We start from the raw sequence: 54,632 nt of genomic DNA, 5'->3' as shown, positions 1-54,632 counted from the left end.
CTTGGCCTCCTTGTTCTCCTCGATGACGGTGATGGAGTTGAACGGCGCGCCCGTGGCGTTGGCGCCAATCTTCGTCTCCACCGTCTCCGCGCCCACGTCCTGGAGCAGGCGCGCCAGGGTGAATGGCTTGGAGACGGACTCGATGGCGAAGGGCTGCTGGCTGTCCCCCACCTCGAAGACGCGCCCATCCACCGTGACGAGCACGATGCCGAAGTAGTCCGGGTTCACCTGCGCGAGGAACGGGATGTAGTCTGCGTTCTTGCCGTCCTTCACGTAGCGGAACTGATCATGCGCGTGCTGGATGGCGCTCTTGGCCTGCTCGTCGGTGATGTCCGCGCGCTGCTTGGCGGCCTCCTGCTTCGAGGACGAGGTCGACGCGTCGGCTTGGGGTGCGAGCGCCAGCGCGCCCGTGGGCAGGCCCATGAGCCACAGCACGCCACCGAGCACCGCTCCCTGCTTCCACCGCTGGCTCATCGTCCTCGACATGGCTCCTCCGGTCGCCGCGCATGCGGCGGGTGCCTGGGCGCGAAATGGCCGCCGCCTTCATGCTGGGAATGCTCGTCACCGTCCGGCAACGGACGCGGTCCGCGACGACCGGGTGGGTGTGCCTGGTCGCCCCGTCCCCGCGGACGAGGCGAGGCGCGGACGGCCCGCGTGGCTGCTTGTAGGTGTGGGCGCGTGGACTCGGTGCGCCATGCCCATGCGAACGCTTGACTCCCCCCGCCCCCCGGCGGAAAAGCCGGGGCGCACGCGGCGGCCGCCGCTATTTCTCCTGGCCGCCAGGGAGCCCGGCATTGAAGCTCGCGACGCTCAAGGACGGTACCCGGGACGGACGGCTCATCGTCGTCAAGCGGGACAACTCAGCCTATGCGCTGGCCACCAACGTGGCCCTCACCCTGCAAGCCGCGCTGGATGATTGGGATGCGAAGGAGCCGCTGCTGCGCGCGCTGTCGCAGCAGCTCGAGGCGGGCACGGTGCAGAGCCGCCCGCTGGACGAGAAGGCCCTGCACGCCCCGTTGCCCCGCGCGTACGAGTGGGTGGATGGCAGCGCGTACCTCAACCACGTCATCCTGGTGCGCAAGGCGCGCAACGCCGAGCCGCCCGCCACGCTGAAGACGGATCCGCTCGTCTATCAAGGCGGCTCGGGAGACTTCCTCGCGCCCACCGCGGACCTGCCGCTGGCGGACGAGGCGTGGGGCATGGACTTCGAGAGCGAGGTCGCCGTCATCCTGGGCGACACGCCGCAGGGCACCAAGGCCCAGGACGGGGCAAAGCACGTCAAGCTGGTGATGATCGCCAATGACGTGTCGTTGCGAAACCTCATCCCGGAGGAGCTGCTCAAGGGCTTTGGCTTCTTCCAGAGCAAGCCGGCCACGGCGTTCGGTCCGTTCGCGGTGACGCCGGACGAGCTGGGCGCGGCCTGGCACGACGGGCGCGTGCACCTGCGCATGCGCAGCACGCTCAACGGCCAGCTGGTGGGAGACCCCGAGGCGGGGCCGGAGATGCACTTCTCCTTCTTCGACCTCATCCAGCACATCACCAAGACGCGCGCCTACACGGCGGGCACCATCCTGGGCAGCGGCACGGTGTCCAACGCGGACCGGGCGCGCGGCATCTCGTGCCTCGCCGAGCGGCGGATGATCGAGACCATCGAGGAGGGCAAGCCGAAGACGCCCTTCATGAAGCCCGGCGACACCATCGAGATCGAGATGCGGGATGGTGAGGGGCACAGCGTGTTCGGGCGCATCGCGCAGAAGGTGGTGAAGGTCCCATGAAGGGGTTGCGGCTCTACAGCTACTGGCGCTCCTCGGCGTCCTGGCGTGCGCGGGCGGGCCTGAACCTCAAGGGCCTGTCCTACGAGTACATCCCCGTGCACCTGATGGAGGACGGGGGCAAGCAGAACACGGCCGAGTACCGCGCGCTCAATCCCATGCGCACGGTGCCCACGCTGGAGTGGACGGAGGGCGGCGAGACGCGGCGGCTGTCCCAGTCGCTCCCCATTCTTGAGTACTTGGACGCGCGCATTCCGCAGCCTTCGTTGTTCCCCGAGGATCTGCTGTTGAAGGCCCGGGTGCGGATGCTCGCGGAGATGGTGAACTCGGGCATCCAGCCGTTGCAGAACCTGTCGGTCCTCCAGAAGCTGAAGAACGAGCTGAAGGTGGACGAGCGGGCCTGGGCGGCGCACTGGATTGGCCGGGGCCTGGAGGCGCTGGAGGCCACGGTGAAGCCGCTGGCGGGTCGCTTCTGTGTGGGGGATGCGGTGTCGCTGGCGGACATCTGCCTGGTGCCGCAGCTCTACAACGCGCGGCGCTTCGCGGTGGACGTGGCGGCGTTCCCCACGCTGCTGCGCATCGAGGCCGCGTGTGAGGCGCTCCCCGCCTTCCAGGCGGCGCATCCGGACCGTCAGCCCGACGCGCAGCCGGTGTAGTCCAAGGGGCGATGGCCCCGTGGCACGGCCCGCAGGCCGGAAAAATGCGGGCCGTGTCGATCCACCGAATCCTCATTCGTTGTCGGGATGGAAGCCTGCTTCGGCTCTCCCCACGAAAGAGAGATTCCCATGGCCACGTACATCCTCCTTGCGCTCGCGGTGCTCGTCGTCGGCTTCATCGCGTTTGTCGCCACGCGTCCGGCGGCGTTCCGCATCGAGCGCACGGCGCATCTCCCGGTGCCCGCGTCCGTCGTCTTCACGTTGCTCAATGATTTCCACCAGTGGGGTCGGTGGTCGCCCTACGAGAAGTTGGATCCGAACGCGGAGCGGCGCATCGATGGATCGCCGACGGGTGTGGGGGCGCGGTACGCGTGGAAGGGAAACAACCAGATGGGCGAGGGGCGGCTGACCATCCAGGAGAGCCAGCCCGACGAGCGGGTGCGGGTGGAGATGGTGTTCTTGAAGCCGTTTTCGGCCACGAGCTACGCGGTGTTTCTCCTGGTGCCGGACGGGAAGGGAACGAAGGTGACCTGGCGCATGGAGGGAGAGAACGGCTTCGTGGGCAAGGCGTTCTCGGTGCTTCTGGACGTGGACAGCATGCAGGGGAAGAACTTCGAGGAAGGACTCGCGCGCCTCGGGGCTGCCGGACTCGAGGACATGGCCAAGCACGCCGTGGCTTCCGCCGAGTCACGCGCGAGTGCGCACTGAGCTGTGATTGGAGCCCGGCGGTCATGCCGGATCGAGCGCCCAGGTTCCTTCTTCCCATCGCTTCAAGGTTTGCTGGGCCCCAAATGGGACCAGGCCCTGGCCCTTGGCTGCTTCCTCCAGAACGGCCTTGGCTTCGGCCGTGCGGTAGCGGAGCAGATGGGCGGCCGCCATCACGCGCACGTCCATTCGCTCATGCTTGAGCAATACGGAGAGCGCTTCACGCCCGGCGTCTCCGTGGGCGAGGAGCTTGTCGACTGCGGCGCCGTACTTCCTGGCGTGCTTGTTCCCAGTCTTGGCGTCGCCCCGGAAGATGGCCTCGTTCTGGGCGACGACGTTCTGGGCGAACTGCTCGACAAGCTCATCCAAGTTCATCACCAGAGCCCCTTTCCGACGTTCTCAATGGCCAACAGCCCGAAGTCACGTTGGGCTGCGAAGGACTGTGTGCCCAACCATTGCCGCACGGTCAATGTCGAGCCGGTGATATCGCGTCGCACCGACGAATAGAGGGCGCTGACGTCGGTGTGCAGTTTCTTGTCCAGTGGGATGATGTTTTCGGTGTTGTGGAGGGACTGAGGGCCGAAGCGGTTCACGTTGCCCGGGGTCTGCTCGACGATGTGGTGCCACTCCTTGTTCGGGCCCGCAGGCCCCATGGCCTTCTTGAACCCGCTGAATGAGTTCCAGGCCCTGGTGCCTGTGGAACCGGACTTGGCAGGTGTTCCGTTGCTCGTGACTCCGGCCGCCATGGCCACCGCGCTGGGCGCGAGGGAGATGGTGACAACCTCGGCGCTTACGGCCACCGTTCCCACGGATGCGACCGCCGCGAGCCTGATTCCCATTTGCGTTTCGGCCTGCACCGCTGCCTGTGCGGCGCTGGGGAGCATTGGCACCTTCGACCCCAGCCCCGCCGCAGTGTCCCCGATGGCAGCCGTGGCCAACATGGCGAACGCTCGCGCAGCGTTGCGACCCATGACCTTGCCGTAGCGCTCTCCAGCCTCGCGGAGTTCGTCAAACGTGGTGGCCCGCTCCGTCTCTTCCACCAGTCGCTTGAAGCCCACGATGAGGCTCCAGAACGTATCGATCCCTACGTAGGCAATGAGCGAGGCGGTCATCACGGCGGCCACGCCCTTCGAGGTGGGCTCGGGCAGCGCGAGCAAGACCATGTAGGTGGTGCACGTCCACAGAACCGCCGACAGCATGGCCTGGGGGTCGGCCATATCTTTGAAGGCAGCCATCAGCTCGCCGATTACGACGCCCTCGGCCTGGGCCATGGCCAGGGCGTAACGGCCATCCCCGGTGACGGTGGGACTCTCCACGAGGAGTCGCAGGCAATCGCCGGGCTTGTGAGTGCGCTCGCACCAGCGCAGGTATGCCCGTGTCAACTCGACTTCAGTCGTGGGCTGTTGCCCCTCTGGCTGTTCGCCTGGGCTCTGCGGGATGACACGGTGGCTGCGTATCTCGTACAGGTACGAACCGCTGCGAGAATCCATCTCGAACAACCGACGCGCCGCTTCCTGGGGACGCGTGGACGGCCGCACGCTTCGGGCCAGCGCTTCGACGACCTCGGCGAAGTCGCCTGCGTCCAGTTCCACCAGCGCGGCATCGCCAGTGCGCGGAGTGACGATGCCGGGGTCGCCCTGTCCCGTGTGCAGGCGCACGGACTTCGTGGTGCCGCTGCATCCGGCCAGCATCACGAGCATCAGGGCCGCCGCCCATCGCGGTAGCATGCGGAGCCTTTCTGTCATTGACCCCATTCGCCGGGGTATCCATGGTGTAACTGCCTGTCATGAATGATGGCGCTGACAGACGCTCCGGACTGGAGTCCCGCTAGCGTCCCCGTCGCTCGCAGCGAGGCGGGTTACCCGAGGTTGCTCGGAGTCCGGGCGCGGCGCTGCTGGCACGGTTGCTTCAAATGCTGTCTCCTCGTGTGCAGGTGACGGTGCTCGCAGACGGGGCATTGGGAGACGTCACCCTGGACGAACTGCTCGACAGGTTCGGGTTCGTCATCCACCTTCGCGGTATCGTCCATGTGAACATTGAAGACGACGAGGCGAGAGAGGCTAAGAAGTGGGTGCCCGACGGGCCGCCCCAAGCTGCTGCGAGGCGCGCGCGTCACCTCCGCTCTGCTTCGTATGGGCGCCCTCCTTGGTGTGCATCAGGGGAGTAAAAGAGGAGGGCGTTCAAAATGAGTCGGCTTGAGTCGTTGGGAACGGTGTTGTGCGAAGTTGGAGACCGCCCTCGAGGGTATGCGCTCTACATGCGTGGCGGACCGCCATGGACGGTAGAGAGTGAGTGCCTGATGTTGGAGCGCGATCTGTATTCTGACGGCCTGCCTCAGCTCGCGTCGGAGAAGGGTCTGATGATGATTCTGTCCACAGCACAGATTCGACAGGTCGTCGTGAATGCACGCCGCCAAAAACCTGATGTTCAGCCTGGTGAGTTGGTTGCTGCGTTGGCGCACTACTACGTGAATGATTCTTTTGTGGTGCTGGGAAACAACGACGTGGGGACCAGACGCGACTGAACGCCCCTGGCATCGTCAATTCGAAAGGGTGAGCCTGCTGAGTGCCCAGGGCTGTCAGAGCGGCAGGGACAGGCGGATGAGGGCTTCGAGTCCTCGGCGGAGGCGCTTGGGGTCGGGGGTTGGCTTCCCGTGGCGGAAGGTCTCTTCGAGCCTTGGGAAGTTCCCTGTCTCCATTAGTTTCTTCGCGAGGGCTTCATCCGTTGGAGTCTGTGTTTCGGCTTCTCTGAGGGCGTGGCCGAAGACGTAGTCGTCCACCATTGCCAATAGCGTCAGCTTCTCCTTCGCGGAGAGCTTTGTTTCGGCCAGGGTCTCCAGACACTGCTCCGCGTGGCTGAGCGCGTTGGGGCCCGGTGGGGCTCCTCTCATCGCCACCAGCGCCCAGGGATGCCTCCGCAGCATCTCCGCTGTGCCGAGCGCGATGTCGAGGAGGGCTTGTGGGCCCTTCTTGCTCACGGTGGGGAGCAGCAGTTCGCCCATCAGCGCGTCGTCCATCAGGGCCAACAGCTCGGCTCGGGTCTTCACGTAGTAGTAGAGGCTCATCGTCGAGCCTCCGAGCCTCTGGGCGACGCTTCGCATGCTCACCGCGTCGAAGCCCTCGGTGTCCGCGATGGCAATGGCTGCTTCGGAAATCTTCGCTCGCGAGAGCTTGGGCTGCCGTGTGCTCGGCTCCTGGCGTGTCCAGATGGACTGGGTCGCCTCCGGCTTCTTCGCCCGCTTCTTCGGCCGTCCTTGCATTTCGTACATCGTACGATGAGGATGGTTCGTATGGTGTACGAACAAGAGGTGCTCGTCGTCGGCGCGGGGCCCACGGGGTTGACGCTTGCTGTGGATCTGGCTCGGCGGGGTGTGAGGGTGCGCATCGTCGATGCTGCGACGGAGCCTTCCCGTGGCTCTCGCGGGAAGGGGATTCAGCCGCGCACCCAGGAGATCTTCGACCTGCTGGGGGTGATGCCCGAGATTGCGCAGGTGGGCGGCCTCTATCAGCGCCTGCGCTTCCACTGGGGCCCGTTCAGCTTTCGCGGTGGCTCGCTCGGGACGCGTCACGCGCCCACGGAGGCGATGCCGTATCCCAACTTGCTGCAAGTGCCGCAGTTCAAGACGGAAGGAGTGCTCCGCGCCCGCCTCGCGTCGCTGGGCGTCTCGGTGGAGTTCGGCCGACGCTTCGAATCGTTCGTTCAGCGGGACGATGGAGTCGACGTGACGCTCTCGGACGGTGTTCGGGTCCGCTGTGCGTTTCTCGTGGGCTGCGATGGGGGACGGAGCGCGGTCCGCAAGGCGCTCGGGTTCGGTTTGGTTGGCTCGACCGTGGAGGACAAGACGCTGCTCGTCGGCGATGTGAATGTCGAGGGCCTGTCCCGCGCGGACTGGCATGTCTGGCCTTGGGCTCGGGGCGGCATGCTCGGGTTGTGCCCGATGCCGCACTCCGACTTCTTCCAGGTGACGTGCCCGAAGGTGGAGGACGTGGCGGGACTCATTGAGTCCGTCACGAAGTGCCGCGTCTCCGAGGTGCTCACGTCATCGAGCTACACCCCGCAGGCTCGCATGGTGCAACGCTACCGAGCGGGACGTGTGTTTCTCGCGGGTGATGCGGCGCACCTGCATCCGCCCACGGGAGGTCAGGGGCTCAACACGGGTGTTCAAGATGCCTGGAACCTCGGGTGGAAGCTCGCGTGGGCACTGCGCGGGGGACCTGACTCGATTCTCGACAGCTATCAGGCTGAGCGGCTTCCGGTTGCCGCCGCGGTCTTGAACCTGAGTCGCACGCTGTATGTGAATCGCTCGATGAAGCGGGGCGCGCTGACGAATCAGCTTGGGCTTCACTATCGGGAGAGCGCTCTCTCGTCGGGAGTTCCCATGGGCGAGCTTCACCCTGGCGACCGCATGCCGGATGGGCGATTGCCCAATGGCCAGCGCGTCTTCGATGTGCTCCGTCATCCCGGGGCGACGCTGCTGGCGCGCGGGGACTCCAAGGTGCTCGTTCGTCCCGATGGCTACATCGCGAGCATCGGACGCGATGACGTTGACCACTACGCGGGCATGCCGGTGCTTCGGGTCTCGGCTTGAGGTTGTCTGTGCCTGTCCTCACGGGGCCGCGTGAGAGTGCTCCGCGGTGGATCCGATGCGACCGAGCGGTGGATGCGATTCCATGACATGCGTGTCGCGACCTGGTCCTGATGGGTGGCTCGGGGCTGCTGGGCGTCTGCGGGACAGGGGTGGCACCTGACTTGCTATGGGCTTGGAGCGCGCGTTCGCTCGCGATGACTCCAGTGCGGTGCTCGGGGGCGGCCATGAGGCTCTCGGGGAAAGGTCCAGCCGAGGCAATGTCAGACACGAGGCCGTCGTTTCAGGTGACTCCGCAGCCCCTGCGTTCGTTCATCCCTCCTCGTGCGCGACTGTGGGCCGCGCGACTTGCGTTGGTCGTGGCCTGCGCGAGTGTGGCGGCTTCTTCCGCGCCTCCGTCGCCCGATGTCTTTTCACTCCCGCGCACCGGCGCTCCCGTGCAGCTCACGTCACAGGAGCCGAGCGTCACCCGAGTCCTCGTGGTGCAGGTCTCCGCGACGGAGGATGTCTTCGAGCGTGTCGAGGGCGCGCTTCAAGTCCGAGCCACCGCGCGCTGGACTCCCGCGAATCCGTCCAAGTCCGAGCGCCCCTGGCTGCGTGTGGTGTTGGAACCGCCGGGGCAATCTCCCGCGCTTCTGGGCTCATCGGTCACCCTCGGGGCCGCAGGCGAGTCAGTCGCGGTGAGCGAGCGCGCCTTCCTGTCGCTCTTGGCGCCCGACTGTCGACTGAAGAGTGGTGTGCCGTGTTCCTTTCCGATGACCTTGCGCCTTGAAGTCGAGCGCGGTGTCGCCGAGGGTACCGTCGACGTCGAATGGGACGCCCTCGCGAATGTGCATGTCAATGATCACGCCGCCCTGCCCGAAGGGCTCGCGGTGGGCGTGTTCGAGCCATGAGCCTCCCGTTGCTTCGCGATGCGTCGGCTCCCTCGCGCCCCTTTCCTGGCAGCATGTTGTTGCATCCCGGCATGTTGTTGGCCGTAGGCGTGCTCGTCCTCAACGACCATGTCTTCAAGGCCCGCTGGCCTTCCTGGTGGACTGGGAAGCTGTCGGATGCGGCGGGGCTCGTCATGTTCCCGCTGCTGCTGCAGGCGCTTTGGGAAGTGGCTCGCACTGGAATGATGGGAGACTTCCGTCCCTCTCGGCGTGTGCTCTGGGTTTGCATCCTGGTGGCGGGGCTGGGCTTCTCCGCGACCAAGGTGTCTCGGCTCGCGGCGGATGGTTGGCGTTGGGGTCTGGGGAGCTTGCAGTGGCCGGCTCGGGCCGTGGGCGCTTGGGGCTCGGGCCTTCCTTGGCCTTCGGTGCGGCCGGTTTCGCATGTGATGGATGTGACGGACCTGCTCACGCTGCCGGCGCTGTGGCTGGCCTGGCGGTTGGGACGAGGACGCTGTGAGGCGCTGTCGTCGATGGGCGCTGTCGTCCATCCGTTGCTGAAGGCGGTGGATGAACGCGGGTAGGGTGCGGCGGATGAGTCAACCGCGCGAACCTTCCTCCGAGCTTGAGTCGCCGCGTGCTCGGGGGCCCGCGCTGGCGGAGCTTGCCCTTCTGTACCTTCGCTTGGGGACGACGGCCTTCGGTGGCCCCGCCGCTCACATCGCGATGATGGAGGATGAGGTCGTGCGGCGCCGTCGCTGGCTGTCTCGCGAGGAGTTCGTGGACCTGCTCGGGGCCTGCAACCTCATCCCGGGCCCCAACTCCACCGAGCTGGCCATCCACATCGGGCACCGGCGCGCGGGGTGGCTTGGGCTCATCGTGGCGGGTGCCTGCTTCATCCTGCCGGCCGCGCTTATCGTCTCGGGCATCGCTTGGGCCTATGTGCGGTTCGGCAGCCTGCCTCGCGCGGACGCGCTGCTGTATGGCGTGAAGCCCGTCATCATCGCCGTGGTGCTCCAGGCCCTGTGGGGCTTGCTTCGCTCCACTGTGAAGACAGCCGGGCTCGCGGCCCTCGGCGTGGGCGCGGTGGCTGCCAGCGCGCTGGGCGTCGACGAGCTGCTGGTGTTGCTGCTCGCGGGACTTGTCGTGCTTGTGGTTCGCGCGGTGGCACGGCGGCGGCAGGGGACTCCGTCATCGCTGGCGGGTCTGGTGCCGCTGTGGCCCGTGGTGCCCTCGGGCGTGGCGGCCCTCGCGACGCCCTTCAGTCTTCAGGGCCTGTTCCTGTTCTTCCTCAAGGTGGGCTCGGTCCTTTACGGCAGTGGCTATGTGCTGCTGGCCTTCCTGCGCTCGGACCTGGTGGAGCGTTGGGGCTGGCTTACCCAGGCTCAGCTCTTGGACGCGGTGGCGGTGGGGCAGGTGACGCCTGGGCCCGTGTTCACCACCGCGACGTTCATCGGCTACGTGCTCGGTGGTGCGCCCGGCGCGGTGGTGGCCACGCTGGGCATCTTCCTGCCGGCCTTCTTCTTCGTCGCGGTGAGCGGTCCGCTGGTGCCTCGGCTGCGGCGTTCCTGGGCGGCGGGCGCGGTGCTGGATGGCGTCAACGTCGCGTCCCTCGCGCTGATGGCGCTGGTGACGTGGCAGCTCGGGCGCTCGGCGCTGGTGGATGGGTGGACGGTGGCGCTGTCGGTGGTGTCCGCCGTGTTGCTGCTTCGCTTCCGCATCAACTCCGCGTGGCTCGTGCTCGGCGGAGGCGTGGTGGGGATGCTCGTGGCGGGCTGAGCGCGGCGGTGCTGTTCGCTCAAGCGGCCTACGGCGCGCGTCTGCGGCGGACCGAGGCGATGGCGAGTCCCAAGGTCGCGAGCGGGACTCCGATGACGAGGGGCCACAGCCACGCGGGCGCGCCTGTGTACACGACCGCGCGCAGCTCTCGGCCCGGGTTGTTGCCATTCACGAAGTCCGCGAGCGGCATCTTCCACTCGACGGAGTCCTTCTGCGCGTTCACCGTGCCGTTCGTCTCGCCGATGCTCTCGCCGTGCACGCGCACTGTGACGTGGTGGTCCGCGAAGAGGGCCAGGGCCAGGCGGTGCCCCAACTCCTTCGCCGCCGCGTCCGCGAGGTCGGTGTCCACGCGCGCGCTCGACTGGTCCGGCTCGAAGCGCTGCACGAAGAGGGCCTCGCCGCTCGAAGGCTTCTCGATGCGCAGCCCCCACAAGCCTCCGAGCTGCGCTCGCTCCTCCGTCGTGGCGACATCCAGGGCCCGCTGCTGGAGCGTCGACAGCTTCGTGGCGTCCTTCACCGTCAGGTCGTAGATGACGTGGAGCAGCTCTCCCTCCTCGGCATAGGACAGCTCGAAGTGGGAGAGGTCCGGGTCGTTCTTCAGGCGGCCCTCGGCGGCCTGGGTGCGCCCCTTCACTCGCGCCACCGGGTCCTCTCCGCCGGCCTGCGCCAGCGGCAGGAGCGCTCGGGGCATGCTCAGGTCCACGCGGACTCGTGCGGAGCCGTCCGAGTGCAACCAGACGTCCTCCACCATGTCGAAGCAGCCGGTGAGCGACAGCATCGCCAGCGCAGCGAGCAGCCAGCGCGGGCGCGGAAGCGAGCACGAGGAGGTGGCCATGGAGGCCGAATCTACCCCGGCGGGAAGGGCAGGGTGGAGACGGTGGCCGTGGAGGGGCCCTCGGCGAGGGTCAGCTCCGTGCCGGGCTCCAGCGAGTCCCGGTGCACGTAGCCCAGCGCCACTCGCTGTCCTCGGGTGGGCGAGCGCACCACGGACGTCACCCAGCCCACCTTCTTGCCGCCCCGGCGCAGCTCGGTGCCGGGCGCCACGTCCGCCTCGCCGAGCAGGAGCCCCGCCAGCTTGCGGTTCATGTGTCCGCGGAAGGTGGCGCGGGCGATGACCTCCTGCCCGATGTAGCAACCCTTGTTGTACGAGATGGCGTGGGTGAGGTTGGCCTCCAGCGGGATGGTGGTGTCCACCATGTCCTGGCCATACCGAGGCACCCCGGCCTCCACCCGCAGCAGCTCCAGGGCCTCGAAGCCCAGCGGCCGGATGCCCTCGGCCGCGCCCGCCTCAGTCAGCGCCGCCCACACCGCCTCCAGCCCCGCGCGCGGGACGAGCACGTCCACGTCCGAGGCGCCCAGCGACGTGTTGCCCACCAGTCGGACCTCCTGGCCGCCCAGCGTGGCCGTCCGGGTGGTCTGGTGCGCCAGCGGCTCGAACGGGGCGCCCAGGGCGGCGGTCAGCACCGCGGGCGTCCGGGGACCGAGGAGCCGCAGCCACCCCAGCTCGCCCGTGGCGTCGTGCAGCTCGGCGTCCTCGGAGATGAGGTACTTCTCCAGGAACTCCCGGACCTTGGCGCCCAGGCCGGGCTCCGTGTCCAGGACGAGGTCGTCCTCCCGCTTGAGGATGCGGGCGTCCGCCACCATGGAACCCTTCACGGTGATGAGGGCGGCATAGGCGGCCGAGCCGACCGGGAGGCCCTTCACCTCCTGGGTGACCATGCCGTGCAGGAAGGAGGCGCGGTCCTCCCCGGTTATCCGGAGGATTTCGCGGTAGGACGCATCGTGGAGCCCCACGGCGTCGCGGGCCGCGCGATACTCGGCGCCCACGTCGTCCCCATACCCGGCCACTGCTTCGCGGCCGCCCACGGAAAAGAAGCGGGCCCCGGCCCGCTCGTGAACAAAATGCAGCGACAGCGGTTCCATGTCCGTCGCTATATAGAGGCGAAGGAGCGTTTGCCACGATGGATGTGAAGCACCTGTCGTCCTTCCAGGGGTTCTCCCTGGAGAAGCTCCAGAAACACGCTGTCTTCCAGTCCGGGCGCTTCCTCCTGGATGTCTACTGCCTGGCCGCCGGCCAGTCGCAGAAGCCCCACCGGCACGCCACCTCCGACAAGGTCTATGTCGTCCTGGAGGGCCGGTGCCGCTTTCGCGTGGGCACCGAGGAAGAGACCCATGGGCCCGGCGCCTCAGTCTTCGCACCCGCGGGCGCGGAGCACGGGGTCGCCAATGACGGCCCGGAACCCGCCCGCCTCCTCGTCCTGATGACCCCTCCTCCGGAGCACGTATGAGCCAGAAGGCCCCAGCCAAGGCCCCACCGACTCCCTCCGTCCCCACGCGCGGCGCGTCCCTGCTGCTGCTGCTCGGGGTCGCCGAGAGTGTCCTGTCCCTCTTCCAATGGACGCAGTTGCTGACCCTCCGCGAGGGCGGCAGCACCGTCTGCGGCATCTCCGAGCACGTCAACTGCGAGACGGTGTGGAACTCGCCGTTCGCCAGCCGCTTGCATGAGCTGTTCGGCATGCCGGTGGCGGGCCTCGGGCTCGTGTGGGGCCTGGTCGCCGTGGGCCTCGCGTCGCTGTACCTCGTGTGGGCCCGCTCGGGTCGGGACGTGCGCCCGGCCGCCGTGGGGTTGCGCCTGGTGGCCGCCGCGGGCGTGGTCTCCGTGGTGACGTTCGCCGCCGCGAGTGCCCAGGTGGGCGCGCTGTGCATCACGTGTCTGGGCACCTACGTGCTGGTGCTCGCCTTCGTCGCGGTGGCGTGGCGTGGACTGCCCGCGCCGGTGATGCCGCGCGCCGGGGAGTGGGCGCCCGCGCTGAAGTGGACGGTGGGCTTCGCGGTGGCGGCCTTCGTCGTCACCCTGCTGCCGGGCAGCGCCACCCCGAAGGCCTCGGCGCCCGGGGCCATCCTGCCGCCCACGACGGCGTCCTCGTCCGACAACGCGTCGAGCACGGCGGCCGCCACGCCGCTGACGCTGGACCTGCTCCTGGGAAGCCTCACGGTGGAGCAGCGCCAGGGCCTGTCGGACGCGCTCGCGCAGTACCGCGCCGCCACGCCGCAGCCGTCCTCCACGCCGCCGCGTCGCCTCTTCGGTCCCGCGGACGCGCCCGTGAAGATTGTCGAGTGGACGGACAGCAAGTGCCCTCACTGCAAGGCGCTGGTGGAGGAGCTGGCCGTGCTGAAGAAGCGCGTGCCGGCGGGCTCCGTGTCGGTGGAGGCGCGTCAGTTCCCGCTCGATGGCATGTGCAACCCGGCCATGCCGCGCCGAGGCCCGGACGCGCCCAGCGTGCGGTGCCAGGCCGCCAAGGCGCAGGTGTGCCTGGAGAGCGCGCCGGACTTCTGGGAGCTGCGCGAGAAGCTCTTCAACGCCCAGGCGATGCTGGACACGGACAATGTGGTGCAGATCGCCTCGTCGGGCTCCATGTCGCGCATGCAGCTGGACGCGTGCATGGCGAGCCCCGAGACGATGGGCAAGCTGCGCTCGGACGTGGAGGCCGCGATGAAGTTCAACCTGGAGGGCACGCCGCTCGTGGTGGTGAACGGCCGCGTGGTGCCGCCCGCTCCGGCGCTGCTCTACGCGCTCGTCCTCGCGGGCGGGGACGCCAACGCGCCCGCGTTCCAGGCGCTGCCGCCGCCGCGCGTGTTCATGTCCGGCGAGCCTTCCGGCCATGAGGGCCACGGCCACTAGGCGACTGACGCATGGGCAAGCGCGACAAGAAGGACGAGGCGCCGGCACCCGCGGCGCCCTTCCACAATCCGTTCGCCGCGCTGGCTGCTCAGCGCGACGCGCTGCCGACTGGCCCCGCGCCGAAGCCGGCCGCCACGAAGCCCGAGCCCAAGGGGCCCGCGCGCGCCGTGGTGCGCATGGAGCGCAAGGGCCGGGGCGGCAAGGAAGTGACGGTGGTGGAGCAGCTCGGTCTGCCCGAGGCGCAGCTCGAGGTGTGGCTCAAGGCGCTCAAGGGCTCGCTGGGCTGCGGGGGCGCGCTGGAGGACGGGACGCTCGTCCTCCAGGGCGATCAACGGGAGCGACTCCCCGCGCTGCTCGAGGCGCGGGGCGTGCGCCGAGTCACGGTCGGCTGATTACAGCGCGGCGATGACGGCGTCGGTGAAGTCGCGGGTGGTCGCGCCGCCGCCCAGGTCGCCGGTGCGCACCTTGCCGTCGCCGTAGACCTTGAGGATGGCGTTGGCCATGCGCTTGGACTCCTCGCGCAGGTCCATCCAGTCCAGCATCATCACCGCGGACATCATCAGGGCGGTGGGGTTGGCGATGCCCTTGCCCGCGATGTCCGGGGCGGTGCCGTGCACGGCCTCGAAGACGGCGGTGCGCTCACCGATGTTCGCGCCCGGCACCAGGCCCAGGCCGCCAACGAGTCCGGCGCACAGGTCACTGACGATGTCCCCGTAGAGGTTCTCCGTCACCAGCACGTCGTAACGGGTCGGGTCCTTCACCAGCTGCATGCAGAGGTTGTCGATGATGACTTCCTCGTACTGGATCTCCGGGAACTCACGGCCGACCTTGCGGCAGCAGTCCAGGAAGAGGCCGTCCGAGAGCTTCATGATGTTCGCCTTGTGGACGGCGGACACCTTCTTGCGGCCGGCCTTCTTGGCGTACTCGAAGGCGAAGCGCGCGATGCGCGTGGAGGCCTTCTCGGTGATGATCTTCAGCGACTCGACGACGCCCGGGACGATGATGTGCTCCAGGCCGGCGTACAGGTCCTCGGTGTTCTCGCGCACGACGACGAGGTCCACGCCCTCGTAGCGCGTCTTCACGTTGGGCACGCTCTTGACGGGGCGCAGGGACGAGTAGAGGTCCAGCCGCTTGCGCAGGCCCACGTTCGCGGAGGGAAGGCCGCCGCCCACTACGGTGCCGGTGGGGCCCTTGAGCGCGACGCCGCTGCGGAGGACCGCTTCCACGGTCTCGTGCGGGAGGTTGGTGCCGAACTTGGCCACGATCTCGCTGCCGGCGTCCTTGAACTCGAACTCGAGCGGGACCTTGAGCGCTTCGAGGACGCGGAGGGTGGCCGCCGTCACCTCGGGTCCGATGCCGTCGCCATTGATGATTGTCACAGTGCGCGTGTTCGCCATGGCGGGGGTACACAGCACAAAAGCACCGCCCCCGGAAGGAGGAATCCGCGAGGGCTTCAGCCTCGGACATGGGCGCCATGAACGAGGGAGGCGTCCGCCAGTGGGCGCGAGCCTGCCCGGCGGGGCTTGGGCTACGGCTCGAACAGCGGGGGAGACGGCGGGCGGGGCGCGGGCGGGCCGGGGGGCGTCGCGGGAGCACGCCGCGTCCGGCGGCGGTGGTGGATGGCGTAGGGCCGGTAGAAGGACTCCCACAGGGCGGCGCGGCGGCCCCGAGGGCGCGTGCGCAGCTCGCCCATGGGCGCCCGGATGAACAGCGAGGCGAGGAACAAGTACGCCGCCCCCAGGGTGATGACGATGAGGATGCCCATCACCACCACCCCCGGTATCCAGGCCACGCGGGCGCGGTCGAGGAACTCCCCGAACGAGTCGGGTGGCCTCGGGTGGCTGTACACCTTGAAGAACCAGGTGACGAGCAGGACCATCAGGATGGGCCCGTAGGCGCGGTTGAGCCGCGTGGCGATGGCGGACGAGAGCGAGAGCTGGATTTGCGGCCGGGACATCTCCACCGCCAGCTCGCGCAGTGCGTCTGGATCCACCGGCTCGCGCCGCAGCATGGGCGCCCACCAGCCGTCCTCCAAGAGGCGCACGCGGCGGTTCCACAGGTCGTAGTAGCGGTAGCGCCGCGCCTCGATGAGGAGGAAGGACACCACCATCCAGATGCCCACGAGGAAGGTGACGTGGGAGCTGTCCGGGGACGCGAAGCCGAACGAGATGACCGCCGCGGTGGTGGTGAGCGCCCAGTTCGTCGTCGTGTCCAGGCGGGTGCGCCAGGTGTCCGAGCGGCTCAGCTCCCCGCGGAAGAGCTGGGCCATGGACTGCTCCGACAAGGGGGGCTGCTCCAGGTCGTCCTGTCTGCGGTCGTTCATTGGCATGCGGTCGCCCGAAAGGTGGCGGTGGACGCGGGTCGTGGCCATGGGCGAGCGGGCGGGCGCACGGGTGGCCTGCCCGAGCCGGCATGCACACGTTGCTGCCTTGAGCGTGCCCACCACCGCCAACGCCATCGTCGCCCTTCGCGAGCTGCTCGACACCGAGCGCGAGCGCATCACTCGCCTGTGGGCCAAGCGACTGCGCGCGGAGACGTACGAGGTGGACATCCCCGGCAAGGACCTGCGCGCGCCCCTGCGCCGGCTCCTGGACGAACTCGCCCGGCTGCTCAAGGACCGGGGCGAAGACGCCATTCGGCTGTGGCCGGAGGTGGTGCGCTCGCACGGGGCCTACCGGTACGAACAGAACTTCGAGCCGGACGACCTCACGCGCGAGTTCAAGTCGCTCGCGGAGATCATCTTCTACGTCTACGCGCGGCGCCATGGACGGTTGGATCCGCACGTGGCGGAGCTGGTGTCCGAGCTGGTGTGGGAGGCGGACGCGTCCGCGCAGGCGTCCTACGCGCGCGTGCTGAAGACGGAGGAGGTGCGGTTTCGCGAGGCGGCGGTGATGGAGTCGGTGCTCAACCACGTGGACGTGGGCATCCTCCTGGCCGAGGTGGACGGCACCGTGTCCTTCGTCACGCCGCCGGTGAGCCGGCTGATGGGCGTGCCCATGCGCGCGGTGGTGGGCGCGCGTCCCGTCAGCTCGATGGCGCCCGTGCTGTCGCAGGTCAACGCGCGCCACACCTCCGATGAGCCCTTCCACGCGCAGGACATGCCGTACCTGCGCGCCCTGCGAGAGCACGGCCCGGTGCGCGGGGTGATGATGCGGGTGGAGCGGCCTGACGGCGAGGAGGCCGCCCTGGAGCTGTCCGCCACGCCCGTCTGGGAAGAGGACGGCGAGCTGGCCGGCGTCATCCAGACCTTCACGGACCGCACCGAGTCCGTCAACAAGACCAAGGCCCTGGAGAGCGCGCACGACGAGCTGCGACGACTCCAAGGACAGTTGTTGCGGCGCACGCGTCAGCAGGCCCTGGGGCAGTTGGCCAGCGGCGCGGCGCACGCGCTCAACAACTTCCTCAACGTGCTGCGGCTGCGCATCACGCTCCTGCAGCGCGAGTACAAGCCCGAGCACTTGGAGGCGCTCGACAAGACGGTGCGGCAGATTGGCGAGCTGGTGGCGCGGCTCCAGGAGTTCAACGTCCAGCGCACGGAGGAACGACTGTCCGACGTGCCGGTGGACCAGACGGTGCGCGAGGCGCTGGAGCTGTCGCGCGGCGAGCTGGAGCAGCGCGAGCACCCCGTCCACGTCGAGCTGGACCTGGGCGGCCCTGGCGAGGTGCGCGCCGACGCGGGGTTCTTCCGCGAACTCATCGTGAACCTGCTGTTGTCCGCGCGCGACCGCATGGAGTCCGGGGGCACGCTGCATGTCTCCACGAAGCGCGAGGGCGACGCGTGGCTGTCCCTGCGCATCGAGGACCAGGGACCGCCCTACGCGGTGGAGGAGCTGTCTCGGCTGTTTGATCCGCTGCGCCGCGACCCGGGCGCGCCCCAGCTCTCGCTCTACCTGGCGGTGGCGCGCGCGCAGGTGCAGCGGTGGGGGGGAGAGCTGTCCGCGGAGAACTCGGAGCGAGGACCGGGAGCGGCCTTCGTGGTGCGGCTGCCGCGCGTGACGGAGGCGCGGGCTCCCACCGCCGAGCCCACCGACGAAGAGGCTCTGCCGGAGCCGAACCGGCGCTTCCAGCAGACGCGCAGCGTGCTCGTGGTGGATGACGACCTGGACAACGCGCGGATGATGGCCGAGGTGCTGACCGAGGAAGGCTACGACGTGCAGGTGGCCCACAGCCCCGAGGTGGCGCTCCAGCTGTGGGACCGGCGCCGCTTTGACGCCGCGCTGTTGGACGCGGTGATGCCGGAGATGTCCGGCTGGGAGCTGGCGAAGGCGCTTCGCGAGCGCTCACCGCAGGCGCTCCTGGCCATCGTCACCGGCATGGACGTGCGCGGGCAGAACCGCGCCAGCCTCGCGCTGGTGGACGCGGTGTTCCGCAAGCCCATCGACGTGGGCGCCTTGGATGACTTCCTCGGGAGGCAGGGCGCGCCGCAGCCTTCGGACGCGGACCCGGGGCTGGGCGGAGCCGAGGCCCCCCACTAGAGTTCGCGCCGTGACATCCCCCCTGGAACTGGAGCAACTGCGTCGCAAGGTCGAGTCCGGCGCCGTGCTGGCCGACGCGGAGCTGTCCGCGCTGCGCGACGCGGCTCGCAGGGGCAGCGGCCCCACGCCTCGGCTCGTGGTGGCCCATGCGCTCGTCAACGCGGGCGCCGAGCGCGAGGCCTTGCCCTTGCTGGAGGCCCTGCGCCGCGACTTCCCACGCGACATCCCGGTGCGGCTGGGACTGGCGCGCGCGCTGCTCGGCCTGGAGCGGCACGGCGACGCGGAGGTGGAGCTGCGCGACGCGATGGCGCTCGGGCCCGACGACCCGGAGGTGCTCAAGGTGCTCGCGGTGCTCGCGCTGCGTCGGGGCGAGGCCGAGCGCGCCCGGGCCTATGTGGCGGATGCGCTCGCGAGAGATCCGTTCGACGCGGAGACGCGGCTGCTGAAAGAGGAGCTGGAGGCCGTGGAGCTGCCGCCTCCTCCCACGCCGCAGGAGCAGGTGCTGCGTCCGGAGTTCACCGCCGCGCTGGCCGCGGCGCTGGGCCGCGCGGGCGTGGCCTTCCGGCGCCAGGGCAAGGACCTCCTGCTCAAGCTCGTGACGGGGGGCGTGGGGCGGGTGGACCTGGGCTCGCTCTACGGCGCGTATCGCGAGGCGCCTGGGACGCGAGGGCTCACGGCCTACGTGGACGCGCTCGCGGCGCGGCTGGGCGGGCTGTCCTCGGAGCTGGGTGCGGCGGATGCGCGGCTGGAGGCGCGCCTGCGCCCGGTGCTGCGTCCGGCGGACTTCCCGGCGGGAGCGGTGGGCGCGCTGCGCCGGCCGGGGCCCGCGGGGATGGACGTGTTCTACGTGTTGGAGGACTCGGACTTCGTGCGCTACCTGCCGGCGTCCGCGCTGGAGGGCGCGGGGCTGACGGCGGACGCGGTGGACGCCGTGGCCTGGCGCAACCTGGAAGCGCGACCCGCGCCAGTGCACCCGGTGGTCATCGACCAGGGCGAGGTGCGCCAGGCCGAGGCCTTCACCGGACTCTGGGCGGTGGCCGAGGGCGATGGGCACGACGGCGCGCGACTGCTGACCCGCGCGCAGTGGCGCCGCGTGGTGTCCCAGGCCGGAGAGGGCCCGCTCCAGGTGAGCCTCGGACGGCGCGAGCTGGCGCTGCTGTGCCGCGAGTCGGACGAGGCCTCGCGCGAGGCGCTCATCCGCCTGGGGCACGCGCCAGACGGCATCCCGGGCTTGTTCCGGCTCACCGCGGACGGACTGTCGCGCGCGTGACGCTTCAGCCGGCGGTGCCCATGGGCAGGCGGTCGACGAAGCGCACCTCGCGGTAGCCCAGCGTGAGGAGGAGCGCCCGCAGCGCGCGCTCGGCCGACTGGCGGGCACGCTCGCGCAGGCGCGCGTCCTCGCGCACCTCGCGCTCGAAGGCGAGGCGGGCCTTCTCCAGCAGCTCGGCCGTCTGGGCGCTGTCCAGGTTGGAGTCGATGATCTCCGTCTCGCCGGGCCGCAGCGACACCTGGACCTCCAGGGGCGGCAGGACGACGTCCACGCGGGTGCCCGTGACGCGGAGGCTCTCGGGGCCGAAGCGCTGGAAGTCGAAGCCCAGGTGCGCGTCCGCGAAGACGATGGCGCGGCCGTGCGGGTCTTGCAGCGTGTACTTCGCCCAGGCGATGACGTCCTTCCAGAGCGCGTCCTGGGCCTCGGGCTGGGGGGCGAAGACGACCTTCTTGTAGAGCGAGACGTCCAGCGTCTCCAGGCGAGCGACCTCGCGCATCTGCTGCGCCACCGAGGGGGTGTCGGGCAGCGAGACCGAGGGCGGACGGAGGAGCAGCCATGTGCCCGCCGCGCCGAGCACCGCGGCGGCGAGGACGCTGAGGACTCGCGAGAGGCGCGCCATCCGCGCAGTGTATCCGCTTCCCACGGACGGGCGTCTGGGGCAGCGTGTGCATTCATGCACAGACGGTGGGGGGGCCCGGAGGCCCTGCCCTTGGAGCTGACGGACGCGGAGGTCGAGGCGCTGGGTGCGCGCGGCTACTTCCTGCGGACATCGCTCCTCGGAGAGGTCGAGGCGCGCGCGGTCCGAGATGAGGCACGCGCGCGGGTGGCCGCGGGGACGTTGCACCCCGCGGGCATCCGGCGCGGCGCGGACCGCACGGTGGATTCACACGTGCGGGGAGACCATGTGGATTGGGTGTTGCCCCAATCGGACTCGGCGCTCGGTGCGTTGTGGGAGCGATTCCAGGCGCTGGGCGAGGCGCTGTCCTCGGGCGCCTATCTGGGGCTGGGCCGCTTCGACCTCCAGCTCGCGTGCTACCCGGGAGGCGGCGCGCGCTATGCCCGGCACCTGGACGCCTTTCCGGGCCAGTCCAACCGGCGGGTCACGGCCATCTGGTACGCGAACTCGGACTGGGAGCCCGCGCATGGGGGCCAGCTCCGGCTGTATCCGGAGGGCGAGGCCCCCGTGGAGGTGTCGCCCCGGCTCGACACGTTGGTGGTGTTCCTGAGCGAGCGGTTGGAGCACGAGGTGCTGCCCACCCACGCCTCCCGGCTGGCGCTCACCGCGTGGTACTACGGGCGCGATGCCGGCTGAGCACGCCAAGAGTTCGCGCGTCATCGTCACCGAAGACTCCGAAGGCTGTCGCTCGCTGCGGTTCAGCGAGGGCGGGGCCCGACAGAGCACGGTGTGGCCCGGCGAGCCCTTGCGGCTGGAGTTGCCATACACGCGCATGGCGATGGTGGGACTGGCCTTCGTGCCCGAGCCCGAGAGCGTGCTCGTGGTGGGCCTGGGCGGCGGCGCCATCCCCATGTTCCTGCGCGCGGTGCTGCCCGAGGTGCACATCGACGTGGTGGACAACGACCCCGAGGTCGTCGACGCGGCGAAGCTGTACTGCGGCTTTGAGGAGGACGGGCAGCTCCGGGTGCACGTGGCGGATGCCCGGGCCTTCATGGACGCCGAGGGGCCCGAATACGGGCTCATCATCCTGGACGCGTTCGACGCGGAGAACATCCCGCGCCACCTCGCCACGCGGGAGTTCCTCGGCGCCACGCGGGAGCGGCTGGCGCGCAACGGCGCGGTGGTGGGCAACCTGTGGGAGTCCGCCGCCAACCCGCACTACGCCGCCATGGTGCGCACCTACCAGGTGAGCTTCCGCGGCGTGTCCGTCTTCGAGGTGCCCCCCACGACGAACCGCATCCTCGTGGGGCTGGAGCGGTCGGAGCGCTTCACCAAGGAGACCCTGGTGGCGCGGGCCGAGCGCGTGGAGCGCGAGCGGGAGCTGCCCTTCAAGTTGAGCACCATGGTGGCCCGTCGCTACCGCCCCCTCACGCAGCGCCAGAAGGGCGCGCGGGTGCTGACGGACGAGGGGCTGGAGTAGCCGGGCTCAGCCAGGAGGCGGTTGCTCGCGCTGCGCCATGGCTCGGGCGCGCAGGCCCTCGAAGTCCGGCACGAAGGGGCGCTCGGGGACGAGCCTCGGCCGGGAGATGCGGTCCATTCGGAACATGCGGGCCGCGTCGCGCTCGACGTCCAACGCGAGCACGTACCAGACGGGGGCCTCCACCAGCAGGCCGTGCGGCTCCACGCAGCGGCGGCTCGGCTGGCCATGGCGGTCGCGGTAGTCGAAGGACAGGCACACCTGCGCGGCGAAGGCCCGCTCGAACACGCCGAGCAGCTCCTCCGAGGGGGTCCCCGCCTCCGCCAGCACGCGCGTGGAGGCAGGGCGTCCCACGATGACGCGCTCGCAGAGGGCGCGCAGGTGGCGGGCCCGTTCACGGGGCACGCTGGCGAACAGCTTGTGGAGCGCCGAGCGCGTGCTCCGGCTCCAGGGCAGCCCGGTGGCCGTGGCCGACAGGTTCGCCGCCAGCCACAGCGAGGCCACTTCTTCCGGCGAGAGGTGCACGGCCGTCACCCCGCGCGCTCCCTCCAGGCGCACGCCTCCTCCGGGCCCAGTGTCGCTCTCGATGGGGTGCCCCATCGAGCGCAGCGTGGCGAGGTCCCGGTGCACCGTGCGCGGGCTCACCCGCAGCGCGGAGGCAATCTCCGCGACCGTGGTGGCCTCGCGCCCGCGCAGGAAATCCAACAGTCCCATCACCCGTTCGGTCCGAACCATTGGTGACAGTTTCTGTCAGGGATGCCCCGTACTCAATGCGGCATCGGGCGCGCACTGCCGCGCGCCAGCGACTTGGGAGGGATGTCATGCAAGGGCCCGCGGGAGCGCTGTACGTCGACGATGGGGGACAGGGTGGCGTGCCGGTGGTGATCGTCCACGCGAGCGCAGGCAACACCGAGCACTGGGCGGCGCAGCTCGCGCACGTGCGTCGGAGCCGGCGGGCCATTGCGTTGGACCTGCGCGGGCATGGGCGCTCGGCGGTGCCCTCGGATGGGCGCTACTCGGTGGAGGCGCTGGCGGAGGATGTCGAGGCGGTGGTGCACAGGCTGGGCCTGACGCGCTACGTGCTGGTGGGCCACAGCCTGGGCGGGGCGGTGTGCGTGGCGCAGGCCGCCGCGCATCCGGAGGCGGTGGCGGGGCTGTTCCTCCTCGACCCGGCGTCGGACGGTCGGGACATTCCGCCCGAGCAGGCCCAGGGGATGATGGCCGCGCTGGACTCAGAGGCGTGGGTGCAGGTGGTGGAGCAGTTCTGGTCCCCGATGTTCGCGGACTCGCGTCCCGAGGTGCGGGCGCGCATCCTCGCGGACCTGCAACGCACCCCGCGCGCGGCGGTGAGTGGACCGCTGGGGGCGCTGCTCACCTTCGACCCGGTGGCGGCGCTGAAGCGCTACCGGGGCCCTCGGCTGAGCGTCGTCACGCGGTTCAATGACGCGCCGGGTTCGTATCACCGGCTGGTGGCGGACCTGCCGTCGCGGCCCATCGAGGGCGTGGGTCACTGGGCCCAGCTCGATGCGCCCGAGGCGGTGAACGCCGCGCTGGACGCGTTCCTCGCTCAGCTCGGCGGGGCCAGCAGCACGACGGAGTAGCCCACCGCGGTGCGCGCGCCGCCGTTCTCATAGGAGTGCTTCTGGTCGCCCCGGAACACGACGACGTCGCCCGGCGCGAGCACGAAGCGCTCGCCGCTGGCCACGAGGATCATCTCGCCGGATTCGCAGGCGAGGTACTCGCGCGTCCCGGCCGTGTGCGGCACGCCGGTGAGGCGCACCTTGGGGGGCAGCTCGATGCGGTCGAACTCCATGCCGGGGAGCGGATCCGGCAGGAGCTTGCGCAGCATGCCGGCGCCCCGCATGCGCACCGGCAGGCTCTCGCGCGGGTAGTGGCGGGCGTTCGCGCGGGGCCGGGCCAGCAGCTCCTCCAACGACACCTGGAGGGCCGCCGCGGCCTTGTGCAGCACGGCCAGGGTGGGGTTGGCGGCGCCGGACTCCAGGTGGGCCCAGGTGGCCCGAGGTACGCTCGCCAGCTTCGCCAGCTGGGCCTGGGTGGCGCCTCGGCGCTCGCGCAGGGTGCGGATGTTGCGCGCCAGGCGGCCCGCCAGGTCCTCTTCGGTGTCGCTCATGTATTGGCAATCTGCCAAAGGAATGGCGCGCGTTCCAACGAATGGGCGGGCTTGAGGTAAGGCCTGCCGCGTCCGGAGGTGGTCGCATGAAACTCGTAGGAACTGCGGCGCTGGTGACGGGCGCGAGCCGAGGGCTCGGGCTGGCCTTGGTGGGCGCCCTCGCGCGGCGCGGGGCTCGGGTGGTGGGCGTGGCCCGCGACGGGAAGGCGCTGGAGGCGGCGCTCCATCCCCTGCGCGAAGAGGGCCTGGAGGTGTACGGCCTGGCGTGCGACGTGGGAGACGCGGAGGCGGTCCAGCCCCTGCTGAACATCGCGACGTCGCTGGTGGGCTCGCTGGACGTGCTGGTGCACACCGCGGGCACGGTGGGGCGCACGCCGCTGTCGCCGCTGCTGGCCACGGCGAGCGACTACCTGGCCTCCGTGCTGGAGACGAGCGTGATGGGGCCGTTCCGCATCACCCATGCCCTCGCGAAGGCCATGGTGCGGCGAGGGCACGGGCTGGTGATGCACGTGTCCTCGGACGCGGAGGCGCAGCCGCGCTGGGGCGCAGCGGGCGTGTCCAAGGTGGCCATGGACCAGCTGGGCCGCATCTGGGCCGCGGAGCTGGAGGGCACCGGCGTGCGCTTCCTGTCCGTGGACCCTGGCGCGATGGACGCGCGGGTGGGCCCGGACGGCATGGCGGCGAGGCTCGTCACGGTGGTGGAGCGACAGGGCGAGGCTCTGCCCTCGGGCTCGCGCCTGGAGCCCGCCCTGCTGAAGGCCGCGTGAGACAGGGCGGAACGCCTCGCTACTGCGAGAGCATGGGCTCCAGCTCCACCTTCATCCAGCCCTGCTTGCGCAGGTCGAAGTTGCGGTAGGCCTCGAGCGCGCCCGTCATGGGCTCCACGTGGCTGATGACGGAGGTCGGGTCCACCGCGCCCGAGCGCACCAGCTCCAGGAGCCGGGGGATGTAGGGGCGGTGGTTGCAGTTGCCCATGTTGACCGTGAGGTTCTTGTTCATCGCCTCGCCGATGGGGAAGCTGCGCGCGGTCTCCGGATAGACGCCGATGATGGACAGCGTGCCCGCCTTGGCCAGGGCGGAGACGGCCCAGCGCAGCGCCTGGGAGGGCCCGTCCCCGGGCACCCAGTTGGCGCCCGCGGGCTTCGCGTGCGGCACGGTGGTCCGCTGCTCCTGCTGGAAGCCGGCCTTGTCCGCGCGGGCCTTGAGTCCACCCGGGCCGTGGTGGGGATGCACGGCGTCGATGCCCACCGCGTCGATGGCGCGATCCACGCCGATGCCCCCGGTGAGCCGCCGCAGCGCCACCACGGGGTCCTCCTTGTCGAAGTTGATGACCTCGGCGCCCCGCGCTCGGGCCAGCTCCAGCCGGTCCGGATGGCAGTCGATGGCGAACACGCGGCCGGCGTCCATCAGCAGCGCGCTGGCGATGGCGAACAGCCCCACGGGCCCCACGCCGAACACCGCCACGGTGTCGCCGGGCGTCACCTCGGCCAGCTCCGCGGCCATGTAGCCCGTGGGGAAGATGTCGGAGATGAGGATGGCCTGCTCGTCGCTGACGCCCTCCGGGACGCGCACCAGCCCCACGTTCGCGAAGGGCACGCGCACCTTCTCGGCCTGCATGCCGGGGAAGCTGCCCGAGGACTCGGGGCCGCCGAAGAAGGCCGTGCCGGAGCCGTTCGGGTTGGCCACGTCACACTGCGAGGTGTAGCCGGCCCGGCAGTAGACGCAGTTGCCGCAGGCGATGGTGGAGGGGATGACCACGCGGTCGCCCACGTCGAAGTTGCGCACGTCGTCGCCGAGCGCCTCGATGTAGCCCACCCCCTCGTGTCCGAGGATGGTGCCGGGCTTCATCCCCGGCAGGGTGCCGCGAACCATGTGCAGGTCCGTGCCGCAGATGGCGCTCGCGCTCAGCCGGACGATGGCGTCGGTGGGCCGCTCGAGGCGTGGCTCGGGCACGTCGTCCAGTCGGATGTCACCCACACCATGGAAGACCACCGCTTTCATCGCGCGCTCCTGGCCCGTGGGGCCGCTCCCGAAAAGAGGGGCTCGTGACGAAGCCCCGCGCCTCGGACGCTGGCCATGGCGAGGGTGGGGAGCAACGCGCGCGGGTCTCCCCGTCGGACGGCGTCCGGGGAGACGGGCGGCCCTAGCGCTGCGGGTGGTGCACGTGGAAGGAGATGCGCTTGCCGAAGACGCGGCGGAAGGGCAGCACCTCGCGCTCCGCGTTCCACAGCTCCAGGTCCACGGGCTGGCGCGTGGTGAGGTGGATGGCCACGCCGTCCCGTCCGTGGGTGGCCTTCAGCGCCTTGATGGGCTGGTGGTGACTGCGGTCCAGCGAGTCCGCCACCCGCAGCAGCGTGGCGAGCTTGCGCACGGTGCGGACCTCGGGCGGGGTGAGGCCCTCCATGCCCGAGTGCCTGGGGTCAGGCGGGCTGCGGCGGTGGTAGCGGGCGACGCGCGCAATCACCTCGCGCTCGCCATCCGCGAGGCCGGGGATGTCCGCGTTCCGGATGAGGTAGTACGTGTGCTTGTGGTGGCGCTCGTAGTTGACCGCGTTGCCGATGTCATGCAGCAGCGCCGCCGCTTCCAGGTGGGGCCGCGCCGACAGCGGGAGCTGGTGCAGCGACGCGAGGTCATCGAAGAGGGCCAATGCCAGCCGCGCCACCTGCCGGGCGTGCTTCTCGTCGAAGAGGAAGCGCCGCCCGATGACGAGCGCCGCGTCGGCGAGGCTGTGGTCATCGCGCGTCTCGTCCTGGCGGTAGAGCAGGTCCACCAGCAGGCCATCGCGCAGGCCGCGGTTGACGACGCTCACCGAGTCCACGCCCAGGTGCTTCACCACGCCTTCGAGGATGACGGCGCCGGAGGTGATGATGTCCGCGCGGCGCGGGTCGAAGCGCTTGCGCCGTCGCTCTGGCGTCAGGTCCGCCAGCGTCTCCACCGCCTGGGTGAGCTGTCGCGAGGAGGCGTTGCCGCCGTTCTCTCCCGCGGCGAACGACACCACCGCGTTGATGGTGCCCGAGGAGCCCAGGGCCACCTTGGGCAGCGGGGGCAGGTCCGCGGGCAGCGTCTTGCGGAGGACCTCGGACACGAAGCTGCGCATCAGGCGCAGCTGCTTGGGCGTCACCTTGCGGGAGGCGTCGAACACCTCGGTGAGCCGCACCGAGCCGAGCGCGAGGCTCCAGAGGTTGTCGGGTCGCTCGCCCACCGCGGTGGCGACCTCGGTGCTGCCGCCGCCGATGTCCACGAGGAGCGAGCGGGTGGACGCGGGCTTGCGGTGCAGCACGCCCAGGCAGATGAGCCGCGCCTCCTCCTTGCCGCTCACGACCTCCAGATGGAGCCCGGCCTCCTCGTGCACGCGCCGGACGATGTCATCGCGGTTGCGCGCCTCGCGCAGGGCGCTGGTGGCCACCGCGCGCACCTGGGCCTTGTGGCGCCGGCACAGGGCGGCGTAGCGCCGCAGCGTGGAGAGCAGGCGGTCGGCCGTCTCGGCGGGCATCACGCCGGTGGCGAAGACGCCCTCACCGGGGCGGATGGGGTCTCGCTCCTGGTGCAGCGTCTCCAGGGCGCCGTCCGCGTCGGGCCGTGCCAGCTCCAGGCGCACGGCATTGGTGCCCACGTCGATGGCGGCGAGGACGGGATGATGAGGGGGCTTGGCGGAGGGAGCAGGCATTGGGTCGCGCGGGGAGTCTAGGGCCTCACAACGCCCGAGCGCAGCGGTTCCATTCTCGCTCGCTCCCGGACGGGTCGTTCCCGTGACAGCCGCGTGAACTTCGCGCCCGGCCCCCCGAGCTTCAGGAGTGCGCGGACGGCGGCTCGGCCTCGCGGTCCAAGGCGTCGGCGCGAATCCGCTGCGAGGACTCCCGGAGGTCTCGCCACGCGCGCTCGTACTCCGCCCGGGTCTCCGCCCAGCTCTTGCCTCGCGAGCTGCCCAGCCGCTGGAGCAGGTCGCTGGTGGTGAGGAAGCCCTGCCGGAAGAACTCGACCTCCCTCCGCGTGAGCAGGGCGTCCTCGGCGCGGGTGCGGCGCAGGGTGGCGGTGTACTCATCGAACTGCGCGCCCAGCTGTCGCAGCTCGGCCTCCCGCTTGCGCCGGTAGCCCTCGCGCAGGGCGCTGGCGCGCGACTCCGCGCTCCGGAGGAACGAATCGGTGCGCACGCGGAGCCGCTCCAGGCCGTCCTTCAGCCGCTGGAAGTCTTGCGCGTCCGCCTGCTTCAGCGCGGCCATCTCGCGGTCGAAGTCCTGCTCGCGCTGGCGGGCGCCGGTGAGTTCAGCGAGGGCCTCATCGGTCCGCTCGATGTCGGCCTGGGCGCTCAGCTCGTCGATGCGCGCGGACAGGTGCTGCTTCTCCGCCTCCAGCTTCCGCAGGTACGCCTCTCGCTCGGTCATGGCCTCGTCCTCCCGCTGGCGCGCCGACCGGCCGTGGCGTGGCGCGCGTGGTCGAGGAAGGGTGGGGCTGCTTCATGCCGAGCGCATCCCGGACGGCGTGGCGCTCGGGACTCCCGGGTCGGCGGACGGCGCGCGCGCGGAGGGCCGGGCGCCTCGCTCACCCCGGACGCCTCAGCGCACCCGACGCCGGCCGACGAAGTTGGCGAAGTGCTCGGCCAGGCGCGCCACGGTCAGCCCCACCACGTCCAGCAGCCAGCGCTGGAGTCGGGAGCGGCCGCACTCGTTCAGCGTGACGGCGCGGGCGCTGGCCACGTGCTGCGTCAGCCACGTGGTGGCCTGGGCCGCCACGCCCGCCTCCTTCACCTCCACCAGCGTCTCCAGGTTCACCAGCGACAGCGGATCCAGGTTGAAGCTGCCCACCAGCACGGTGCAGCCATCCATCACCGCGGCCTTCGCGTGCAGCGTGGAGGCCGTCCACTCGTAGATGCGGACCCCTGCCTTCAGCAGCGAGTGGTACAGGCGCATGGTCGCCGCGCGGGCGAACACCACGTCGCTGCGCCCCGCCAACAGCAGTGACACCTTCACGCCCCGCCGCGCCGCGCGCTTGAGGGCCTTCACGAAGGCGCTGTCCGGCAGGAAGTACGCGTGCGCGAGGATGACCTCCTGGGTCGCGCGCTCGATGGCGGACAGGTAGCGCTTGCGAAGCCGATGGCCGCCGCCAAAGCCAGACAGGAACACGCTCACGGGCCCCGAGGTCAGCTCGGACGTGCCCGCGTCCAGGTGCGCCCCGAGCTGCCGGCAGATGTCTCCGCGCAGCTCCAGCGCCAGGTCCGCCCAGCCCGGGTCCTCGCCATGGGCCGCGTAGTCGTCCCCGATGTTGATGCCGCCGAGGAAGGCCACCGCGTCATCGACGAGGAGAATCTTGCGGTGGTTGCGCCACGCGCGACCGCTGAAGAACGACGTCAGCGGGTTGTAGACGCGCACCCGCGCGCCCGCGTCCCGCAGCTCCGCCGACAACTGGTGGCTGCTGTTCGCGCTGCCCCAGCCATCCACCACCACCTTCACGTCCACGCCGCGCCGGCACGCCGCGATCAGCGCGTCCACGAAGCGCGAGCCCACGCCCTCGCGCTCGAAGGCATAGACCTCCAGGTGCACGCGCCGCTGGGCGCCCGCGATGGCCGCCAGCATGCGCGGATACGCTTGGGCACCCCCGTCCAGCAGCGTGAAGTCCGGGCTGTCCGCGGTGGGGGACGGAAGGGGCAGTGCGTCAGGAACTTCGGTGGAACTCACGCGCGGTCCTCCCCGCGCCCGTCCGGTCTGCTGCTGTCATGGAATTTGTGCGACCTGGGCGGAGGCATGCGCGGGTCGAAGCAGAGCGCTCCGAGGGAGACGCGCGAGAGGCGAGGGGGGGTACGGCGCATGGTCTCGCGAGTGTAGCGCGCCGGTCGTGACACACGGGCCGTGTCTCACGGTGTGTCGTCACACCTGCCCGAGGAGGAAGCGGGCCCGGGGCATCGACGCTCGCGGCTCGAATCGGTAGCCTCTGGCCCCGTGCCCGTAGCCGAGAAGCCCGTTCGTCATCGGAAGATTGGCGCCTACCGCATCCTCGGCGAGCTGGGCCGAGGCGGAATGGCGCTCGTGTATCGCGGCCTCCACGAGATGCTCCAGCGCGAGGTGGCCATCAAGGAGCTGCTGCCCGAGGGACAGCACGACAAGGAAGCCGTGTCGCGCTTCCGTCGTGAGTCGCTGGCGCTGGCCGCCTTCCGTCACCAGAACATCGTCACGCTCTATGACCTGGTGGAGAAGGGCGAGTCCCTCTTCATGGTGATGGAGTACGTGGACGGGCCCACGCTCCACACGCTCATCAAGGAAGGCCCGCTGCCTCCGGACGTGGCCGCGGTGGTGGGCGCGCGCATCGCCAGCGCGCTGGACCACGCGCACTTCCGCCGCATCATCCACCGCGACCTCAAGCCCGCCAACGTCATGCTCACCAAGTCCGGTGAGGTGAAGCTGATGGACTTCGGCATCGCCAAGGACGTGGGCCTGGAGGCGCTCACGCAGCAGGGCATGGCGGTGGGCACGCCTTCGTACATGTCCCCGGAGCAGGTGACGGGCGCGCCGCTGGACGCGCGCACGGACATCTTCTCGCTGGGCGTGCTGCTCTACGAAGCCCTCACTGGCGCGCGGCCCTTCCAAGGCAAGACGGCGGGCGAGGTGTTCGCGCGGATCCGCGACGGCAAGTACCCGCCCTTGCACAAGGTGGCGCCGGGCGTGCCCGCGCCCCTGGCGCGCATCGTCCGCAGGGCCCTGGAGGTGAAGCCCGAGGAGCGCTTCCCGGACGCGGCGGCCATGCGGCGCGAGCTGGACGTGTTCCTCGCGCACGAGGTGCAGGTGTCCCACGCGGCGCTGCTGGTGGCCTTCCTGCGCTTCCGGCAGAAGCTGACGGAGACGGAGGCGCTGGCGCACCTCACGCAGAAGGAGCTGGGGGTGATGGAGGCCTTCGATGCGCCTCGCCCGCGCGCGTCGGGAGGGCGTCTCAAGTGGGTGCTCGCGGCGGCGGCGGCCGTCGTCACCGCGGCGGGCACCGGGCTCTACTTCACCCAGGCGCAGTGGGCGCCGCTCGTGCAGCACCTCACCCGCTGAGGCGGGACAAGGAGAATCCCCATGGGACGCATCGTGACTTTTGTGGTGGGCCTGGGCGTGGTGCTGGGCGCCGTCTGGTACGTGATGAACCGGCCCGCGCGGACGGATCCCCAAGCTGCCGCCGCGCGACAGCTGGAGAACGTGCACAAGGCGGCGGACCGACTGGGCGGAGAGCTCCAGAAGGGCGCCGACGACATCATGAAGAAGACGGAGGAGTAAGCCCGCGACGCGGGCCCTCGCGTCCTACTTCTTCTCGTGCGTGACGGTGACGATGGTGCCGATGCCGCCGCGCACGAAGAAGTCGCCCACCACGGTGAGCTTGCGCGGCTGGATGGCGCGGATGATGTCGTCCGCGATGGTGTTGGTCACCTTCTCGTGGAACGCGCCCTCGTTGCGGTAGGCCCACATGTAGAGCTTGAGGCTCTTGAGCTCCACGCACTTCTGGTCGGGCACGTACTTGATGGTGAAGCGCGCGAAATCCGGCTGGCCCGTCATGGGGCACAGGCAGGTGAACTCCGGGCAGTCGAAGGCGATCTCATAGTCGCGCTCGGGGGCCGGGTTGGGGAACGTCTGGAGGTCCTTGGACGGCTGGGAAGGCATGCGGCTGTCGTCTAGCACACGCATGGGCCAATGCATCCCTTTCCCCACCGTCGGCTCCCTGGCTGCTGAGCCCCCGCGTGTGTTGGCGGTCCAACGCCAGAGACGTCCAACGCGCTGGATTGGAGCGCGAGGCGAGTTCGGCGGTCCGCCGAGGAGCCATAATCCAGCGCTCGCCCCCTCCCCCCTTCCCGTCGCGCATGCCGCTCCCCCACGACATCGAGGACGTCCTCGCGGGTCTGCCCCAGGCCATGGTGCGCGTGGGGCCGGACCTGCGGGTGCAGTGGTGCGAGGAGGGCTTCGCCGCGAAGACGGGCGTGGAGCTGCGCCCCGGCGGCGGGCTGCTGGACGTGCTGGAGCGCGGCCGGAGCCTGGACGCCGTGGAGCGGGCCATCCGGGAAGGGCACTCGCATTCCGGGCACGTCATCACCCGGGCGCTGCGGCAGGTGCGCGTGCAGGTGTGGCCCACGCGGGTGGGCGAGCCGGCGGGCTCCTGGCTGGTGATGGAGCCCTCGGGGGTGGACGACGAGGGGGCCTTCTCGCAGGCGGTGCAGGAGATTGCCCGCGCGGTGGGCGAGTCGCTGGAGGTGGACAGCGTCTGCGCCGCCGCGGTGGTGGCGCTGGTGCGCTGCGCGCAGGTGCGCCGCGCGGAGGTGTTCCTCTCCGAGGAGGACGGGCAGCCGCTGCGCCGGGGCGCGGTGTCGGACCTGGCGGGCTCGGAGGCGCCGGAAGACACGTTCGACCCCGCGGATGATCCGTTCCGCCAGGCGCTGGCCACGCGACAGCCGCAGCTCGGCATCCAGCGGGGCTACGGCGACGCGATGGGCTCCATCTTCGCGGCGGTGCCGCTGTGCGCGCCGCGCCGCACGGTGGGGCTGCTGCTGCTCTACAAGGAGCAGGGCACGTCCTTCTCCGTGCGCGAGCTGGAGCTGTGGAGCGCCGCGGCCAATCAGCTCGCGGTGGCGGTGGAGAACGCGCGGCTCTTGCGCGAGGCGCAGGCGGCGCTGCGGGTGCGCGAGGAGTTCATGTCCATCGCCTCGCACGAGATGAAGACGCCGCTGACGCCGCTGAAACTGGGCCTGTACTCCATGGAGCGGAGGCTCGCCGCGGGACAGCCGGTGGAATTGGGGGGCGTGCTCAAGGCCAAGCGTCAGGTGGACCGGCTGGGAGGCCTGGTGGATGACCTGCTGGACGCCAGCCGGCTGGAGCTGGGGCGCCTGGCGTTGCAGCTCGCGCCGCTGGAGGTGGGGCAGTTGGTGGCGGAGGTGGTGGACCACTTCCGCCATGCCTTCGAGCGGCCCTTCTCCGTGGATGTGCCGCGCGAGTGCGTCTGGGTCTTGGGGGACAGGGACCGGCTGGAGCAGGTGCTGGTGAACCTGCTGGAGAACGCGCACAAGTACAGCCCGGCGGGCGAGTCCATTGGCGTGAAGGTGGATCGGCTGGCGGGCGAGGCGCGCATCCACGTGCAGGACCGAGGCATCGGCATTCCGGGCGCGGACCAGTCCCAGGTGTTCCAGCGCTTCTACCGGGCGCGCAACGTGTCGCACCGCAACTTCGGCGGGCTGGGGCTGGGGCTGTTCATCAGCCACTCCATCGCGAAGATGCACGGTGGAGGGCTGTCGCTGACGAGCGCGGAGGGCGAGGGCTCCACCTTCACGGTGTGCCTGCCCCGCATGCCGCCGCACGAGGTGAAGCGGCTGCCTCGGCGCGTGCTGCTGCTGGACGAGGACTCGACCCAGGGGGCGGTGGCCGAGCGCGTGCTGCGCGCGGAGGGCTTCGAGGTGCTCACGGTGCACGACGGCGCGGAGTCACTGCGCCGGGCCACGCACCTGCCGGTGGACCTGGTGGTGCTGTCCACCAGCGCCGCGCATGGACAGGTGGGGGTCTTCCTGGAGACCTTCGCCACCCTGCCGCGCGCCCGTCCGGTGCCCATCCTCCTGGCCGGGGACGAGCGACCGTGGTGGGCCCAGGAGGACGCCTCGCTGTGCGCGCGCCCCTACAGCCCGGATGAGCTGGTGGCGCGAGTTCGCAATGTGCTGGCCCTGGAGCCCCGCTGGCGCGCGGCCTCCGGCTCGTCCCATGCGGACGCGGATCCGGTCAGCGCGCCTCGGCAGTGAGGGCGCGGAAGTCCACCGTCGTCACGCCCGCGCGCGCCAGGGCTTGCTTCGCGCGAGGGTGAAGAAACGTGGCCAGCTCCACCTCGCGTTGGGCGCTGTAGCGACTCTTCACCTGTTCGGGCGCGAAGCCTGGGTGACACATCAGCTCGGTGATGCCCTCGGCGGGGAGGGTGTTCACGGTGGCCTCCAGTCGCTCCAGCGTCCAGTGCGCGGTGGCGCCCGTCTCGCCCAGGAAGTGGGACGGAGAGGCCACGCCTCGCGCGGCGAAGGCGCGGTGCATGGTCGGGTCGAGCGCGCGCACGGGGAGCCCGGTGGCTCGGGCGGCTCGGATGAGTCCCTCCCGCACGTCGGGGTGGCGGTGCAGGTGCTTGTGCACGTCCACGTGCGTGGGGCGCTGGCCCGCGAGGCTTTGAAATCGTTCGAGCTGGGCGAGGCACTCGGCCTCGACCACGTCGGGTGGCAGCGCGGCGGCTCGGGACTCGTCGAACAGGCCGTCGTTCAGGAGCGCGGCGGGGAAGGCGCTCCACGCGGGCGTGCCTCGCGCGAGGTTCAGGTGCAGGCCCACGGACAGCCCTTCCGCGTCGCGCGCGGCCTGCGCGGACCAGGGCGTGTTCACCAGGAGGGTGGCGGAGGTGACGATGCCCTCGCGCAGGGCGCGGAGGATGCCGCGCGTCACCGCCGGGTCGTAGCCCAGGTCATCCGCGTTGATGATGACGGCGCGCGGGTGCAGCGTCACGGCCGAGGCCGGGCCTGGAAGAACCGCCACAGCTCGCGCGAGGCATCCAGGTCGCGGGTGCCATTGTTGTAGAGCGGCTGGCCGGGCCACGCGTGCAGTCCGCCCTGGATGGTGCAGAGGCTGGCGGTGGCGCTGGCGGGAGTGCAGCCGGTGTAGGCCTCACAGGTGCTGTCGCCCTTGGCATAGGTCTGCTGGAGCGGGCCGGTGCAGCCATTGAGTTCGGCGAACTTCCGCACCGAGTCCGGAGCGGACGGGTAGGGCGCGGTGGCGAAGGCCACGGTGCCGCCGTCGAAGGCGATGGTGGCGTCCGCGGTGCCGTGGAAGTGCAGGACGGGCACGGGCCGCGAGGGCGAGCAAGGCGCGACGCCCACCATGCCGGACACGGGCGCGATGGCGGCGAAGCGCTGGGCGCGCTCACAGGCCAGTCGGTACGCGAGGAAGGCCCCGTTGGAGAAGCCGGTGGCGAAGGTGCGGCGCGGATCCACGCACACCTTCGTGTCGAGGTCCGCGAGCATGGCGTCCACGAAGCCCACGTCGTCCACGTTGGCGAGCTGCGCGGGCCCGCAGCACGCACCGCCCGCGTTCCAGCTCGTGGTGCCCGCATCGACGCCGCTCACCCCGAAGAGGTCGTGCGCGTCGAGCCCCAGTGGGTACACGGTGATGAAGCCCTCGGTGTCGCCCAGGGCGGAGAGCTGGGTGAGCTGCTCCATCTCCAAGCGGTTCGAGGTGAAGCCGTGGAACGCGAAGATGACCGGCGTGGGCTTGGTGGCGTCGTAGCCCGGCGGCACGTGCACGGTGTACTGCCGAGTCCGGCCTCCGCCCTGAATCGAGTACTCGGCGGTGCCAGGGCCCAGGGTGAGTCCGGTGCAGCTCGTGCGGTCCGGGGGCGCGACGTCGTTGTTCCGCACGACACCCGAGTCCGGTGCATCTGCCGGTGTTCCGGGTGAGTCGGAGCACGCGGCCAGGGTTCCGAGGAAACTGACGACGAGGGCGGTGCGAAGGGTTCGCATGGGCTCCGGTTTATCTCCTGGCGTGCCGGCATGCACCCGCCCCCGTGCGCGGTGGACCACTCCCATGCAACCGGAGGAGGTCGTGTCGGACATGGGACAGGGCGTTGCCCATGAAGTCACTGTCTCTCGCCAGCCGCCCACAAGGGGCGAGCCGGAGGGTCGCGTGTTGCTGAACGGGCCGCCTACTCCCAATCCGTCGAGGTCGCGGCGCGGATGCTGAGCCAGTCGCGCGCTCCCCACCCGCCAATGCCGCGGCGCTGATTCGAGAGGACTGCGTCGCGAGGGCTCGTCACCCCCGCGCGCGGCGCGCGCTCAGTTCCCCGACTTGCACTCGGCGGCCAGGGCTTCCGCGCGTTCGGGGAAGCGCTCCGTGAGGGCTCGCTTGACCTCGGCCACGGCGGCGGCGTCTCCCGCGTGCGCGTGGAGCTGGCAGCGCGCGGCCAGTGCTCGCGGGTCCTGCGGCGCGAGGCGCTCCGCTTCCCGATAGGCGCGCTCGGCGCCGCTCGCGTCGCCCTGACGGAAGAGGATGGCACCCAGGTAGTAGTGCGCCTCGGCGAGCTGTGGCCCCTTTCGCACCGCTCGCTTCAGCAGCGCCGCGGCTTCGTCCACGCGCTCCTGGCGGAAGCGCACGAAGCCCAGCTCCGCGAGGGACTCGGGATCCTCGTGCTCGCGCGTCCAATTGGACAGAACGGTCGCGGCCTCGTCCAGTCGGCTCGCGCGCGACAGCATGCGCCCGTAGCGCGGTGCCACGTCGGAGTGATTGGGCGCTTGGGTATAGGCCTTCGCCAGCGTGGCCAGTGCGCCCGGCACATCGCCTTGGCGCTCGCGCAGCTCGGTGAGGGCCAGCGGGACGCGGAGGTCCTTGGGGGCCAGCGAGGCCGCCACGTCGAGGGCATGCTCCGCGCGCTTGCCCATGCGCAGCTCGGTGGCCGCTCTCGCGGCGAGCAGATGGGCCTCCACGTCCTGCGGGAAGCGCGCGGCATAGGCCTCCGCCAACTCCAACGCCTTCGCGTGCGCACCCGAGGCCAGCAACAGCGCGCTCGCACGGGCCAGCTCCACCGCGGTCGCGCGTGCGTCCGTCCCCAGTCCACTCAGGGCGGCGACGCGCGTCTCGGGGGTGGTGGCCGCCTCGGCCAGCGCGAGCTTCTCGGTGGGGGGCGTGCCTGGCTGGCGGAGGTACCACGTCGCGCCGCCGCCCAGCGCACCCACCAGCAACAGTCCACCCAGGACCCCCGCCACACGCTTGCCGCGTCCCCGAGACGACTCCCCGGCGGACGCGTCCTCGATGCGCGAGGGCGACGCCGCGCGCGGTGGGGTGGCAGGCTCAGGCGGAGGCGAGCCCGCGACGCCCGGAGGCGGGAGGATCGCGGCGGGGATCGTCGCCGCATAGCTGGGGGGCACGATGCCCTGGTTGGGCGGCGTCCCCGAGTGGGAGGGATCCGCGAGCCGCGCACGCCGCAGCGCCAGCCGCTTGGGGTCGGTGCCGGGCGGGAACAGCACGTCCACGTAGGCCGCCACCTGCGCGGGCGTGGAGACCTCGGCCTGGCCTCCGATGGACTCCAGGGCATCGATGAAGGACTGGAGGCTGTCGAACCGCGCGGCCGGGTCGCGCGCGAGCGCGGTGAGGCACACCATCTCCAGCGCGGGCGGCACGGACGGGTCGAACGCGGTGGGCGGGCGCGGGCGTCCCTCGGCGATGCGCGTGAGGACCTCTTCGGCGTTCATCCCCGTGAAGGGCCGCCGTCCGCACAGCTGCTCGTACAGCATGACGCCCGCGGCGAAGATGTCCGCGCGGTGGTCCACCGAGCGGCCGGCGATCATCTCCGGCGACATGTAGAAGAACTTGCCCTTGAGCGTCCCCGGCTCCGTGCCCGAGCCCAGCGCGTCCGCCTTGGCGATGCCGAAGTCGATGACCTTCACCGCGCCATTGGTGCCCACATGGATGTTGTCGGGCGTGAAGTCGCGATGAACGATGCGCAGCGGCCGGCCGCTCTCGTCCACGGCGCGATGCGCGGCGTCCAGTCCTCGGCACGCATCCACGAGCACCCGCAGCGTCAGGCCCAGCGGCACGCGCTGCCCGCGCTCGGCGGCCTCCTGGCGCACCTCCGCGAACGAGCGACCCTCCAGCAACTCCATGGCGATGAAGGGCTCGGTGCCCTCCATGCCCAGCTCCAGGATGGTGACGACGTGCGGGTGGCGCACCTGCGCGGTGATGCGCGCCTCGTTGAGGAACATCTGCACGATGCGGCGGTCCGAGGCGAGATGCGGCATCAACCGCTTCACCGCGACCGCGGGCCCATGCCGCCCGTCCTCTTCGATGCGGCGGCCCAGGTACACCTCGGCCATGCCACCCGTCGCGATGCGCGCGCTCAGGCGGTAGCGGCCCACCCAATACAGGCTCTGCTCCGACGGCTCCACGGTGGGGGCAGTCTACGTAGCAGCGGCTCCGCTTCCCAATCTCCTTCTGCACGGCTTGATCGACCGCCCTGTCGGCAGGCGCGATGCCCACATGTTCCCCGGCGCGCCGCCTGCGACCTGGAAGTGCCCGGCTCACTCGTGGCGACGCGTGGATCAGCCCCCGCTCAGGTGTCCGGACACGCACCGAGGTCCCACCTCCACGGCTTGGATGGGCGGGACACCGGGGCGGAAACGACCCCCTGATGTGGGGATGTGACACGTACGTTTCGCACACCGAGGGTCGTGGCCGCGCCGCATGTGGGTGCACTCCCTTCCAGTGCGCGCCAGGGCTCAGGGGGAGTGCTAACGTCGGAGCATTCCGTTTGGGTCTTGGGGCGGGGACCGTCAGGCACTCAGTCGCTGCGTCTGCTGGAGGGATGTTGGGCACCGTCCTCAAGGGTGGATACGTCGTCGAGCTGGAACCCGCGCTGGTGGAGCGCGTGGACCTTCGTATCGAAGGAGACCGCATCGCGGCGCGGGGGCCGGACCTCCAACCGAGGCCCGATGACGAGGTCGTCGCCTTGTCCGGCAAGCTCGTCTTCCCGGGGCTGGTGAGCGCGCACCATCGGCTGCACATGATGCTCGGTCGGGGCATGCCGCAGCCCGCGCTGGAGACCTATCAAGAGTCCCTGGAGCGAGTGCGCTGGCGCTACGAGAACGCCCTGGACCTGGACGCGGTGCAGGTGGCCGGCACCGCGGGCGGTCTGGAGGCGCTCCAGTGCGGCACCACCACGCTGCTGGACCTGCACTCATCTCCGAAGGCGGTGGCGGGCTCGCTGGTGCGGCTGGCGCGCGGGCTCCACGAGGTCGGGGTGCGCGGCGTGCTGTCCTACGCGGTGTCGGACCGCGTGGGCGCGGTCGGGCGCGAGGAGGGCTTGGAGGAAACCGTCAGCTTCGCGAAGAAGGCCAAGGGCCGCTTCCGAGGCCAGGTGGGCGCGGGTCCCAGCTTCACGCTGTCCGATGACGCGTTCCAAGGGCTGTCGGAAGCGCTGCACGCCACGGGCACCGGCCTGCACGTGCCGCTGGCGGAGGACCCGCTCGACGAGCGGCTCTCCCTGGAGCGGCATGGGGCCTCGCCCGTGGCGCGGTTGCTGAACGCGAATCTCCTCTCGCCGCGCACGCTGCTGGCCCACGTGGGGCACCTGGCGTGGGCGGACCTCGCGCAGGTCATCGCGACGGGCTCGTGGATTGTCCACACGCCGCGCTCGAACCAGGGGTTGGAAGTGGGCTACGCGCCGGCGCTGAAGTTCGGCGCGCGCGCCACGCTGGGCGCGGATGGCGTCTCCGCGGACCTCTTCGCCGAGGCGCAGGCCGCCTACCTGCGCTCGCGCGAGGCGGGCCAGCCCATCGACGTGCTGCGCTATCTCACCAACGGGCATCGGCTGGCGTCGCAGGTGTTCGAGGCGGCCATCGGGCCCATGCGCGAGGGCGCGCTGGCGGACCTGCTGGTGCTCGACTACCAGCCGCCCACGCCGCTCGCGGCGGGCAACCTCGCGTGGCACGTGGTGTACGGGCTGGGCAGCCGCCACGTCGAGGCGGTGATGGTGGATGGGGTGTGGCGCGTGTGGGCGCGCCGGCCGCTGTCGGTCAACCCCACGGTGGTGGCCGAGCAGGCGCGCGAGGCCGCTGCCTCGGTGTGGGGCCGCATGGCCGAAGCGGGGTAGGGCTCTCGGGCCGGCTTGCAATCCACGCGGGAACGCCTTCAAGTCCCCGCCATGCTCATTCCCTTGCTCGTGGCGGGTCTGGTCAGCGCGGCCATTCCCCAGGTGGGCGAAGTTGCCCCGGACTTCACGGTGAAGGACACCACCGGCGCCGTGCACACGCTGTCGGAGATGGTGAAGCAGGGCCCGGTCATCGTGGCCTTCTTCCCCAAGGCCTTCACGAGCGGCTGCACGAAGGAACTGACGGCCTACAAGGACCGGTACGCCGAGGTGGAGAAGCTCCAGGGCCAGGTGCTCGCCATCTCCATGGACGACGCGGAGACGCTCACGCGCTTCAAGACGGACTTGAAGGCGCCGTTCCCGTTCATCCCCGACCCCGAGGGGAAGCTCGTCGGCGCATACGACGTGAAGATGCCGGTGCTGTCGCTGGCCAAGCGCTACACGTTCACCGTGGGCGAGGGGCGGAAGATCCTCAAGGTGGACTCGGGCGGTGACGCCGTCGATCCGACCGGCGCCATCACCGCGTGTCCGCTGCGCAAGCCGGCCGCGCCCGCCTTCAGCCCCAGCGACGCCGGGACGAAGTAGCCGAGCACCCGGCGCACGACCCCCGGGACGCATGGCGCACTCCCGGGTGTGCACCGTGCGGCAAGGCTTCAGTGCGCGGGGGCGAGCGCCGTGTCGAGGGTCTCGATGCGCAGCGAGTTGTCGAGCAGCATGGGCAGCAGCAGCCGCTGACGACGCGCGTCCAACCCGATGTCCGCGACCCCCATCTGCTTCGTCGCGGTGGTCGAGTAGGTGCCGCCCTCTCGGCCCACGAGCAGGTCGCCCGCGTCCCAGCTCGAGAGGACGACCCGTCCGTCAGCCAAGGCGACGATTCCGTCGAGCTGCCCCGCCGGCATGTGCTGCACGGCGCTTCGCGTGCCCTCGGCGGAGAGCCGGTAGACGTCGCCCGTGCCCATCGTGGCGACGAGCAAGCCGTCCTTCCACTCGACGCCGTTGGGATGACCGAGCGCCTCGCCCTTGGCCACCGTGCGCACCGAGCCGTCCGGGCGGATTTGGTAGATGGCGTCGGTGCCAGTGGGCTCGAAGGCGCCGCCGTTGTCGCGATACCCCATGTCGGACGCGTACACCGAGCCATCCGGCGCGCTGACCAGGTCGTTGATGAACGTGGCGCCTTCGAGGGTGATGTCGCTGAGCTGCCGACCCGTGTGGCGATCGAAGCGCCTCACGACGGCGATGTCGGAGACGTAGAGCACGTCGCCCGAGAGCGCCATGCCCTTGGGGGCATCGAGGTGGACGTCGGCGCTCCGGCCGTCAATCCACGCGAGGTTCTGGACGGTGCCGTCCGGCGAGACGCGCGAGATGAAGCCATCGTCGTCCGCGACGAGCGGGTTCCCCGACATGTTGCTGACCAGGTAGACGTCCGCCTCGGGGTCGTGAAGCGCGGACTCGGGCGAGGAGAAGCCCTGGACGACGATGGGGGAGGGCAGCGACGGCGGGGGCGTCGTCGGCGGCGAGTCGTCGCAGCCCGCGAGCAGCAGCGTGAAGCAGAGGAGGTGAGAGGTGCGCATGGGAGTCCCTGGCGCGCTCCGCCGGGAAGTCGGCGGCGCGTGGAGGGACTCATAGGGAATGGCGTTCGGGCTCGCGTTCCCGCGCCGCTCAAAGAAGTGCCCGGTCCGCTCGGGCTCGGGTGCGTGGGACTCCGGCCCAGTGGCGGTACCGGCGGCTGAACTTCGCGGGCGAGGTGTAGCCGCAGCGCTGCGCCACTTCGGCGATGGCCAGCCGGGGATCCGCCAGCAGCGAGTGGGCCAGCGACATGCGCTCCTCCAGCAGGAGCTGGCGCAGCGTGGTGCCTTGGGACGAGAGCTGGCGCCGCAGCGTCGCCTCGCTCACGCCGAACTGCCGGGCCACCTGCGTGGCGCGCGGCGTCTCCGCGAGTCCTCGGCGGAGCCACTGGCGCACGGCGAGGATGGGGTCCTGGCGGAAGTGGGAGCGAGGCGCGGGCTCCTCGGACAGGCCGCGGTACTGGACAGACAGGCTCAGCAGCACGTCTTCCAGGCGGTGCCGCAGCACGGTGGCGTGCGTCTCCACCTCGGGGATGCTCTGGCAGTAGTGCAGCAGGGCCAGGAGCGCCGAGCGGTTCGGCTTCAGCACATGGGGCTTGTCCGGGGAGAAGGCGCCGAAGGTGGGGGACACGCACAGCGAGGGGTGGTGCTGCTGGAGCTGGGCACCCACCTCGGGCGAGACGTCCATGACGAACGCGCGGTACTCCCCTTGGTGCGGGACGTTGGTGATGCTCAGGCTCATGGGGCCGGGCAACACGAGCGCGCTCCCCGTGGGGACCGCGAAGCGGCGGCCCTCGTGCTGCACCTCCTTGTGGCCGCGGCAGATGATGGCCAGCAGTGGGCGCGTGAAGTCCAGGTGACGGAAGCGCTCGCGGTTCCACGCGACATAGACACCGAGCCGCGCCAGTGGGACCTCACATGGGTCCATGCCGCCGGTCCGCTCGGGGCGGAGCTGCTCGGCGGCGCGCTCCAGCTTGTGGAAGAGGGCGGCGCGCTCGAGCTCGGGGTCCTCCTCGAGGGCGTGGTCTTTCAGGGGGAGGGCGGCGGAGGTCACGGCGCGCATGGACACGCTGTCAGCACACCGCGCTGGGTGGGCCGGCGACAAGGATTTCGTAGGGATGCCCTCGGGCGGAACAGGCCTCGCGGATAGCTGACATGAGGCTGTCACGGCCCCGTCGCAAGGTATGCGCCGTAGCCGGGGCGAGCGCCCTGGAGTGGCGCCCGCGTGTCCGGGGCCCGTGGAGGACGTGATGCTGTGGATGCTGTTCTGGCTGGATGTGTCGGTGTGGCCTGCGCCCACGCGCAAGCACAAGTCCGTGGCGCGCAAGTCGGGGCGGAAGTCTCCCGCGAAGCGCAAGCCCGCCACGTTGCCGGACTCCGTGGCGTGGCTGCCGGACCGGATGGGGCCCGGCGTGCCATCGGAGGTGGCGCCGACGCGGCGTCGCTCGGGGCAGGTGTCCGCGCGCAAGGCGAGCTGACTCGCGCGAGGTCCGTTGCTCGGCGCAGATGTCCGCTGCGCAAGGCGCGATGCCCCGGGCGGGGTCAGTCGCTCGGCGTGCCCAGCCGAGCGTGCGCGGCCAGCTCACGGGGCGGGAACACGAACTGCGCCGCTCCCGACACGAGCGGCGACGGGTCCGCCTGGAGCGTCTCGAGCGCGGCGAGCTTCTCGGGCGTCCATCCGCGCCGAGGCCCGGCGTCGCGCACGAGGCACCCCAGCGCCACGCGCCGGGCCTCCGCGCTGGAGCTGGCGCGGAGCCGCGCACCCACCGAGTCCAGCGCTTCGAGCGGGAGCCGCTCCACCTCGGCGTGGCAGGCCGCTTGCGCGTTGGCGTCGAGCAGGCCCGCCTCCCCCAGCTCCGCGATGCGCGCGGCGAAGTCCAGCGGCTCCAGTCCCGCCGCGGCACAACGCACGCGGAGCGCCACGAGCCGAGGGTCCTCGCTGACGACCCGCTCGGCGATGCGCGCGGCCTCGGTGAACACGGGACGCCATTCTCGCATGTCCGTGAGGACCAGGCTCGTCGCCACTTGGAGCGCGCGCCGGTCGGACAGCACTGCCCTCAAGTGCGGCTCCAGCCGCGAGATGACGCGCTCGTCACTCCGGGTGAGCAGCGCGGTCGTCGCGGCTTGCACCTCGATGTCATAAGGCGAGGCGATCCGCGTTCCGCAGGCATCCAGGAAGACGTGCGCGCGGTCGCGTATGGCCAAGAAGGGAGCGCGCTGAAGCAGCTCGATGCGGGCCTCCGGCTCGGGCCGCGCCAGCACCAGGGCGAGGACGGCGGACAGGCGCGTGTCGGTCTCGGCAGTGAGTCGGTCGGCCGGGATGTCTCCCACGCGCGTGGCCATGACCATGTCGCTGCCCGTGGCGGCGCGTTCGAAGATTCCCCAGGTCGGCTCGCGGTCCAGGTGGTCCCACAGGGCGCGGAGCAAGGCGATGCGCACATCGCGGTGAAGCGGCTGCGCATCCAGTTCGACGAGGCGCGCATAGGCGGCGTCCGAGCGCATCTCTCCCAATAGGCGCACCACCTCCTTGGCCACGGTGACCTTCGTCAGCGGAACATCCGCCAGCAGCGCCACCACCCGCGCGGGAGGCATGCCATGGAAGGCGCGGCGCAGGCCATAGATGGCGATGCGCGCGAGGCTCCCCTCCAGACTGCGCACCAGCGTGGGCGCCCCCTGCCCCTGGTCACAACGCGCCATCACCCGAAGGGCACGCTCCTGCACCACCGGCCGTGAGTCGTTCACCAGGGCGCACAGGCCCTCCATGGGCGCCCAGTCGAGCGCGGCCATCCGAGTCACCGCGGTCAGCAATGCCGGCGTGTCGCGCTCCGGATCCGCGCACACCTCCGCGAGCGCGCGCGAGTATGCGGTGCATTGCGCCTCGGTCCATCGGAAGAAGTCCGCATCGAAGGGCAGCAGCCATCGCGTCGTGCCCGTGGCGAACTTGCCGTGGATGACCGGGCCGTCCAGGTACGGCCCCAGAAGGTCCTGCCTCCGCCTGTGCAAGTGGTCGCGGACGACCGAGAACTGGATGGTGCTGGCATCCTGCTTCAGCAGGCGAGGGACCAGCATGTCGAACGACTGCACCGCGAAGCGCCGCATCGCCATCAGGGCGCTCTCCGAGTGGTTGCCCAGGTGCAGGGCAACGCGCTCCAAGCCCGCGATCAGCTCCGGGTGGAGGGCTTGGCTTTTCGGCTCGCTCGATGCCAGTTCGACGATGTTCTGCTCCCAACCCTGGTCGAACCAGCGCCGCATCGTCGCGCCCAGACTCGCCTCGAAGCGGGGACGGTCGTTCTTCGCCATCCCGCGCGTGAGGCCGAGTGCCAACACGTATGAACGGGTGGTGTCGCGCACGGACTCGAGCAGCTCTTGCAGACCCGCGACGAGCGCGATGCGTGAGCCCAGGCTCGAGGCAAGTCCGAGCATGGCTTCGCCGCGTCCGCGCTTGGACCATGCGCGAGCGATCGTGAGCAATTGCGGTGCTGTCAGGCGTAGGTCCTCATCGGAGAGGTGCTCGCCCAGGTTCGGCTCCTCGATGCCACCACGCTCCTTGATGAAGGTGCCCAGCCAGCGCGCGCCCCACTCGGCATCCAGCCGGAAGGTGCGGATGAGGAGCTGCTCGGCGCTGAACGCGGCCTGATAGGAGAGGTCCGCGGCGTCGAGCGCGTCCCGCAGAATCTGACCGATGGCTTTCGTGTGTTCGGGACGGAAGGCCCTGCGGGGCCAGCTCGTGGGCAGGTGCAACATCACGCGCCGCACGGTGTCCTGCTCGTTCTTCCTCGAGAGGATCATCGCCAGCGCGGCATCCACCACCTCGGGGGCGTCCGGACGCAGGCTGGGGATGGACAGGAGCGCCGCCAAAGCCAGTCCTCGCACCGAACCCTCGGGGTGACCCAGGTAGGGCTGGAGCACGTCCAACGCCTCGTCCCAGGGCAGCAGCCACGCATAGGGAATGCGAGTTTGCGGTGACGGCTCCAGCGCGACGACATCGCGCATGTGGCGGCGCGCTTCTCGCTCCCTCAGGGATTCGGGCAGGGCGTCCAGCGCTTCGAGCGCGACGATGCCGTCGGCGTTCTGCATCGCGCGGCTCCAGCGCGCGTAGACGCGGTCACGCTCCGCGCCCTCAGGAATCCGCTTCAGCAAGTGGGTGCCCCATGCCGGCGCGAGTTCCACCGCGGCGCACCAGGCCTCGGCGACGGCGACGCAAACGGTCTCGGGGAGCTTTTCGAGCAGGAGCCTCGCGTCGCCCAGTGAAGCGGGCTGATTCATGACCAGCCACTGAAGGGCCGCGACGTCCAGCGCATGCGCGCGGCGCGCGAAGATACCGGCCGGAGTGGGAACGGCCGCATGCCGCTGGAGGAGTGCAACGGTCTGCACGGGCTGATGTTCCGCCAGCCGCCTCCAGGTCGGCGCGGACAGATGGACGCCACGGGACAGAAGCAGGTCAGCGAGCGTGAGGCCCGCCGTGGGTGCCTGGTCCGCGATGCGCGCGAGATAGGTGTCGAGGAGCTGGCGCGTCACCGGATCCGGCACGCCCTCCACCGCGCGGAGCTGCTCGGCGAGCACGTCACTCAAGGCGGTGGGAGCGAAGCGCGCCAGTCTCGCCCAGAAGCGGCGGCTCGGCCGCTCCAGCGCGCGGGGCAGATGCTTGCGGAGTCCCACGGCGGAAGCGAGGGGGACGACATCGGCGAACCCATGGACGCCATGCTGGGTCGTCAACCAGTCGAGGTACGCATCGACGACGCTCTGGCGCTGTCGCTTCACCAGGCCCAGTAGCAGTTGCCCCTCGCGGCGCATTGCGTGCGCCATCTTGAGAGCCTCCAGCGCCTGGAGGTCGTCACAGACCTTCGGAACGAGCAGGAACGCCAGGGCCCGGATGCGGGAGGAGACATCCGCGGTGGCCCGGAGCACGCGGCCTCCGTCCTTCCAGGTGAACTGGGCGACCAGCGCGAGCCGTCGCTCGTAGGCGGAGCCCAGGCTCAGGGTGTCGAGCAGCGAGCGGTCCGTCTCTCGCGTCCTCGCTCCGCGCCCCAACTCGACCATCCGTCGCACGCGGGCATCGTGGGGGAGGGAGGACAGCTCGGCGTGGAGGGCGCGCAGGGCGGCGTCAGGCATGGGCGCGCAGGATGCCTGCGCGCACCGGTTCCTGACATGACGCGACCGGTCAGTGGCGGGCCTCCGCTGGAGTGATGGGCGCGTCCCCTTGCGCGTGGGCTCGGGTGTGCTGCGCGAAGAGGAAGCGGCGCACGGCGGCGCGGGTGAGCAGGCCGCACGTTTCCGCGCCGGGCGCGCGGCTCACCGGCAGGGCGTCCACGTCCTCCTGGTCCATCGTCCGCAGCGCCTGGGCCAGGTCCGTGTCCGGCGCGAGCGAGGGCAGCTTGCGCGCCAGGTCACTCGCCACGAGCAGCGGATAGACGGACTCGTCGCGCCACACCTCGCGGAGCTGCTCCACCTGCACGGTGCCGTAGACGCGGCCCTCGGTGTCGAGCACGGGGAGGGTGCCCGCCTCGGCGGTGAGCAGCAGGTCCGTCAGCGGGCGCAGCGGAGTGCCCGCGGGCACGGGCACCTGCTCGGACATCAGCGCGCGCACGGGCGTGGCCTGGAGCAGGTCCTGGTCGCTCTCGACCTTGGGCGCCTTGCGCTCGGTGAGGTAGTGGCAGAGCGCGGACGCGATGGTGCACGTCACCATGAGCGGCAGGATGATGTCGTGGCTGCCGCTCAGCTCGTACAGCATCATCATGCCGGTGAGCGGGCCTCGGGTGAGCGCCGCCACCGCGCCGCCCATTCCGACGATGGCGTAGGCGCCGCTCGGGCCGGTGCTCGCGGGGAAGAGGTAGTGCACCAACGTGCCGAACGCGCCGCCCGCCATGGCGCCGATGACGGCCGCCGGGAAGAACGTCCCGCCCGAGCCCCCCGAGCCGATGGTGATGGACGTGGCCACCAGCTTGAGCACGCACGCGGCGACGAGGAAGAAGAAGGGCAGTTTTCCCACCGCCGCGAGGTTGATGTAGTCGTGCCCGCTGCCCCACACCGTGGGGCTCACCATGGCGAGCAGGCCCGCGCACAGGCCGCCCAACGCCGCGCGCTGAGACAGCGGCCGGGAACCCAGCCACGGGGACAGCCGTCCCCCCATGCGGCCGTGGAAGAAGTGCTCCACCCCGTGCAGCATGCGCACGAACGTGAAGGCCAACAGGCCGCAGCCGATACCCAGCCCCGCGTAGGCGAAGACCTCGGCGCCGCTGATGAGTTCGTAGTCGACGTGGTGAATCATGGGCGCCTCGCCCAGGACGCCCCGGCTCACCAGCGTCCCCGCCACGCTGGCGAGGATGATGGGCGAGAACACGCGCAGCTCGAACTCGCGCAGGATGATCTCCATCGCGAACACCGCGCCCGCGATGGGCGCGTTGAAGGACGCCGAGATGCCCGCGCCCGCCCCACACGCCAGCAGGATGGCCAGCTCCTTGCGGCTGAAGCCCAGCACCCGGCCCACGGTGGACGCGAACGCCGCGCCGCCATAGACGATGGGCCCCTCGCGTCCGCCCGAGCCGCCGCTGCCGATGGTGATGGCGGAGGCGATGAGCTTCAGCAGCCCTCGGTCCGCGGGCACCATGTTGGCGCCGCTCTTCACCGCGCGGACCACCTCGGGGACGCCGTGGCCGTGCGTCTCCGGTCTATCTCTCAGCAGGCGCCCCACCGCGAGGCCGCCCAGCATGGGGGACAGCAACATCACCCACCAGGGCAGCGTGGGCAGCAAGCTCGGCAGGTCGTGCGAGTGGCCGAACACGCTGTTGATGGCCGCCAGCGCGACGAGCGGGTAGTAGAGCGACAGGGCGCCCAGCGTCAGCAACGAGAGCAGCCGCAGCCGGCGCTTCACCTCGTCGCGGGGGCCGCCCGGCTCGATGACTCGCGCCACCGCCAGGGCGCCCAGCGCGAGCGGCGCGCCCACCAGCATGTATTCGAAGTGCCACCGTGCCTGGGAGAACGCCTCCACCAGCGAGCGCAGCTGCTGCGAGCCCGGTTGCAGCGCGTGCGCCAGGTCCGCGGCCCCGAAGGCCACGCCGCTCACCACGCCGATGAGGTTGGCGAAGATGCCCGCGGCCAGTCCGCTGTAGAGCCCCACCACCGCGCCCGCGATGGGGAGCACCGAGGGCCCCGGCAGGCGAAGCCGGTTGGAGGCTTGGAGCGCGGCATGGGTGAAACGCCGCAGGTCCGAGCGGAGGCGGGTCCGCAGGGCGCGCAGGCGGGCGCGTTGGTCCGGCGGAGGTTCATCGGTGTTCATTTGTGCTCCCACTAAGCCAGGAACACCTCGGCTTCAAGTGACTTGGTGAGCGGGCTGGTCGGCTGCCGCCCACGCCACAGTTCGACCGGGTGTCCCCAGCGGAGAGGGGAGGTGGGCGTGGTACGAGGGGCGTCCCGGAGAGTCAGCGGACACCAGGCGGGGCGGGGCTCCGGGCCGCCACGCGAGCGAGGCGTCGCATGCTCAAGGCAGGAGACACGGCTCCGGACTTCACCGTCCAGGACCACACCGGAAGAACGCATCGGCTGGCGGACTACCGGGGCAAGAACGTGGTGCTCTGGTTCTATCCGAAGGCGGATACCCCGGGCTGCACGGCCGAGGGCTGCGGCTTCCGGGACCACAAGCCGAAGTACGAGCAGAAGGACACGGTCATCCTGGGCATCAGCTTCGACACGCCCGAGGAGAACCAGGCCTTCGCGCGGAAGTTCGACTTCAACTTCCCGCTGCTCTGCGACACGGACCGCAAGGTGGGGTTGGCCTATGGCGCGGCGGACGATGCCTCGGCGGCCAACGCGCGCCGGGTGGGCGTCATCATCGGGCCGGATGGCAAGGTGAAGGCGTGGTACCCGAAGGTGGACGCGCGCGCCTTCCCGCAGGAAGCGCTCCAGCAGCTCTGACGGAACGCCGGAGCCCCGGGAGCGAACCCAGTCGCCCCGGGCTCACGGCGCGTAGCTGCGTGAACCGAGCCGCGAGCGCACGAGCACCGCCAGGCCCGCCAGCGCGAGCCAGGGCGCCACGTGGCCCCACAGCACGTGCGCCACCGTTCCATTGGGGCAGTGCAGGTGCAGCACCAGCAGGCCCGCTCCCGCGGCGGACAGTCCGGCCGCCAGCGCGCGCCCCAGGGTGAAGGCCGAGCGCCGCAGCAGCACCAGCGCGACGGCCAGCGGCGCCACGGACATCCCCACCTCCAGGCCCAGGCAGATGAGCGTTCCGGACAGGAACGGCCGATGCGACAGGCCCGAGCCACACAGCACCTGGGCCACCGCGAGCCCCGCCACGCCCACGCCCAAGGCCACCCACGGTCGAGGACGGCGCAGGGGCGCCAGCGCCAGCACCGCGCCACCGCCCACGACGAGCATGAGCAGCAGCGCCAGGGCCACCACCACCGGAGCGGGCGCGGCGTTGAGGACGAGCCCCTTGCGCCCCAGCGCCAGCAGCCCCGCCGCGATGACGGCGGCGTCCACGGCCAGCAGGAGACCCAGCTCATGCCACCACGGCGTGGGGCGAGGGCTCGCGGCCAGCTCCGCCAGGGCGAGCCGCCGCGCGGACTCCAAGGTCGGAGGTGTCGGTGAAGGTGGCGCCTCCAACGCGCCAAAGCCCTCCATCAGCGCACGGCAGTCCGCACAGGCGGCGGCGTGCGCGGCCAGCGGGGCGGGGAGGGGCTCGCCCAACAGGTCCAGGACCTGCTCGCACTCGGGCGTCATGGCGACACCTCGTCGCGCAGGGCGGCCAGGAGTTCGCGCAGCCGCGCATAGCCCCGGTGCGCGCGGACCTTCACCGCGCTCTCGGTGAGGCCGAGCACTTCGGCGATCTCCGCGAAGCCCATGCCCTCGAAGCGGTGCATGAGGATGGGCAGGCGCTGCCCTTCTGGCAGCTGCGCGAGGGCGTGCTGAACGGTGCGCTCCAGGCCCGCGTCGCGCGGTGCCGGCAGGTCGGCGGGGATGGTGCTGGGCAGCTCGCCCTCGGAGGTCAGCTCCTCGGGGCGGCGACCGCGACGCTGGTGGTCCCTCGCCGCGTTGGTCGCGATGGCGTACAGCCAGGGCTTCACCCGCGCGCCCACCTGGAAGCGGCCCCGCGCGCGCACCAGGGACAGGAACGTGAGCTGCGCCAGGTCCTCCGCGACCGCCGGGCTGCCCGTCACCCGGGTGAGGTAGCCGTGGATGGGGCGCGAATAGCGCAGGAAGAGCGCATCGAACGCCGCGGCCTCTCCCTGACAGAACCTCGCCATCAACGCCTCATCGGACTCGTCGGCCGCACCCGCGCGGACCGGCACCTTCCCGGTACGCACGGGCTCGATTTCGGGTTGCAGCGAGGGCGGCGTCACGGCGCGCGGACTCTATCCGGGAGCCTCGTTCGGGAGGAGCGCGGCGGGGTGCGGATGGCGGGAGGGCCTACTGCCGCTCGGCCAGCGCCTCGGGAGTGGGCGCGGGTGTGGGGAGGTGCTCCGCGGCGGCGGCCAGGGCCTCGCGGACCTTGTCCTCGGCGTCCTTGCGCCGAGCCGCCAGCGCGCCCCAGAAGCGGGTGGGGGCATTCAGCTCGGCTTGCTGCTCCGGGGTGTACTTGCGGAAGCCGTACTTCACGGCCTCGGACGGCAGGCGCAGGCCCTCCACCACGCGCAGCCACGAGAGCACCTTCAGCGAGTAGTAGCTGAAGTCCACCTCCCACCAGAACCAACCCTGGTTGGCGGTGTTCTGGTGGTAGTGGTGGTTGTTGTGCCACCCCTCGCCGAGCGTGAGGAGCGCCAGCAGCCAGTTGTTGCGGCTGGTGTCGGACGTCCGGTAGCGGCGCTTGCCGAAGATGTGGCTGAGCGAGTTGATGGTGAAGGTGCCGTGGAACAGCAGCGTGGTGCTCACGAAGAGGCCCCACACCAGCATGCTGAAGCCCCCGAGGAAGAAGAGCGCGATGCCCAGCAGCGTCGGCGCCACGAGGTAGTAGCGGTTGAGCCACCGCAGCTCCGGGAAGCGCGCGAAGTCCTTGATGCCGTCCATGCGCGTCTCCACGTACTTGTCGCAGAGAATCCACCCCACGTGGCTCCACCAGAACCCTCGCTGCAGGGGCGAGTGCACGTCCTCGGGCTGGTCCGAGTACCGGTGGTGGTGCCGGTGATGGGCCGCCCACCAGAGGGGGCCCTTCTGCGCGGCGGAGGTGCCCACCAGGGCGATGAGGAACTGGAAGACGCGGCCCGTCTTGTAGGCGCGGTGCGCGAAGTAGCGGTGGTAGCCCGCGGTGATGGCCCACATGCGGACGACGTACAGCGCCAGGCACACCGCCACGTCCACGGGCTTCGCGCCCACCTGGAGCACGAACAGGCACATCAGGTGGACGGCGAAGAAGGGGATGGAGCCGAGCCAGTTGATGCGCTCGATGGGGGCCCTTGCTGCGGAAGGGGGCTGCGTGTGCAAGCGGACCTCAGGGGCCGGGCGGAACGAGGGGCCCAGCCATCCACCGCATCAACGCGTGCTCCTGTCACTCCGCTGTCAGGACGCGCGAGATTCGCGCAGCTCCGACAGCCACGCCTCGAACGCGGGGTGTCCGTGCAGCGGCGCGAGGTCCTCGTCCGACGCCGCGTAGGCCACGTCTCGGAAGCCCAGCTCGCTTGCTCGCCGCAAGAGGCGCACGGCGTCCGCGACGTTGCGGGCCCGGGAGAAGGCGCAGGCCGCGTCGTAGGCGATGCCGGGGTCCGGCACGAACTCGAGCGCGGCCTCGCTCACCGCCGCCGCCTCCGAGTAGGCGCCCCGGATGAAGAGCGCTCGCTCGGCGCACTGGAACGCGGCCGCGGGCTCCACCTGGGGGAGCCGCAGCGCCTCCTGCACCTTGCCCATGCGGATGAGCGAGCCGGCGAACTCGTGCAGCACGGTCCGGTCCCCCGTCTCGCGCCACGCCAGCTCCCACGCCGCCACGGCCTTCTGCTCATCTCCGATGAGGGACAGCGCCGCGGCCATGGCGTGCGTCTCCACCTGGGGATGGGCCTGCACCTGGGAGAAGTGGTCCAGCGCCACGCGGCCCTGGCCCTGCTTCAGCGCCACCCAGCCCAGCAGATGGTGGGCGCGGCTGGCGTGCGTGGGCGTGAGCGCCTCGCTCTCCAGGACGAAGTGGCCCAGCCGGCGCGCGTCATCCAAGCGCCCCGCGGCCAGGGCCTCGCGCGCGTCGAGCAGGGCCTGCATCTCGGCCTCCTCCAGGCGGACGGTGTCGCCCTTGAGGCCCACGGACACCATGCGCAGGGCCCGGAAGCCGAACATGGCGAAGAGGAAGGTGAGGAACAGGCCGCCACCGCGCGCCCAGCTCAGCGCCACGACGCCCAGGCACAGCAGCAGCGACAGTCCGCCAGACACCAGGAGGCCCCTGCGCCCGAACACGCGCGTCGCCACCGCGGTGCTGATGTGTCCACCATCCAGCGGCGGCACGGGCAGCAGGTTGAGCACGGCCCAGAAGACGTTGGCCTCGAAGAAGTGCTGGAGGAAGAAGTACGCGGCGGGCGGCACCGTGTCCAAGGAGCCGAGCACCGCCTTGCACGCGAGCCCCAGGCCCAGGCCCGCCATGGGGCCCGCCAGGCTGCTGAAGACCTCGCGGTGCCAGGGCAGCGGCGCGGTGGCGTGCGGGTCCGTCACCCCGCCCAGGAAGACGAGCGAGATGCGCGGCTGGTAGCCGTACAGGCGGAAGACCACCGCGTGCCCCAGCTCGTGCACGAGCACCGACACGAAGACGATGAGCATCCACGAGAGGACGTAGGTGAGCACGGCGCTGCCGTAGCCCGGCGCCTGCGGGTCCATGAGGCGCTCCCCCAGCCAGCCCGCCGCCGTGGAGCCGCGGCCCGCGGTGGGCAGCGACTGGTAGGCGAGCGCCGCGGAGAACATCAGGTGGGTGAGCTGAACCTCGACGGGAATGCTCCCGAGACGAAACCGGAACATGGCGAGGGACCTTAACCGCTGGGGACCGTGCGCGCAGTCCGTTGCTCGTCCACTGCAACCCGGGGGTCAATCCGCTAGGTTCCCCCGCCTCCATGTTGCCGATTGGTCCCTACGCCCTGCCCAACCCGTACATCCTCGCGCCCATGGCCGGGGTGAGCGAGCGGCCCTTCCGCGTCATCGCCTTCCGCCTGGGCGCCGCCCTGTGCCCCACGGAGCTGGTCAGCTCCCAGGGGCTCATGCGCGCCAACCAGCGCACGCTCAAGTACCTGCGCTTCGACCCCGAGGTGGAGCGGCCCTACTCGCTCCAGATTTTCGGAGGCGACCCGGAGGCCATGGCGCTCGCGGCCCAGGTGGGCAAGTCCCACGGCGCGCAGGTCATCGACATCAACATGGGCTGTCCGGTGAAGAAGGTGACGCGCAACGGGGCGGGCAGCGGCCTGTTGTGCGACATCCCCCGGGCGGCGGACATCGTCCGGCGCATTCGCGAGGCCACGGGCCTGCCCGTCACCTGCAAGATTCGCTCTGGCTGGGACGCGAAGACGCTCAACTACCTCCAGGTGGCCGAGGCGCTCCAGGAGGCGGGCTGCGCGGCGCTGGCCATCCACCCGCGCACGCGCGAGCAGGGCTACTCGGGCCGGGCGGACTGGAGCTGCATCACGGACCTGAAGCGCCACTTCCCCACGCTGCCCATCATCGGGAACGGGGACGTGAAGACGCCCGAGGACGCCCGCCGCATGCGCGAGAGCACCGGCTGCGACTACGTGATGATTGGCCGGGGCGCGCTGGGCAACCCGTGGATATTTCGCGAGCTGGCCGGAGGCCCGCCGCCCACGCCTGAGGAGCGCTGCCTGCTGGTGCTGGCCCACTTCCGCGAGCACGTGGCCTTCGTGGGAGACCCGGTGGGCGCGGCGCGCTCCTTCCGCCGCCACCTGGGCTGGTACGCCCACGGCCTGAGCGGCGCGGCGGCCTTCCGCGCCGAGGTGAACCAGCTCGATACGCCCGCGGAGGTGGAGGCCGCCGTGGCCCGCTTCTTCGTGCGCGCGGACGTGGACGCCGCGCCGCCGGACGAGGAGCAGGACGTGGACTACCGCGCGGCGCTCGGCTGAGCGACCTCGCCGGGGGCGATGAGCCGCCGCCCGGTGGCCACCGCGCGGTAGTAGTCGCACGCGGGGGTGGGGCGGCGCTCCAGCGTCTGGAAGTCCACGTGGTACAGGCCGAAGCGCGGCCCCCAGCCCTCCAGCCACTCGAAGTTGTCGAGCAGGCTCCAGTAGAGGTAGCCGCGCACGTCCACGCCCTCGGCCCGCGCGGCCAGCACCTGGGCCAGGTGTGCATGGATGTAGCTCGGCCGGCGCTGGCCTCCGCGGTCGTCGATGCCGTTCTCCGTAATCCACACGGGGCGGTCGTACCGGCGCACCTCGCGCAGAATCTGGAGGAAGCCCTCGGGCCAGTCCTCCCAGCCGATGTCCGTGTAGCCCCGCTCGCGCCGGTCCCGGTACTTGAACTCGATGAACGGCGGGCGCGGCAC

The 54,632-nt window shown here is 70.7% G+C and carries 53 protein-coding genes (2 of these 53 cut by a window edge); 25 read left to right on the top strand and 28 right to left on the bottom strand.

The window, feature by feature from the left end; translation table 11 throughout:
* On the bottom strand, positions 1–423 hold the 5' portion of the coding sequence (gene glsA / locus JGU66_03815; GenBank protein MBJ6759875.1) for a glutaminase A. 648 nt of this gene lie to the left of the window's left edge; only the first 423 of its 1,071 coding nucleotides appear in the window; it begins with the start codon at positions 421–423; its stop codon lies off the left edge, out of view.
* Between the two features lie 371 nt (positions 424–794).
* Here glsA and JGU66_03810 point away from each other — a divergent pair, with 371 nt between their 5' ends.
* From JGU66_03810 to JGU66_03800, 3 genes are all read left to right on the top strand, one after another.
* Positions 795–1,775, top strand: a complete 981-nt coding sequence (locus JGU66_03810; protein ID MBJ6759874.1) for a fumarylacetoacetate hydrolase family protein — start codon at positions 795–797, stop codon at positions 1,773–1,775.
* Positions 1,772–2,428, top strand: coding sequence for a maleylacetoacetate isomerase (gene maiA / locus JGU66_03805; GenBank protein ID MBJ6759873.1), 657 nt, complete (start codon positions 1,772–1,774; stop codon positions 2,426–2,428). Before JGU66_03810 ends, maiA begins: the two co-directional genes overlap by 4 nt.
* Positions 2,429–2,557: 129 nt before the next feature.
* Positions 2,558–3,136: an SRPBCC family protein gene (locus JGU66_03800; protein ID MBJ6759872.1), complete on the top strand. Its 579-nt coding sequence runs from the start codon at positions 2,558–2,560 to the stop codon at positions 3,134–3,136.
* Positions 3,137–3,157: 21 nt separating this feature from the next.
* On the opposite strand, the gene JGU66_03795 is transcribed toward JGU66_03800, so the two are convergent.
* On the bottom strand, positions 3,158–3,508 hold the full coding sequence (locus JGU66_03795; protein ID MBJ6759871.1) for a DUF2019 domain-containing protein: 351 nt from the start codon (positions 3,506–3,508) through the stop codon (positions 3,158–3,160).
* The gene (locus JGU66_03790; protein MBJ6759870.1) at positions 3,508–4,860 is read right to left on the bottom strand and encodes a hypothetical protein; all 1,353 of its coding nucleotides are present in this window, start codon (positions 4,858–4,860) and stop codon (positions 3,508–3,510) included. The genes JGU66_03795 and JGU66_03790 overlap by 1 nt, the downstream gene beginning before the upstream one ends.
* 572 nt (positions 4,861–5,432) lie before the next feature.
* On the opposite strand from JGU66_03790, the gene JGU66_03785 reads away from it, so the two are divergent.
* A complete protein-coding gene (locus JGU66_03785) occupies positions 5,433–5,657 on the top strand; it encodes a hypothetical protein (GenBank protein ID MBJ6759869.1) in 225 nt (74 codons plus the stop codon).
* Positions 5,658–5,711: 54 nt separating this feature from the next.
* Here JGU66_03785 and JGU66_03780 read toward each other — a convergent pair whose 3' ends face one another.
* On the bottom strand, positions 5,712–6,392 hold the full coding sequence (locus JGU66_03780; protein ID MBJ6759868.1) for a TetR/AcrR family transcriptional regulator: 681 nt from the start codon (positions 6,390–6,392) through the stop codon (positions 5,712–5,714).
* Positions 6,393–6,422: 30 nt separating this feature from the next.
* Between JGU66_03780 and JGU66_03775 the strand changes: the two genes are divergently transcribed.
* The 4 genes from JGU66_03775 (at position 6,423) to chrA (ending at position 10,366) form a co-directional block, all read left to right on the top strand.
* Complete coding sequence (locus JGU66_03775; protein ID MBJ6759867.1) at positions 6,423–7,721, top strand: FAD-dependent monooxygenase; 1,299 nt, start codon at positions 6,423–6,425, stop codon at positions 7,719–7,721.
* A gap of 476 nt (positions 7,722–8,197) precedes the next feature.
* Positions 8,198–8,611 (top strand): hypothetical protein, encoded by a 414-nt coding sequence (locus JGU66_03770; protein MBJ6759866.1) that lies wholly within the window; start codon positions 8,198–8,200, stop codon positions 8,609–8,611.
* On the top strand, positions 8,608–9,171 hold the full coding sequence (locus JGU66_03765) for a hypothetical protein (GenBank protein ID MBJ6759865.1): 564 nt from the start codon (positions 8,608–8,610) through the stop codon (positions 9,169–9,171). Before JGU66_03770 ends, JGU66_03765 begins: the two co-directional genes overlap by 4 nt.
* A gap of 10 nt (positions 9,172–9,181) precedes the next feature.
* Positions 9,182–10,366 carry a chromate efflux transporter gene (chrA, locus tag JGU66_03760; GenBank protein ID MBJ6759864.1) on the top strand — a complete coding sequence of 395 codons (1,185 nt, stop codon included), beginning with the start codon at positions 9,182–9,184 and terminating at the stop codon, positions 10,364–10,366.
* A gap of 28 nt (positions 10,367–10,394) precedes the next feature.
* On the opposite strand, the gene JGU66_03755 is transcribed toward chrA, so the two are convergent.
* Both JGU66_03755 and JGU66_03750 read right to left on the bottom strand, forming a co-directional pair.
* Complete coding sequence (locus tag JGU66_03755) at positions 10,395–11,201, bottom strand: hypothetical protein (protein MBJ6759863.1); 807 nt, start codon at positions 11,199–11,201, stop codon at positions 10,395–10,397.
* An 11-nt stretch (positions 11,202–11,212) separates the two neighbouring features.
* The gene (locus tag JGU66_03750; protein ID MBJ6759862.1) at positions 11,213–12,289 is read right to left on the bottom strand and encodes an aminomethyltransferase family protein; all 1,077 of its coding nucleotides are present in this window, start codon (positions 12,287–12,289) and stop codon (positions 11,213–11,215) included.
* A gap of 38 nt (positions 12,290–12,327) precedes the next feature.
* On the opposite strand from JGU66_03750, the gene JGU66_03745 reads away from it, so the two are divergent.
* Genes JGU66_03745 through JGU66_03735 form a run of 3 tightly spaced genes read left to right on the top strand, consistent with a single transcriptional unit; the run spans position 12,328 to position 14,440 of the window.
* A complete protein-coding gene (locus JGU66_03745) occupies positions 12,328–12,654 on the top strand; it encodes a cupin domain-containing protein (GenBank protein MBJ6759861.1) in 327 nt (108 codons plus the stop codon).
* Complete coding sequence (locus tag JGU66_03740; GenBank protein MBJ6759860.1) at positions 12,651–14,048, top strand: thioredoxin domain-containing protein; 1,398 nt, start codon at positions 12,651–12,653, stop codon at positions 14,046–14,048. The genes JGU66_03745 and JGU66_03740 overlap by 4 nt, the downstream gene beginning before the upstream one ends.
* Positions 14,049–14,059: 11 nt before the next feature.
* Positions 14,060–14,440, top strand: coding sequence for a translation initiation factor (locus JGU66_03735; protein ID MBJ6759859.1), 381 nt, complete (start codon positions 14,060–14,062; stop codon positions 14,438–14,440).
* Here JGU66_03735 and JGU66_03730 read toward each other — a convergent pair whose 3' ends face one another.
* Together JGU66_03730 and JGU66_03725 are read right to left on the bottom strand one after the other, a co-directional pair.
* Complete coding sequence (locus tag JGU66_03730) at positions 14,441–15,445, bottom strand: isocitrate/isopropylmalate dehydrogenase family protein (GenBank protein MBJ6759858.1); 1,005 nt, start codon at positions 15,443–15,445, stop codon at positions 14,441–14,443.
* Between the two features lie 131 nt (positions 15,446–15,576).
* Complete coding sequence (locus JGU66_03725; protein MBJ6759857.1) at positions 15,577–16,377, bottom strand: DUF2270 domain-containing protein; 801 nt, start codon at positions 16,375–16,377, stop codon at positions 15,577–15,579.
* 40 nt (positions 16,378–16,417) lie between these two features.
* On the opposite strand from JGU66_03725, the gene JGU66_03720 reads away from it, so the two are divergent.
* Positions 16,418–18,523: a response regulator gene (locus JGU66_03720; GenBank protein MBJ6759856.1), complete on the top strand. Its 2,106-nt coding sequence runs from the start codon at positions 16,418–16,420 to the stop codon at positions 18,521–18,523.
* A complete protein-coding gene (locus tag JGU66_03715; GenBank protein ID MBJ6759855.1) occupies positions 18,444–19,793 on the top strand; it encodes a tetratricopeptide repeat protein in 1,350 nt (449 codons plus the stop codon). The genes JGU66_03720 and JGU66_03715 overlap by 80 nt, the downstream gene beginning before the upstream one ends.
* Positions 19,794–19,797: 4 nt before the next feature.
* On the opposite strand, the gene JGU66_03710 is transcribed toward JGU66_03715, so the two are convergent.
* On the bottom strand, positions 19,798–20,412 hold the full coding sequence (locus JGU66_03710) for a DUF4230 domain-containing protein (GenBank protein MBJ6759854.1): 615 nt from the start codon (positions 20,410–20,412) through the stop codon (positions 19,798–19,800).
* Between the two features lie 90 nt (positions 20,413–20,502).
* Between JGU66_03710 and JGU66_03705 the strand changes: the two genes are divergently transcribed.
* Together JGU66_03705 and JGU66_03700 are read left to right on the top strand one after the other, a co-directional pair.
* Entirely contained in the window at positions 20,503–21,105 is a 603-nt protein-coding gene (locus JGU66_03705) for a 2OG-Fe(II) oxygenase (protein MBJ6759853.1), read from the top strand.
* Positions 21,095–21,889: a fused MFS/spermidine synthase gene (locus JGU66_03700; protein MBJ6759852.1), complete on the top strand. Its 795-nt coding sequence runs from the start codon at positions 21,095–21,097 to the stop codon at positions 21,887–21,889. The genes JGU66_03705 and JGU66_03700 overlap by 11 nt, the downstream gene beginning before the upstream one ends.
* Positions 21,890–21,895: 6 nt before the next feature.
* Here JGU66_03700 and JGU66_03695 read toward each other — a convergent pair whose 3' ends face one another.
* A complete protein-coding gene (locus tag JGU66_03695) occupies positions 21,896–22,621 on the bottom strand; it encodes a WYL domain-containing protein (GenBank protein ID MBJ6759851.1) in 726 nt (241 codons plus the stop codon).
* An 86-nt stretch (positions 22,622–22,707) separates the two neighbouring features.
* On the opposite strand from JGU66_03695, the gene JGU66_03690 reads away from it, so the two are divergent.
* Entirely contained in the window at positions 22,708–23,487 is a 780-nt protein-coding gene (locus JGU66_03690) for an alpha/beta fold hydrolase (GenBank protein MBJ6759850.1), read from the top strand.
* Here the strand turns inward: JGU66_03690 and JGU66_03685 are convergent.
* A complete protein-coding gene (locus tag JGU66_03685) occupies positions 23,454–24,017 on the bottom strand; it encodes a helix-turn-helix transcriptional regulator (protein MBJ6759849.1) in 564 nt (187 codons plus the stop codon). The two genes, JGU66_03690 and JGU66_03685, sit on opposite strands and share 34 nt — an antisense overlap.
* An 86-nt stretch (positions 24,018–24,103) precedes the next feature.
* Between JGU66_03685 and JGU66_03680 the strand changes: the two genes are divergently transcribed.
* Positions 24,104–24,784: an SDR family oxidoreductase gene (locus JGU66_03680; GenBank protein ID MBJ6759848.1), complete on the top strand. Its 681-nt coding sequence runs from the start codon at positions 24,104–24,106 to the stop codon at positions 24,782–24,784.
* A 19-nt stretch (positions 24,785–24,803) separates the two neighbouring features.
* On the opposite strand, the gene JGU66_03675 is transcribed toward JGU66_03680, so the two are convergent.
* From JGU66_03675 to JGU66_03660, 4 genes are all read right to left on the bottom strand, one after another.
* A complete protein-coding gene (locus JGU66_03675; GenBank protein MBJ6759847.1) occupies positions 24,804–26,018 on the bottom strand; it encodes a glutathione-dependent formaldehyde dehydrogenase in 1,215 nt (404 codons plus the stop codon).
* A 142-nt stretch (positions 26,019–26,160) separates the two neighbouring features.
* Positions 26,161–27,684 (bottom strand): Ppx/GppA family phosphatase, encoded by a 1,524-nt coding sequence (locus JGU66_03670; GenBank protein ID MBJ6759846.1) that lies wholly within the window; start codon positions 27,682–27,684, stop codon positions 26,161–26,163.
* 121 nt (positions 27,685–27,805) lie between these two features.
* Complete coding sequence (locus JGU66_03665; protein MBJ6759845.1) at positions 27,806–28,399, bottom strand: hypothetical protein; 594 nt, start codon at positions 28,397–28,399, stop codon at positions 27,806–27,808.
* Positions 28,400–28,570: 171 nt separating this feature from the next.
* Entirely contained in the window at positions 28,571–29,587 is a 1,017-nt protein-coding gene (locus tag JGU66_03660; GenBank protein MBJ6759844.1) for a cardiolipin synthase B, read from the bottom strand.
* Between the two features lie 363 nt (positions 29,588–29,950).
* Here JGU66_03660 and JGU66_03655 point away from each other — a divergent pair, with 363 nt between their 5' ends.
* Both JGU66_03655 and JGU66_03650 read left to right on the top strand, forming a co-directional pair.
* On the top strand, positions 29,951–31,042 hold the full coding sequence (locus JGU66_03655; GenBank protein MBJ6759843.1) for a serine/threonine protein kinase: 1,092 nt from the start codon (positions 29,951–29,953) through the stop codon (positions 31,040–31,042).
* Between the two features lie 21 nt (positions 31,043–31,063).
* The gene (locus JGU66_03650; GenBank protein ID MBJ6759842.1) at positions 31,064–31,261 is read left to right on the top strand and encodes a hypothetical protein; all 198 of its coding nucleotides are present in this window, start codon (positions 31,064–31,066) and stop codon (positions 31,259–31,261) included.
* A 24-nt stretch (positions 31,262–31,285) separates the two neighbouring features.
* On the opposite strand, the gene queF is transcribed toward JGU66_03650, so the two are convergent.
* The gene (queF, locus tag JGU66_03645) at positions 31,286–31,642 is read right to left on the bottom strand and encodes an NADPH-dependent 7-cyano-7-deazaguanine reductase QueF (GenBank protein ID MBJ6759841.1); all 357 of its coding nucleotides are present in this window, start codon (positions 31,640–31,642) and stop codon (positions 31,286–31,288) included.
* A 197-nt stretch (positions 31,643–31,839) separates the two neighbouring features.
* Between queF and JGU66_03640 the strand changes: the two genes are divergently transcribed.
* Complete coding sequence (locus JGU66_03640) at positions 31,840–33,756, top strand: GAF domain-containing protein (GenBank protein MBJ6759840.1); 1,917 nt, start codon at positions 31,840–31,842, stop codon at positions 33,754–33,756.
* Here JGU66_03640 and JGU66_03635 read toward each other — a convergent pair.
* The 3 genes from JGU66_03635 to JGU66_03625 form a co-directional block, all read right to left on the bottom strand.
* Positions 33,737–34,486 (bottom strand): ChbG/HpnK family deacetylase, encoded by a 750-nt coding sequence (locus JGU66_03635; GenBank protein MBJ6759839.1) that lies wholly within the window; start codon positions 34,484–34,486, stop codon positions 33,737–33,739. The genes JGU66_03640 and JGU66_03635 overlap by 20 nt on opposite strands.
* Positions 34,487–34,488: 2 nt before the next feature.
* Positions 34,489–35,502: a hypothetical protein gene (locus tag JGU66_03630; protein ID MBJ6759838.1), complete on the bottom strand. Its 1,014-nt coding sequence runs from the start codon at positions 35,500–35,502 to the stop codon at positions 34,489–34,491.
* Between the two features lie 312 nt (positions 35,503–35,814).
* Entirely contained in the window at positions 35,815–37,920 is a 2,106-nt protein-coding gene (locus tag JGU66_03625) for a protein kinase (GenBank protein ID MBJ6759837.1), read from the bottom strand.
* A 419-nt stretch (positions 37,921–38,339) separates the two neighbouring features.
* Here JGU66_03625 and JGU66_03620 point away from each other — a divergent pair, with 419 nt between their 5' ends.
* Together JGU66_03620 and JGU66_03615 are read left to right on the top strand one after the other, a co-directional pair.
* Positions 38,340–39,623 carry an amidohydrolase family protein gene (locus tag JGU66_03620; GenBank protein ID MBJ6759836.1) on the top strand — a complete coding sequence of 428 codons (1,284 nt, stop codon included), beginning with the start codon at positions 38,340–38,342 and terminating at the stop codon, positions 39,621–39,623.
* Between the two features lie 51 nt (positions 39,624–39,674).
* Positions 39,675–40,205 carry a peroxiredoxin gene (locus JGU66_03615; GenBank protein ID MBJ6759835.1) on the top strand — a complete coding sequence of 177 codons (531 nt, stop codon included), beginning with the start codon at positions 39,675–39,677 and terminating at the stop codon, positions 40,203–40,205.
* Positions 40,206–40,273: 68 nt separating this feature from the next.
* Here JGU66_03615 and JGU66_03610 read toward each other — a convergent pair whose 3' ends face one another.
* Positions 40,274–41,191 (bottom strand): SMP-30/gluconolactonase/LRE family protein, encoded by a 918-nt coding sequence (locus JGU66_03610; protein MBJ6759834.1) that lies wholly within the window; start codon positions 41,189–41,191, stop codon positions 40,274–40,276.
* 88 nt (positions 41,192–41,279) lie between these two features.
* Positions 41,280–42,248, bottom strand: coding sequence for a helix-turn-helix transcriptional regulator (locus JGU66_03605; protein MBJ6759833.1), 969 nt, complete (start codon positions 42,246–42,248; stop codon positions 41,280–41,282).
* Between the two features lie 151 nt (positions 42,249–42,399).
* Here JGU66_03605 and JGU66_03600 point away from each other — a divergent pair, with 151 nt between their 5' ends.
* On the top strand, positions 42,400–42,663 hold the full coding sequence (locus JGU66_03600) for a hypothetical protein (protein ID MBJ6759832.1): 264 nt from the start codon (positions 42,400–42,402) through the stop codon (positions 42,661–42,663).
* 64 nt (positions 42,664–42,727) lie between these two features.
* Here JGU66_03600 and JGU66_03595 read toward each other — a convergent pair whose 3' ends face one another.
* Together JGU66_03595 and JGU66_03590 are read right to left on the bottom strand one after the other, a co-directional pair.
* Positions 42,728–46,225, bottom strand: a complete 3,498-nt coding sequence (locus JGU66_03595; GenBank protein ID MBJ6759831.1) for a hypothetical protein — start codon at positions 46,223–46,225, stop codon at positions 42,728–42,730.
* A gap of 121 nt (positions 46,226–46,346) precedes the next feature.
* Positions 46,347–48,461 carry a chloride channel protein gene (locus JGU66_03590; GenBank protein ID MBJ6759830.1) on the bottom strand — a complete coding sequence of 705 codons (2,115 nt, stop codon included), beginning with the start codon at positions 48,459–48,461 and terminating at the stop codon, positions 46,347–46,349.
* Between the two features lie 197 nt (positions 48,462–48,658).
* Here JGU66_03590 and JGU66_03585 point away from each other — a divergent pair, with 197 nt between their 5' ends.
* Positions 48,659–49,096, top strand: coding sequence for a peroxiredoxin (locus JGU66_03585; GenBank protein MBJ6759829.1), 438 nt, complete (start codon positions 48,659–48,661; stop codon positions 49,094–49,096).
* 42 nt (positions 49,097–49,138) lie between these two features.
* Here the strand turns inward: JGU66_03585 and JGU66_03580 are convergent, their stop codons facing one another.
* From JGU66_03580 to JGU66_03565, 4 genes are all read right to left on the bottom strand, one after another.
* Positions 49,139–49,903 carry a DUF1109 family protein gene (locus JGU66_03580; GenBank protein MBJ6759828.1) on the bottom strand — a complete coding sequence of 255 codons (765 nt, stop codon included), beginning with the start codon at positions 49,901–49,903 and terminating at the stop codon, positions 49,139–49,141.
* Complete coding sequence (locus JGU66_03575) at positions 49,900–50,427, bottom strand: RNA polymerase sigma factor (GenBank protein ID MBJ6759827.1); 528 nt, start codon at positions 50,425–50,427, stop codon at positions 49,900–49,902. Before JGU66_03575 ends, JGU66_03580 begins: the two co-directional genes overlap by 4 nt.
* A 163-nt stretch (positions 50,428–50,590) precedes the next feature.
* Positions 50,591–51,514, bottom strand: coding sequence for an acyl-CoA desaturase (locus JGU66_03570; protein ID MBJ6759826.1), 924 nt, complete (start codon positions 51,512–51,514; stop codon positions 50,591–50,593).
* 162 nt (positions 51,515–51,676) lie between these two features.
* Complete coding sequence (locus tag JGU66_03565) at positions 51,677–53,107, bottom strand: site-2 protease family protein (protein ID MBJ6759825.1); 1,431 nt, start codon at positions 53,105–53,107, stop codon at positions 51,677–51,679.
* 92 nt (positions 53,108–53,199) lie between these two features.
* On the opposite strand from JGU66_03565, the gene dusB reads away from it, so the two are divergent.
* The gene (gene dusB / locus JGU66_03560) at positions 53,200–54,213 is read left to right on the top strand and encodes a tRNA dihydrouridine synthase DusB (GenBank protein ID MBJ6759824.1); all 1,014 of its coding nucleotides are present in this window, start codon (positions 53,200–53,202) and stop codon (positions 54,211–54,213) included.
* Here dusB and JGU66_03555 read toward each other — a convergent pair.
* Positions 54,192–54,632, bottom strand: partial view of a glycoside hydrolase family 1 protein gene (locus tag JGU66_03555; protein ID MBJ6759823.1) — the final stretch only. It continues 873 nt past the right edge of the window; the window shows 441 of its 1,314 coding nt (coding positions 874–1,314); its start codon lies beyond the right edge, outside the window; the stop codon is at positions 54,192–54,194. The genes dusB and JGU66_03555 overlap by 22 nt on opposite strands.

The organism is Myxococcaceae bacterium JPH2, assembly GCA_016458225.1.
GTDB lineage: Bacteria > Myxococcota > Myxococcia > Myxococcales > Myxococcaceae > Citreicoccus.
The sequence above is the reverse complement of the archived record's forward strand: the minus strand, read 5'-3'. Positions and strand labels throughout refer to the sequence as shown.

Excerpts from the sequence above, each read along its gene's own strand:
- maiA (MBJ6759873.1), top strand. The coding sequence starts at position 1,772 with ATGAAGGGGTTGCGGCTCTACAGCTACTGGCGCTCCTCGGCGTCCTGG.
- JGU66_03800 (MBJ6759872.1), top strand. The coding sequence starts at position 2,558 with ATGGCCACGTACATCCTCCTTGCGCTCGCGGTGCTCGTCGTCGGCTTC.
- JGU66_03795 (MBJ6759871.1), bottom strand. The coding sequence starts at position 3,508 with ATGAACTTGGATGAGCTTGTCGAGCAGTTCGCCCAGAACGTCGTCGCC.
- JGU66_03790 (MBJ6759870.1), bottom strand. The coding sequence starts at position 4,860 with ATGCTACCGCGATGGGCGGCGGCCCTGATGCTCGTGATGCTGGCCGGA.
- JGU66_03785 (MBJ6759869.1), top strand. The coding sequence starts at position 5,433 with ATGTTGGAGCGCGATCTGTATTCTGACGGCCTGCCTCAGCTCGCGTCG.
- JGU66_03780 (MBJ6759868.1), bottom strand. The coding sequence starts at position 6,392 with ATGCAAGGACGGCCGAAGAAGCGGGCGAAGAAGCCGGAGGCGACCCAG.
- JGU66_03775 (MBJ6759867.1), top strand. The coding sequence starts at position 6,423 with ATGGTGTACGAACAAGAGGTGCTCGTCGTCGGCGCGGGGCCCACGGGG.
- JGU66_03765 (MBJ6759865.1), top strand. The coding sequence starts at position 8,608 with ATGAGCCTCCCGTTGCTTCGCGATGCGTCGGCTCCCTCGCGCCCCTTT.
- chrA (MBJ6759864.1), top strand. The coding sequence starts at position 9,182 with ATGAGTCAACCGCGCGAACCTTCCTCCGAGCTTGAGTCGCCGCGTGCT.
- JGU66_03755 (MBJ6759863.1), bottom strand. The coding sequence starts at position 11,201 with ATGGCCACCTCCTCGTGCTCGCTTCCGCGCCCGCGCTGGCTGCTCGCT.
- JGU66_03750 (MBJ6759862.1), bottom strand. The coding sequence starts at position 12,289 with ATGGAACCGCTGTCGCTGCATTTTGTTCACGAGCGGGCCGGGGCCCGC.
- JGU66_03745 (MBJ6759861.1), top strand. The coding sequence starts at position 12,328 with ATGGATGTGAAGCACCTGTCGTCCTTCCAGGGGTTCTCCCTGGAGAAG.
- JGU66_03740 (MBJ6759860.1), top strand. The coding sequence starts at position 12,651 with ATGAGCCAGAAGGCCCCAGCCAAGGCCCCACCGACTCCCTCCGTCCCC.
- JGU66_03735 (MBJ6759859.1), top strand. The coding sequence starts at position 14,060 with ATGGGCAAGCGCGACAAGAAGGACGAGGCGCCGGCACCCGCGGCGCCC.
- JGU66_03730 (MBJ6759858.1), bottom strand. The coding sequence starts at position 15,445 with ATGGCGAACACGCGCACTGTGACAATCATCAATGGCGACGGCATCGGA.
- JGU66_03725 (MBJ6759857.1), bottom strand. The coding sequence starts at position 16,377 with ATGCCAATGAACGACCGCAGACAGGACGACCTGGAGCAGCCCCCCTTG.
- JGU66_03720 (MBJ6759856.1), top strand. The coding sequence starts at position 16,418 with ATGGGCGAGCGGGCGGGCGCACGGGTGGCCTGCCCGAGCCGGCATGCA.
- JGU66_03715 (MBJ6759855.1), top strand. The coding sequence starts at position 18,444 with ATGACTTCCTCGGGAGGCAGGGCGCGCCGCAGCCTTCGGACGCGGACC.
- JGU66_03710 (MBJ6759854.1), bottom strand. The coding sequence starts at position 20,412 with ATGGCGCGCCTCTCGCGAGTCCTCAGCGTCCTCGCCGCCGCGGTGCTC.
- JGU66_03700 (MBJ6759852.1), top strand. The coding sequence starts at position 21,095 with ATGCCGGCTGAGCACGCCAAGAGTTCGCGCGTCATCGTCACCGAAGAC.
- JGU66_03695 (MBJ6759851.1), bottom strand. The coding sequence starts at position 22,621 with ATGGTTCGGACCGAACGGGTGATGGGACTGTTGGATTTCCTGCGCGGG.
- JGU66_03690 (MBJ6759850.1), top strand. The coding sequence starts at position 22,708 with ATGCAAGGGCCCGCGGGAGCGCTGTACGTCGACGATGGGGGACAGGGT.
- JGU66_03685 (MBJ6759849.1), bottom strand. The coding sequence starts at position 24,017 with ATGAGCGACACCGAAGAGGACCTGGCGGGCCGCCTGGCGCGCAACATC.
- JGU66_03680 (MBJ6759848.1), top strand. The coding sequence starts at position 24,104 with ATGAAACTCGTAGGAACTGCGGCGCTGGTGACGGGCGCGAGCCGAGGG.
- JGU66_03675 (MBJ6759847.1), bottom strand. The coding sequence starts at position 26,018 with ATGAAAGCGGTGGTCTTCCATGGTGTGGGTGACATCCGACTGGACGAC.
- JGU66_03670 (MBJ6759846.1), bottom strand. The coding sequence starts at position 27,684 with ATGCCTGCTCCCTCCGCCAAGCCCCCTCATCATCCCGTCCTCGCCGCC.
- JGU66_03665 (MBJ6759845.1), bottom strand. The coding sequence starts at position 28,399 with ATGACCGAGCGAGAGGCGTACCTGCGGAAGCTGGAGGCGGAGAAGCAG.
- JGU66_03660 (MBJ6759844.1), bottom strand. The coding sequence starts at position 29,587 with ATGCTGGCGGCCATCGCGGGCGCCCAGCGGCGCGTGCACCTGGAGGTC.
- JGU66_03650 (MBJ6759842.1), top strand. The coding sequence starts at position 31,064 with ATGGGACGCATCGTGACTTTTGTGGTGGGCCTGGGCGTGGTGCTGGGC.
- queF (MBJ6759841.1), bottom strand. The coding sequence starts at position 31,642 with ATGCCTTCCCAGCCGTCCAAGGACCTCCAGACGTTCCCCAACCCGGCC.
- JGU66_03640 (MBJ6759840.1), top strand. The coding sequence starts at position 31,840 with ATGCCGCTCCCCCACGACATCGAGGACGTCCTCGCGGGTCTGCCCCAG.
- JGU66_03630 (MBJ6759838.1), bottom strand. The coding sequence starts at position 35,502 with ATGCGAACCCTTCGCACCGCCCTCGTCGTCAGTTTCCTCGGAACCCTG.
- JGU66_03615 (MBJ6759835.1), top strand. The coding sequence starts at position 39,675 with ATGCTCATTCCCTTGCTCGTGGCGGGTCTGGTCAGCGCGGCCATTCCC.
- JGU66_03610 (MBJ6759834.1), bottom strand. The coding sequence starts at position 41,191 with ATGCGCACCTCTCACCTCCTCTGCTTCACGCTGCTGCTCGCGGGCTGC.
- JGU66_03605 (MBJ6759833.1), bottom strand. The coding sequence starts at position 42,248 with ATGCGCGCCGTGACCTCCGCCGCCCTCCCCCTGAAAGACCACGCCCTC.
- JGU66_03595 (MBJ6759831.1), bottom strand. The coding sequence starts at position 46,225 with ATGGTCGAGTTGGGGCGCGGAGCGAGGACGCGAGAGACGGACCGCTCG.
- JGU66_03590 (MBJ6759830.1), bottom strand. The coding sequence starts at position 48,461 with ATGAACACCGATGAACCTCCGCCGGACCAACGCGCCCGCCTGCGCGCC.
- JGU66_03585 (MBJ6759829.1), top strand. The coding sequence starts at position 48,659 with ATGCTCAAGGCAGGAGACACGGCTCCGGACTTCACCGTCCAGGACCAC.
- JGU66_03580 (MBJ6759828.1), bottom strand. The coding sequence starts at position 49,903 with ATGACGCCCGAGTGCGAGCAGGTCCTGGACCTGTTGGGCGAGCCCCTC.
- JGU66_03575 (MBJ6759827.1), bottom strand. The coding sequence starts at position 50,427 with ATGGCGAGGTTCTGTCAGGGAGAGGCCGCGGCGTTCGATGCGCTCTTC.
- JGU66_03570 (MBJ6759826.1), bottom strand. The coding sequence starts at position 51,514 with ATGTGCCTGTTCGTGCTCCAGGTGGGCGCGAAGCCCGTGGACGTGGCG.
- JGU66_03565 (MBJ6759825.1), bottom strand. The coding sequence starts at position 53,107 with ATGTTCCGGTTTCGTCTCGGGAGCATTCCCGTCGAGGTTCAGCTCACC.
- dusB (MBJ6759824.1), top strand. The coding sequence starts at position 53,200 with ATGTTGCCGATTGGTCCCTACGCCCTGCCCAACCCGTACATCCTCGCG.